Origin of the sequence: Curtobacterium pomorum (assembly GCF_044497295.1) — a bacterium.
Lineage (GTDB): Bacteria > Actinomycetota > Actinomycetes > Actinomycetales > Microbacteriaceae > Curtobacterium.
The window spans coordinates 1,982,780-2,038,569 of record NZ_CP172409.1 but is presented as its reverse complement, the minus strand read 5'-3'; the positions used below and the strand labels follow the sequence as shown (position 1 = coordinate 2,038,569).

Sequence of the window (55,790 nt, the reverse complement as noted above, 5' to 3'; positions counted from 1 at the left end):
GCTGAGGTCCGCGGTGCCGGGCCACCCACCGGCCTCGATGACGAGCACGCGCCGCCCGGACTCGGCGAGCCCGCACGCGGCGACACCCCCGCCGGCGCCCGACCCGACGACGACCGCGTCGTACCGGTCGGCCAGCTGCGACGGGTGCACGACCGAGGGGACGGCGGTCGGTACCGGTACCGCCACGCTCCAGCCGTCCGGCGGACCGGGCTGCCACCCCACCATCTCCCAGGACCGCTCCCCCGCGTTCCCGCCGTTGCCTGCGTCGGCGTAGTAGCCCGCGGCGACGAGCTCGGCGAACCAGGTCCAGTCCGGATCCTGCTCGTCGACGCCGTCGGCGCGGTCGTGGTCGTCCGCGTGCTCGAGGACGACCCGGAGGCGGTCCAGCCAGTCCGGCCGGTCGACCAGGATCCCGGCCAGGAAGTCGAGCGCGCCGGCCTCGGACGCCGACGGGTACTCGTCCGCCGGCACCACCCGGTCGACCAGGGCGCGGAGCCGTTCGTCGTGCGTGCGGAGGAACTCCTGGGCCGCTGTGGCCGCGTGGTCCGTCATCGGTCCTGCCTCCCGGGCGGCGCCGGTGCCGCTCACGAGCACCGTAGCGGACGCGGACTTGCACCGGTCGTGCCGGCGACCTACTCTGGCGGCAGAGGGCAAAATGCCTCGTCGCCCCGGCGGCCTGGCACCCACACGCGGTCTCGGACGAGTCGCCACTTCTTCATCGAAGGAGTGCACGTGTCCACCCGTTCCCCCGCCCGGCTCCGCGACGCCGGGATCGCTCTCACCGGCCTGTCCGCCGTCTTCCTGTTCGAGATGCTCGACAACTCGGTGCTGAACGTCGCCCTCCCCACCATCGGCCGCGAACTCCACGCGTCGACGACCGGCCTGCAGTGGGTCACCGGTGCCTACTCGGTCGTCTTCGGCGCCCTCATGCTCCTGTTCGGCGCGGTCGCCGACCGGTTCGGCCGACGTCGGGTCATGCTCGTCGGTCTGGTGCTGCTCGCGCTCTCCGCCCTGGCGACCACCCTGGTCACCACGACCGGCGAACTCATCGCGGTCCGCGCGCTCATGGGGCTCGCAGCGGCCATGACGACGCCCGGGTCGATGGCCCTGGCCTTCCGGCTCTTCGACACCGAGGCCCTGCGCGTCCGCGCCTTGACGGTCATCTCCACCGCCGGCCTCGTCGGGCTCGCGGTCGGACCGACGGCGGGCGGCTTCGCCCTCGCGGTGGCGCCGTGGCACGCCCTGCTCCTCGTGAACGTCCCGATCGCGGCGCTCGCGTTCATCGGCATCCGGACCGGCGTCCCCGCTGACCGACCGGAGGACCTGCACCCCGACCGGATCGACGTGACCGGCGCGCTGTTCGGCACCACGGCCCTGGTCGGTGCACTCGGGACGCCCACCCTCTTCGCGGAGGCGGGCAGCGCCTCCTGGCCGGGGTGGACCGGGGTCGTCGTGACGGTCGCAGCGGTGGCGGCCTTCGTGCAGCGGGAGCGCACCGCGGCACAGCCGCTGCTCGACCTGCGCCTGCTCGCCCGTCCGCTCGTCGCGAGCGGTCTGGCGTACAAGGCGGCCTCCGGACTCGCGGTCTCCGGGCTGTCGTACCTGGTGACGCTGCAGCTGCAGTTCGCCTGGGGCTGGTCGCCGGCGCTGGCCGCGGCGGCGACGCTGCCGCAGGTTGTGGTGCTCCTGGCCTCCGGACGGTTCGTCGGCCCGTTCGTGCAGCGGGTCGGCCTCGGTCGTGCGGCCTGGCTGAGCGCCGGTGCCGTCGTGGCGGGACTCGCGCTCTTCACCGTCGGCGGGCGTGCCGGGTACGGCTGGGTCGCCGGGTCACTCGTCCTGGTCGCCGCGGGCATGCGGGTCGTCGGGGTCGTCGCCGGCAACAACGTGCTCCAGGGCCTGCCGTCGAACCGGACGTCGGTCGGTGCGGCGCTCGTCGACACCTCGAGCGAGCTCGCGACCGCGGTGGGGATCACGGCGACCGGGATGGTCCTGGCACTGCTCGTGCCCAACAGCATCGCCTCGACGTCGTGGACGGCGAGCCGGCTGGCCGCCTTCGAGGGCGGCATCACCGTCGCGGGCGCCGTCCTGACGGTCGTCGCCGCCCTGCTCGTCGGCTTCGGGATGGCCCGCGCGACGACCCGCGCGGGCACGCCGGTGGCCGAACCGGCTCAGACCGCGCTGTAGCCGCCGTCCGCGACGAGGACCGACCCGGTGATGAACGACGCCGCGTCGCTCGCCAGGAACACGACGCTCGGGGCGATCTCCTCGGGCAGGGCGAACCGTTGCTGCGGCGCGTCCTCGATCCAGTACCGCCGGAACTCCGGGGAGTCCACCGGAGCCATCTCGGTCTTCACGTACCCGGGTGCGACGGCGTTCACGCGGATGCCGTACTTCGCCCACTCGACCGCGAGCGACTTCGTCAGGTGGTGCACGGCGGCCTTCGACGCGTTGTACGCCGGCTGCCAATGCGGCCGGTTCACGATGAGGCCCGACATGCTGCCGATGTTCACGATCGAGCCCGACCCGGCGTCGCGCATGTGCGCGCCGACGGCGGTCGACGTCTTCCAGAGCGCACGGACGTTCAGGTCGAACACGTCGTCCCACTCACTGTCGGGGACGTCGAACGCGTCCCGGTGGTGGCATGTGCCGGCGTTGTTGACGAGCACGTCGATCCGACCGAGGGCCGTCATCGCCTCCTCGGTCATGCGCAGCACCTGCTCGCCGTCGGTGATGTCCGCCGTGATGGTGACGAAGTCGTGGGCGGCGTCCGCGGCTTCGGCGGCGACCCGGGCGTTGCGTTCGGCCGACCGCCCGACGATCGCGACGCGGGCGCCGGCCTCGGCGAGGCCGAACGCGAACGCCCGTCCGAGCCCCTGGTTGCCGCCGGTGACGAGGGCGGTCCTGCCGGTCAGGTCGAAGGGTGAGGTCATGGTGTGGGCGCCTTCCTGAGGGGGTCGACGCCGTGCACCGCGTCGACGAGGTACCGCCCTGCGTACACGCCCCCGGCCGGGAGGCGCGGCGTGCGTCCGCCCCGCACCGCGCCCACGGCTGTGCTCACGACCACCGCCGCCCTGTCTCCCGCGACGCCGACTGCTGTGCACCTCGAGGGCCGGCGCAGGAGCCCGTCACCGTGGGCCCGTGGAGATCGCCGAGGTCCGATGTCCCGGTCACGGCCCGACGCGTTCATCCACCGCCTTCTCGATTCCCTCTGCGAACCACGAACGCTCGGACGGCTCGCCCCGGTGGGGCAACGACCACGACGCTGGTCACGACGAGCACGGCGACGATTCCCACCGCTCCGATCGTCAGCAGGTCCGGGCGGAGGACCGACTGGCCCCGCAGGGCCTGCCACAGCGCGATCGAGGTGGCCGCGGCGTACGCCGCCCCTGCGACGACCACGACGCGCACGCGCGACCGCTCCCGCATCGTCGCCGGCAGGACGAGCGCGAGGAGGGGCAGCACCTGCAGGGCGTGCATCCCGATGAAGTGGGACACGCGGAGGTCACCGTGGAGGCTGTTCCAGCCGAGCAGGGGGATCCCGCCGGAAGGGTCGTCGCCCCCGACGGAGTGCGAGCCGTACGTCCCCGAGCCCGGATCGGCCAGCTGCGCCGCAGTGGGGATGACCATGAGGAACCCCACGGAGAGGCCGGCCAGGGCGACGACGAGCCCGATCCGGAGCGCCCAGGCCGACGCCCGGTCGTCCAGGTTCGAGAAGACCGCGACTGCGGCGCCGACGAGCAGCGTGGCGCAGTACATCAGGGTGACCCCACCGGCCATGAGCTGGTAGAACAACTGGTTCGTCGGGGTCGACACGTTGAAGTGGCTCCCCACGCCTCGCACGACCTGGATCGAGATCACGACGATCTCGAGCAGCGATGCGGCCGCGCCGACGGTCCCGGCCCACCAGCCGATCCGTCGCAGGACGGGCCGCTGCACCAGGGAGAGCATCCACGCCAGCGTCACGGCGTAGAGCGCGAGCGACACGGAGAACTTGAGCGGCTTCGCCCAGATCGGGTCGGCTGCGAGCGTGCGCGGATCGACCAACAACCCGACGACGCACACCACCGCCCAGACGCCCATCAGCGCAGCGAACGCCACGAGCGGCCGGTGCCATCCCCGGGTACTGAGCAGGAGGGCACGGGTCGCGTCGAGGACGACGCTCACGAGCGGGCGTCCACCGCAGTCAGCTCCTCGGAGATCGACCACAGCCGAGCAGCGATCTCCGGGTCCTGTGCCTGCTTCGACCGGCCGATGACTTCGGCTCCACCGCGCATGTGCATCATGCGCCGCGGTCCGACGAAGGTCCCACCGGGCAGGTCGGCGCTCGCGGCCATGAGAGACGGCAGCGCACCGTCCTCTGGCTCCTGCCCGAGGACCGGGACGAGACGGTCCCACAGGTTGGGGCGCTGCCCGGCCGGTCGCTCGTAGATCGCCGTCTTCACCAGGCCCGGGTGGGCTGCCAGCGCGCGCACCCGGGACCCCGACGCCAGCAGGCGCCGGTCGAGTTCGGACGTGAACAGCAGGTTGGCGAGCTTGGAGTCGGCGTACGCACGGCCGGCGTTGTAGGTGCGCCGGTACCAGTCGAGGTCGGTGAGGTCGAGTCGGGCCATACGTTCCGCCTGGGAGGCGACGGTGACGACGCGGTCGGTGACGTGCGGTAGGAGCAGCGTCGCCAGCAGGAAGTGTCCGAGGTGGTTCGTCCCGAACTGGAGTTCGTGCCCCTCCGCCGTCCGCTCCAGGTCCTTCGACTCGACGCCGGCGTTGTTCACCAGGATCGCGATCGGCTCGTTGATGCCGTCGGCGAACGCCTCGACCGTGTCGAGCCGGGCGAGGTCGAGACGGCGCACACGGTGGGTCCCCGGAATGCCGGGGAGGGCGGAGACGACCGCCCGGCCCTTCTCCTCGTTGCGGACCGCGAGGATGATCCGCGCTCCCGATCCCGCCAGTGCGACGGCCGTCGCACGGCCGATGCCGCTCGTGCCGCCGGTGATGATCACGGTCTCGTCGGTCGGAGCTCGACCGGTCCTGATGTCGTCCATGCCGTCAATGTAGACACTGACTACTTTGTTGTCAACGTCTACACTGGCGTCATGAGTGCGCAAGCTCGTCCGTACCACCACGGCTCACTGCGGCAGGAGCTCGTGCGGGAGGGCCGTGCGCTCCTGGTCGAGGAGGGGCAGCAGGCGGTGACCGTGCGGGAGCTCGCGCGCCGCGTCGGCGTCAGTCACGGCGCACCCCTACGACACTTCCGCGACCGGGAGGCCGTCCTCGACGCGATCGCCGCGGACGGCTTCGACGAACTCCGTGGCCACCTGGAGGCCGCGCGCGGCCCCGGGGACCTCGGGCCCCGTCTCACCGAGTACGTCCGAGCGCACGTCCGCTTCGCCCAGGAGAACGGCCCTCTCGTCCAACTGATGTTCACGTCGACCGACGACGGCCCGGAACCCGAGCGCGACCACGGGTCGTGGTCCTCGGCGGAACGGTTCTTCGCCCTGGGTGCGGAACTGCTCGGCGAGCGCGACCCGGCATCGATGGGTCCGGTCCCGTTCCTGCTCGCAGCGACCACCGAGGGCATCAGCGCACTGGCGGCGGCCGGGCGGATCCCGCCGGAGCGTGTGGACGAGGTCGTCGTCGCGGCGGTGCGGATGCTCCTCCCACAGATCGAGCAGCAGCTCGGCCGGCCCTCCGACGTCTCGACGAGCCAGTCCGGCCCCTGATCGACGCGTGGCGGCCGCGGTCAGCGAGTCGCCGGGATTCAGTCCGGACGTCGTGACGAGCGCGGTGTCGGAGTCGTCGTCGCCGAGAAGGCGGCGGGGAACCGTGTTGCCGGCCCCCCGCCGCGCGCGGACGGTCAGACGCGGCCGAGCATCGCTTCGTTGAGGATGGTGCCGCCGAGCATCCAGCCACCGTCGGCGACCTCGTCGAGGATGACGAGCGTCGTGGGTCGGGCTCGCTCGCCGTAGACGTCGACGATGGCATCGGTGACGGCGTCCTGCAGCTTCTTCTTGGACTCGGGGGTCAGGGTGTCAGCAGGGACCTTGATGTTGGCGAAGGGCATGGTGTTCCTCTCAGTGGGGGTCCGGACGTTCCGGGGGTCAGGGTGCGGCGTTCGGGGACAGGAGGTCCTCGATGCCGACGCGGCGGTAGAACTCGGCTCGGATGCGGTCCGCGACGGCCGAGACGACCTCGCTGCCGTCGTGCGAGGGATCGATGTGGACGCGGTACGGACGACCACCGCCGGGCAGGTCCACGACCCGTACGATCTCGTCGGCAACGTCCTGCACGTCGGCGCCCGTCGGCACGGTCTCGGCGAGGCGGCCGGTCAGGTCCCGCCGGAGCGCTCCGTACTCCTCGTCGTGTGCAGCGACGCGGTCGGCGTCCGCCGGCACCGCGGCGTTGGTGAAGTGGTTCGTGCCCGAGGTGAAGGCGCCCGGGACCACGATGGTGGTGTCGATGCCGAAGCGGACGAGTTCTGCGGCATAGCTCTCGGCCAGGGCGTCCAACCCGGCCTTCGCCGCGAAGTACGGCGCCAGGAACGGCGGGTGCCCGCCGCGGGTCGACGAACTGCCCACCCAGACGACCAGTCCGGACCGGCGGTCACGCATGTGGGGCAGGACGGCACGGGCGACGCGCTGGGCGCCGACGACGTTGACGTCGTACAGCGCCGCGAACTGCTCCGGCGTGAACGCCTCGGCCGGGCCGTAGGCCATGTGTCCGGCGTTCTGCACGAGGACGTCGATGCGCCCGTGTGCACGGACGACGGTATCGACCGCGTCCTCGACGGACTGCAGCGACTGGACGTCGAGCTCGACGGCGCCGAGCTGCAGCGCCTCACGGTCAGCGAGGTCCTCGAGCGCCCGGCGAGCGGTCGCGTTCCGACCGTCAACGGCACGCATCCCCGCGACGACGACGTTGCCTGCCCGTGCGAGCGACTCCGCCGTCAGACGACCGAAGCCGCTCGAGGCTCCGGTGACGAGGACGACCCGCGGCGTGGGCATCAGACCATCCCCCCGTTGGCGCGGATGGTCTGCCCGTTGACCCAGTGTCCGTCCGGTCCGACCAGGAACGCCACGACGCCGGCGATGTCCTCCGGGGCGCCGAGGCGCTCGAGGGGCGGTACCTTCGCCAGCGTGTCGATCTGCTCTTCCGTCTTCCCGTCGAGGAACAACTCGGTCGCCGTCGGCCCCGGAGCGACCACGTTCGCCGTGACGTCACGGCCACGGAGCTCCTTCGCCAGGATCAGCGTCATGCCCTCTGCCGCGCTCTTGCTCGCGACGTAGGCGCCGTAGGTGGGGAACTGCGTCCCGACCACCGAGGTCGACATGCCGACGAACGCGCCACCGGAGCGGAGGCGACGAGCCGCCTGCTGCGCGACGACGAAGGTGCCGCGGATGTTCGTCCGGTGCAGCGCGTCGAGGACCTCCAGGTCCTGGTCGGCGATCGTCGACAGTGCGAGGCGCCCGGCGGAGTGCACGACGACGTCGACGCCACCGTGGTCGGCCTCGACCTGGTCGAACATGGCGGCCACGGCGTGCTCGTCGGCGACGTCTGCCTGCACGGCGACCGCGCGTCCGCCGGCTGCTGTGATCTCCTCGACGGTGGCCGCGGCAGCTGCCGTCCCGCTCGCGTGGTTCACGAACACGGTGAAGCCGTCCGCTGCCAGACGGGAAGAGACCGCGCGGCCGATCCCGCGCGAGCCGCCCGTGACGATGGCAACGCGTGCAGAAGTGTGAGCCATGGGGTGTCCTTTCATTGATACGCGCTCGTCGTTTCGGCGCTACGCCAGAACGTAGCATGACTACGATCGGTGCTACAAGCTGCGCTACGATCACGGCATGGCTCGTTCTGACGAAACACTTCGCAACGCGCTGCTCAGCGCGGCGGAGGAGCAGCTGGTCGCGTCGCCGGACGGGGACATCGCCACCCGAGCGGTCTGCGAAGCAGTCGGTGTGACACAGCCCGTCCTCTACCGGATCTTCGGCGACAAGCGTGGTCTCCTGGACGCCCTCGCCGAGACGGGTCTGCAGCGGTACACGCAGCGGAAGGCCGAACTCGAGGCGTCGGATGACCCGTCGGTGGACCTGCGCCGCGGCTGGGACGACCACCTCGCCTTCGCCCGCGAACACGCCGCGCTCTACCGGCTGATGTTCGCTCCGCGACCGTGGGCGAACAGCGCTGCCCGCGACGGACTGACCGTCCTGCTCGAGAGGACACTGACGCGCTGTGCCGCCGCCGGCCTGCTCCGCGTCGACGTACCCGTCGCGGCGACGATGTTGCTCGCTGCCAACGTCGGACTCGCCCTCGACCGGATGAGCACACCCGCGCGGCACGAATCCGGCATCGCTGCCGACGCGCTCCGCGACGCAGTCCTGAGCGCGGTCCTGGTGGTACCGCCCGGCCCGGATCACGACGACCTCGACGCAGCACCCCTCCGGCAGCTCCGCGCGCAGCTCGACGCCGGCGGCTCGAGCGCGCTGCTGCCCGAGGAAGCCGCACTCATGCGAGTGTGGCTTGACCGACTCGATCCGCGGAACGATCGCGGCCACGGAGGATCCCGATGATCTCCACCTTCCTCGTCGAGCACGCGCCCCTGGTCCGCGTCGCCTTCTGGGTCGGCGTCACCGTCGCCGCGGGCCTGGCCTGGGCGCTCCACCGCCTGCGGCTCCGTGGTGTGATGCTCGGCCTGTCCGGGTTGTCGTTCATCGCGGTGCTCGTGCTCACGCTGCTGCCCGACGGCGCTCGGCCTGACGGCGTCGCGTGCACCGTGCAGTTCTCCGTGCCGTTCCAGGGCCTCGACACGCTCGCCAACGTCGCGATGCTGCTACCGCTCGCACTCTTCCTCGGCACGGCGACGAACCGACCGCTCTCCGTCCTCGCCGGCGCGGTCGCCCTCTCCGCTGTCATCGAGGTCGTCCAGGCGCTCGCCCCGGTGCTCGGCCGGCGCTGCGACACGAACGACTGGTTCATGAACAGCGTCGGAGCGGTGCTGGGGGCGGCGATGGCGCTCGCCATCTGCGCGATCGACCGACGGCGACGGGCTGCCTCCGTCTCCGCTTGAGTCGTCGCCGGCGTCGGCCGCCTCGGCGCCGACGCGGGCGTCGGCTTCGACGAGGTACCGCCCGGCGGTCCGCCGCGTCAGGTCGCTCGGTGCGGTTCGGTTGCCTCACGACGGTCGAGTTCGGCGAGCATCGCGGCGGTGTTCCGCAGCACCTGCGGTGTCTGCACGAGGGTGATGACCAGGAACACGAGGAACATCGCCGCCGCGAACCAGAAGACCGGACGCCCGGTGACGGCGAGGGACACCTCGAGCGCCATCAGCACCACGAACACGACGGGCCCGAACCACCGCTGCCGGCGGTACTGCTGCTGGTAGTGCGTGAGCGCCTGACGCCACTGCGCCGTGTCCGCATCAGCGGGCAGTTCGCCGCGCCGCACCGCTCGACCGAGTGCACGATCACGCGCGGCCGGGCCGACACTGCGACGTTGCCGACCGATCCAGAGCCCGAAGAGCACGCCGAACACCGCGCCCGTGACCACACTCGCGGCGACTCGGATCCCGACGGGGACGTCGGCGGGCATGGTGACGAACGTCGACAGGTACCAGAACCCGCCGAACGCGACTGCGAGGACGATCATCACGGCCCACAGCGGCCACCCACGCATCGAATCCACCTCGCCATCGTGCCAGCCGAGCGCCGCGGTCGTCCGGAACGACGAAAGCCCCGGCGGGACCTGATGGTCCTGCCGGGGCTTTCTCGTGGTGGGCGATACTGGGATCGAACCAGTGACCTCTTCCGTGTCAGGGAAGCGCGCTACCGCTGCGCCAATCGCCCAGATTCCCTGTCTGAACCGGGGTTCGTACAGGATCTGGAGGGTGTTGCTGGAGGTGGGGACGGGATTCGAACCCGCGTGGACGGCTTTGCAGGCCGCTGCCTAGCCTCTCGGCCACCCCACCATCGAGGTTCACGTCTCCGTGAGTACCCGAACGGTGGGATACCCTCTGGTGAGTCGCAGGGCTTCGAGAAGCCCCACACTCGAGCGGATGACGAGATTCGAACTCGCGACCCTCACCTTGGCAAGGTGATGCGCTACCACTGCGCCACATCCGCACTTGTCTTTCCGCTGTCGCGGCGACGACGTAAACTCTATACGAACCCGGGCGCTTCCACCAAAATCCTTCCTGTTCACCGGGCGTGTCCCCCGAGTTCATGCGGATCCGGCCGGTTCGAGCCCCCTCGTCAGCAGCGCGCCACACCCGGGGAGCACGTCGTGTTCGGAGCACCGCGAGACATCCGCTACTATCGACTCGCACGAACAGTGCAGGGGGCGATTGGCGCAGTTGGTAGCGCGCTTCGTTCACACCGAAGAGGTCATCAGTTCGAGTCTGGTATCGCCCACCCTTGAGACAGAGCCCGACGCAGCAGCGTCGGGCTCTTGTCATCTCACCGGCCCGCAGCACGCGGGACGCACCATCAGCACGATCGGACGAAGGGGCGCATGACCGACGTCGACCTCGAGTTCGCCCGGGTCCGAGCGGTCCTCGACCGTCCGACCCTGCGGCTCATGTCCCGCCCGACGAGCGCGACGGTCCTCGCCGTGTTCCGCACGGTCTTCGACCGCGACGTCCAGTACGTCCCCGCCGACCGCATGCACCTGCAGGTCGAGGAGCACGTCGCCCGCCTGCAGGCCTCGGGCGCGCGCGTGCCCGCGAGCGACCAACACGAGCAGGCCGAGCAGGACCCCCGACCGAACGGCCGTGCCCTCTGTCGTGAGTGGGTGGCGGCCCAGTGGCTCGTGCGCTCCAACTCCCCGGACGGCGACGAGCAGTACTCCCTGACGAGCCACGCGCTCGAGGCCCTGAGCCTCGTCGACGCCCTGTCCGCCGACCGTGCCCTGATCAGCGAGAGCCGCCTGGCGATGATCGTGGACGCCGTGCACCGCTGGGCCGCACGCGCCGAGCCCGATCCCGACGTGCAGATCCGCCGCATCGACGCCCAGATCGCCGAGCTGCAGGCCGAGCGCGAACGCCTCGAGCACGGCGACGACGTCGTCACCGTCGAGGACGACCGGATGCGTGACGGCTACACGAACATCTCCGACCTCATCCGGCAGCTCCCGAGCGACTTCAAGCGCGTGGAAGAGGCCGTCGCGACCATGCACCGCTCGATCGTCGAGGACTTCCGGCAAGAGGTCCGTCCGATCGGCGAGATCCTCGACGACTACCTCGCACGCACCGACAACCTGATGCAGGCCACACCGGAGGGCCGCGCGTTCGAGGGCGCCTTCGAGCTCCTGCGCGACGACGCGCTGCTGCTCCGCCTGCGGGACGACATCGCGACGATCCTGTCCCATCCCTTCGCCGAGGGCCTCGGCGCCGGTGAGCGTCGCGCGTTCCGCAACACGGTGACGATCCTCCGCCAGGGCATCGAGGACGTCCTCGCCCAGCGCCGCCAGCTCACGGCCACGCTCCGCGACCAGATCGTCGCCCACGACGTGGTCCGCGACCGCGAGCTCGACGCCGTCATCCGTTCGATCAACCGCGGGCTCGCCACCCTGATGGACAAGGGCGGGGCGCGCGACCGCATCCCGCTCCCGCTGCTGCCGGCATCAGCCGAGGTCGGCACCCTGCGCGAACGCTTCTACGACCCGGACGCCGAGTCGGTGCCGCCGCCCATCGAGGAACCCGACGACGACGTCTTCGAGGACCTCGACGTCGAGATGCTCCGCAAGCACGGCGGTCCGCTCCTGACCGAGCTGCGCGCCGCACTCCGGTTCGCCGAGGCCGACTCGAGCGTCGACGCGTTCCACGGGCTGCCGCCCGAGCAGCGTCGACCGGTCGAGTTGTTCGGCCTCGCCCACCTGCTGACGGGGCGCGACGACTTCGAGTCCGCCGCGCACCTCGCCGAACACCGCACGGTGCGCCCGGACGGCAGCCCGGTGACCTTCCACATGCCCACCGCGGCGCTCGCTGCGGAGCGCACGCCGGCCGGCGAACCCCACGACGACACACAGAACGCACAGGAGGCACGGTGAGCGACACGACGCCGACACCGGTCGACGAGACGGTCCCCTACGACGACCCCGCAACGGTCCTGCAGGACGACGAACGCGACGAGTCCAGCTTCGCCCTCTTCGAGGGCGACGAGGGTCGGCTCGACGAGCACCAGCGCCGCGCCCTGGTGGCGCTGCTCCGCCACTCGTACGTCAGCTCCCGCACCCACCCCGACGAGTGGCGCGCGGTGCTCGACGGCGAGTACCAACTGCGGTCGCGCCTGAACGACCTGTTCCTCGAGCTGCACGTCGACCGCGACCGCGAGGTCGCCTGGAAGCGCCAGGCCCGCTCGGAGAGCCAGCGCCGTCCGTTCCCCACGCTGCTGCGCGACCTGCCGTACACCCGCGAGGAGACGATCGTCCTCGTCTACCTGCGGATGCGGCTGCGAGCCGATGCCCGGCCGGGGCCGGACCAAGTCGTCGTCGACCGCTCCGAGATCCTCGGGCACGTCGCCGGGTTCCGACCGGCCACCGCGACCGACCGCACCCGCGACGAGGGCCGTGTGGCGAAGGCCGTCGAGCGTCTCGTCACGGCGCGCATCCTGATCCGCACGTCCGACCCGGACCGCTTCCGGGTGGCGAGCGTCGTCGAGGTGCTGCTCCCCCTGGAGCGCCTGCTGGAACTGGACACCTGGTTGCGGACCACCACCGCGCAGGAAGTGGCGACCACCCCGGGCGGCGAGCCGAACGACGGAGCCGACCCGGGCCTCCCGACTGACGACACCGACACCGACGACGAAGGCGAGACGGAAGCGTGACCGACACGTTCGAGATCCCGGCGCTCTTCGACACGGTCGCGCAGTGGCGCGCCGAGTCGATGCAGGTCGTCAACTGGGGCGGGTTCCACGGTCACCGCCAGGTCGAGCTGTCCGGCACCGCGACGCTCATCTCCGGCGCGTCCGGCACCGGCAAGTCCACGCTCATGGACGCGTACCTGGCCGTGATGATGCCGTCCGACGTGCCGTTCAACGGCGCTTCGAACGACGCCACGACCGGGCGTGCCCGCAGCGCCGACCAGCGGAACCTGCTCACGTACCTGCGCGGCAAGGTCGACACCCGCCGCGACCCCGAGTCCGGCGCCCTGCGCGACGTGAACCTGCGCGGCGACGACCAGACCACCTGGGGTGCGGCCGCGGTCACGTTCCGGAACGACGACGAGCGCCGCTTCACGGTGTTGCGGGCCTACATCGTGCCGAAGCGCGCGCGGGGCGTCGGCGACATCCAGATGACCATGGCCACGGTCGACGACGCCTTCGACCTGCGTCGCCTCGAGGAGTTCGTGCCGACGCGGTTCCACCACCTCGAACTGACCGGTCGTGTTCCCGGCCTCGTCATCCGCGACACCTACCAGGAGCTCGCGTACACGCTGCAGACCCGGCTCGGCATCGGCGACTCCGGTGGCGGCAACCGGGCGATGCGCCTGCTCGCGCGCATCCAGGCCGGGCAGCACCTGCCGACGGTCGACGCGCTGTACAAGTCGCTCGTGCTCGAGACCCCCGGCACCTACGAGGCGGCCGACCGTGCCCTCGCGCACTTCTCCGCGCTCGACGAGGCGTACGAGGCGATGGACACCGAGGAGCGCAAGGTCCGCATCCTCTCCCCCATCACCGACCTGCACGACGAGATCGAACGCTCGAAGGCCGCGGCCGAGGCGCTGGACGGCATCGCCACCGGTGCCGAGGTCTCCCCGTTCGCGCACTGGACGGCCTCGCGGAAGCGCGATCTGCTCGACGCCGAGGTCTCGCGGAACGCACGGGAGCGCACGGCATCGCGCGCCGAGGTCGCCGCTGCCGAGGCCCGGCACGCCGCCGTGGAGATCGAGCTGCGCGACGCCGAGGCGCGGCTGCGCGACCAGGGCGGCAACGCGCTCGCCCAGCTCGAGGACCGCATCGACCGCCGCACGCGGGAACGCGACGCCGTCGTCCGCACTCGGGCGACGTTCGACGAGCGCACAGCGGTGCTCGGCACGTCCGTCGCGACCGAGGCCGACTTCACTGCCGCGCAGCGCAGCTCGCACGAGTTCCTCGGTTCCTACGCTGCTTCGCGCTCGTCGTTGGACGACCGCCGTGACGCCCTGACGCGCGAGGAGTACCCGCTCCTCGACCGGGAGCGCTCGCTGCGCCAGGAGCGGCAGTCGCTCGAACACCGCCAGGGCGCGATGCCGCTGCCGATGCACGAGGCCCGGCTCGCGATGGCCCGGGCGGCCGGCATCGACCCCGCAGACCTGCCCTTCGTCGCGGAACTGCTCGACGTGCAGCCCGGCGAGGAGCGCTGGCGCACGGCGATCGAGTCCGTGCTGGCTCCCGTCGCCCGCACCCTGCTGGTCGACCAGGACCGGCTGGGCGCGTTCAGCGAGGCGATCGACGCACTCCGCCTGCCGGTCCGCGTGCAGTTCGAGGGTGTGCCGACCGGTCCGCACCTGGACCTCGACGGCGACCCCGCGATGGTGTCCGGCAAGCTCGCGATCAAGCACTCGCCGTTCAGCACCTGGGTGCGCGAGCGGATCGAGTCCGAGCGCACCGACGCCCGCTGCGTGATCGACGCCTCCGAGCTCGGCGGCGGTGGCCGGCGCGTCACCGAGTCCGGCCAGCTCCGCGACGGCCGTCGTGGTGCGCACGGCGACCGGCGCCAGGCCAACGTCATCGGCTTCACGAACGAGGCCCGCGTCGCCGCAGTCGAGCAGGAGCTCGCGTCGATCGCGCAGGACCTCGCCACGCTCGAGGCCCGTCGCACCGACGTCGCACAGGACCTCACCGCGCTCGACGTCCTGCGCGCCGCCCACCAGCACGTCGTCGACGTCACATGGGACGCCATCGACGTCGAGGGGGTCGAGACCTCGTTGGCCCGACTCGACGAGGAACGCCAGGCGCTGCTCGCCGCCGACGACGGCCTGCGGACGCTGCGCGCCTCGGTCGCCCGCCTGCGGAAGTCGCTCGACGAGACCGCCGACCGACGCTCCGCCGCACGACTCTCCGTCCAGCGGCTCGAGGAGCGGCACGCCGTGCTCGTCGACGGCCAGGACGCGGCCGCCGAGATCCTGTCGCGCTTCGACGACACCCCCGAGTCGTTGCCCGACGACGAGCAGTCGCGACTGCTCGCCGAGACGTTCGCCGAGGTCGGAGCCCCGGACGGCGTGGACGGCTTCGACGACGCCACCCGACGGCTCCGACGCCGCCTGGAGGAACGGCTGTCGCAGGCGCTCGACGGTGCCGCAGCGGCCTCGACGTCGCTGACGCTCACGTTCCAGCGGTACCAGGACGCCTGGCCGGACCCGAACCTCGGCACCGGCGTCGCGTCCTACCCGGACTACCACGCCATCCTCGACCAGATCGTCGCGACCGGACTGCACGCCCGCCGCACCGAGTGGCGTCGGCGGCTGTCGCAGTGGAGCGGCGAGGACCTCGTCCCGCTCGCGGGCGCCTTCGACCGTGCCGTCGTCGAGATCGAGGAGCGTCTCGAGCCGGTCAACGAGATCCTGCGGGACCTGCCGTTCGGCGCGAACCGCGACCGCCTGAAGATCCAGATCCGCCGGGTGACGCGCGAGGACGTCACCGCGTTCCGCCGCGAGCTCCGCGCCCTGTCCGCCTCGGTCGACTCCGAGCTGACCGACGACGTGCTCGAGACCCGGTTCCGCCGGCTCCGGCGCTTCATGGCCGTCATCCGCCCCGACCCCGACGCCGCCCGTGGACGCACCACGCAGCGCGACGCCGTGCTCGACGTCCGACGGCACATGGAGATCACGGCCGTGCGCTACGACACGTCGGGCGTCGACCTCGGGGTGTACTCGTCGCTCGGCGACAAGTCCGGTGGTGAGACGCAGGAGCTCGTGGCGTTCATCGTCGGTGCGGCGCTCCGGTACCAGCTCGGCGACGAGACCCGTCCCCGTCCCCGGTTCGCCCCGGTGTTCCTCGACGAGGCGTTCATCAAGGCGGACTCGGAGTTCGCCGGCCGAGCGGTCACCGCGTGGCTCCGGCTCGGGTTCCAGCTGGTGGTGAGTGCGCCCCTCGACAAGGTCACGGCGCTCGAACCGTCGATGGAACGGCTGCTCTCGATGCGCAAGCACCCCGAGACCGGCCACTCGTCCATCACCGAGATCGCCCGGGTCCCCGCCGACGCCTGACCCGCGGCGCGGGTGTCGTCCCCGAGGTTCCAAAATCTCGGAACCTCGGGCGCCCCAACGGGCCTCCGTGGAACCCGGACGGAACGCACGCGGCATGTCGTGGAACCTCGGCGATGCCCCGGCGTCCCCGACGTCCCCGACGGGTCCGACTCGTCAGGTTCCGAGATCTCGGAACCTCGGGCGCCCCAACGGGCACCTGTGGAACCCGGACGGAACGCGCGCGGCATGTCGTGGAACCTCGGCGATGCCCCGGCGGCGTGTCGCAGAACCTCCGCGTCCGACTCGTCAGGTTCCGAGATCTCGGAACTTCGGGCGCCCCAACGGGTATCGCCAGCAGCACGGAGCTGGCTGATCGGCGAGCACGCTACGGTGATGGCGTGTTCGGACGACGCTCCCCCAAGCCCCGCCCCGACGACGCCCCCGGCCTCGGCATCGGCGCGCTCGTGCAGGTCATCGACTCCGCGCAGGGCGGCGAGCGGTGGGCCGACGAGCCGATCGGCGTCATCGTGGCTCCCGGCGGCAACCAGATCGTCGGGTACCCCGGTGTCGGCGAACCGTTGTCGTGGACGGTCGCGTTCGAGGAGCCCGTGTACACGAAGGACGGCCGCGGCCCCTTCGAGCGCGCGACCGTCCTGAGTCGTCAGTTGGTGCCGATCACGACCGGCAGCGGCGAGTAGCCCAGCGGGCTCAGTACTCCTCGGAGCCGCTCTTCATCATGGCGGCGACCGCCATGCAGCAGCCCACACCACCGAGGACGCCGATGCCGATGATGATGCCGGCGATGAGTTCGAGCATGGGGTGACTCCTTGGTTGCTTCGGCCGTGTGGCTTCCCTCAGGTTAGCGGATGCGCGACGGATCAGCGGATACCGCGCATGAGCTTCAGGACCGGCTTCGCCAGGACGAGCAGGACCACACCGACCGCCACGGCGACGAGACCGAGGATCGTGAAGTAGGGGGCCTCGTCCGCCGGGTCGTAGTAGCGCGACAGCACCCCGGTGACGGCGGTGCCGAGCGACACCGACAGGAAGAAGAGCGCGACCATCTGCGTCTGGAACTTCGGCGGCGCGAGCTTCGTGGCGACGGACTGCCCGACGGGTGACAACAGCAGCTCGGCCAGCGTGAAGACCAGCAGGATCGCGACCAGGGCGAGCAGGGGTGTGCCGTTCTGGCCCGAGTTCACGAAGGGCAGGAACAGCAGGAACGCGACACCCATGATCCCGGTGCCGAGGGCGAACTTCGTCGGCGTGGACGGCTGGCGGTCGCCGAGCTTGGTCCAGAGCGCCGCGAAGACGCCGGACAACACGATGATGAAGACCGGGTTGATCGACTGCACCCACGACACCGGCATCTCCCACCCGAACAGCGAGCGGTCCAGTCGCTCGTCGGAGTAGACGGTGACGACGGTGAACTGCTGCTGGTAGAGCGACCAGAACACCGCGCTGCCGATGAAGAGCGGGATGAACGCGAACACCCGCGAGCGCTCCTGCGCGGTGATGCCGCTCGTCAGGATGACGACGAAGTAGCCGATCGTGGCGAGGATCACGATCGCGACGACCACGGTGGGAAGGTTGCCGACGTTCAGCAGCCCGGTGAGCACGGCGACCACGACCACACCGAGGGCGACGACGACGCCGACACCGATCAGCGGCAGGCGACGGCGGTCGACCGGGTTCGTGACGCGGCGGACGGTGTCGGGCAGGTTCTTCCGCCGGATCGCGTACTGCACCAGCCCCGCGGCCATGCCGACGGCGGCGAGCCCGAAGCCGTAGTGGAAGCCGAGCGAGCTCTGCAGCAGGCCGGTCAGGAGCGGTCCGAAGAACGCTCCGAGGTTCACGCCCAGGTAGTACAGCGAGAAGCCGGCGTCACGACGGGGGTCGTCGCGGCTGTAGAGCCCACCGACGATCGTCGTGGCGGTCGCCTTGAGCCCGCCGGACCCGAGCGCGATGAGCACGAGGCCGACGCCGACGCCCGCGACCCCGGGGATGAGCGCCAGGGCGATGTGCCCGAGCATGACGACGACCGCGCTGCCGAACAGCGTGCGGTCGGCGCCGAGCAGCCGGTCCGCGATCCACGCGCCGATGATCGTGAACAGGTAGACGGCGCCGCCGTAGGCGCCCATGATCCCGCTCGCGACACCCTTGTCGATCCCGAGGCCGCCCTGCGTGACGGTGTAGTACATGTAGATGAGGACGATGCCCTGCATCCCGTAGAACGAGAACCGCTCCCAGAGCTCCACCGCGAACGGTGTCGACAGCTCGAACGGCTGTCCGAAGAAGGTGCGCTTGGGCTTGGGATCGTGTCCCGTGGTGGAGCCTGACATGTCGGCCAGTCTGCCCCGCGGGCCGGTGGCACGCCCAATCGTCGATGGGTGCTCAACAAATCCGGCGGCCGGGGCGCTTGGAGGGTTCCCACCAACGCGGCCGGTCCGCGTGGACCAGGGTTGTACGCCCCGCACCGCGTTCCGCCGACTGTCGGGCGCGGTGTCTAGCGTGGGGAAGGCAACACCGGACACCGCAGTTCAGGAGGACTCCGACCATGGTCGACACCGCATCCGCGCAGCACACCGGCACCCCGAAGACGAAGCAGGACGCCGGCGCGCGCACGAGCACGAACACCAGCCCGGGCACGAGCACGAGCACGAACACCGACGTCCGCATCGACGTCGACATGGTCGAGACCCTCCTGCTCGGCCGCTGGGCCGAGGACCGCCGCATCTCACGCCGCCTCGTGCTCGACCCCGCACTGCACAAGACCGAGGGCCTCAACACCATCGAACACCGCGCCCGCGCGTTCGAGCAGCTGCAGATCCTGGTGGACGCCGGTGCGATCCAGCGCCCGTACCCGCGCGAGCTCGGCGGTCAGGCCAACCACGGCGGCAACCTGGCGGCGTTCGAAGAGATCACCACCGCCGACCCGTCGCTGCAGATCAAGGCCGGCGTGCAGTGGGGCCTGTTCGGCTCCGCGGTGCACCACCTCGGCACCGCGCGGAACCACGAGGAGTTCCTGCCCGGCATCATCGGGTTCGACGTGCCCGGCTGCTTCGCGATGACCGAGACCGGCCACGGTTCGGACGTGCAGAACATCGCCACGTCGGCCACATACGACCCGGCGACGCAGGAGTTCGTCGTCCACACACCGTTCCGTGGGGCGTGGAAGGACTACATCGGCAACGCAGCCCTGCACGGCAAGGCGGCCGTCGTCTTCGCGAAGCTCGTCACCCAGGGCGTCGACCACGGCGTCCACGCCTTCTACGTGCCGCTCCGCGACGACGACGGCGCGTTCCTGCCCGGCGTCGGCGGCGAGGACGACGGCGTCAAGGGCGGTCTGAACGGCATCGACAACGGCCGGCTGCACTTCAACCACGTCCGGATCCCCCGCACGAACCTGCTGAACCGCTACGGCGACGTCGCCGAGGACGGCACCTACAGCTCGCCGATCGGCTCCCCCGGTCGCCGCTTCTTCACGATGCTCGGCACTCTGGTGCAGGGCCGCGTGTCGCTCGACGGCGCCGCGGTCGTCGCGCAGAAGATCGGGCTGCAGATCGCCCTGACGTACGCGATGCAACGCCGGCAATTCCCGACCGCAGGCGGTGTCGAGGGCGTCCTGCTCGACTACGGGCGGCACCAGCGCCGGCTCATCCCCCGCCTGGCGACGGTGTTCGCGCAGTCCTTCGCGCACGAGCAGCTGCTCCGCACCTTCGACGACGTGTTCAGCGGGCGTGCCGACACCCCGGAGCGCCGCGAGGACCTGGAGACCCAGGCCGCCGCGTTCAAGTCGCTGTCGACGTGGTCCGCCCTCGACACCCTGCAGGAGTGCCGCGAGGCCTGCGGCGGCGCGGGCTTCCTCGCCGAGAACCGCCTGACGAGCCTGCGTGCCGACCTCGACGTCTACGTCACGTTCGAGGGCGACAACACCGTCCTGCTGCAGCTCGTCGGCAAGCGGCTGCTCACCGACTTCCGGAAGCGGGCGCCGCGCGATGCCGCATCGACCGCGAAGTTCGTCGCCGCCCAGGTCGGCGTGAAGCTCGCGGACGCCTCCGGGATCCGCCGCCTCGGGCAGACGGTCGCCGACCGCGGGTCACTCGCGGCGAGCGTCACCGACCTGCACGACCCCGCCACCCAGCGGGCGCTGCTCGCCGGCCGCGTGGACACCATGGTCACCGAGATCGGGCTCCGGCTGAACACCGCCGGCAAGGACCGTGCCCGTCAGGCCGTGCTCCTGAACCGGTCGCAGCACGAGCTCATCGAGGCCGCGCGCGCCCACGCCGAGCTCATGCAGTGGGATGCCTTCACCGAGGCGCTCGCCGCGGTCCCCGAGGGCGACACACGCCGGGTGCTCGTGTGGCTGCGCGACCTGTTCGCGCTCGGACTGCTCGAGCAGCACCTCGACTGGCACCTGGTGCACGGCCGCCTGAGCGCACAGCGCGCCCGTGCGGTCTCGGCGTCGATCGACCGGCTCGTCGCGCGGCTCCGTCCGGTCGTCCCGCAGCTCCTCGAGACCTTCGGCTACGAGCCCGGCCACGTGCGGGCACCGATCGCGCTCGGCGAGGAGCAGGCGCGCCAGGACGAGGCCCGTGCGTGGTTCGCCGCCGAGGCGGCAGCCGGACGGCTCCCCGAACAGGAGAAGAAGCCCCGCGCGTAGCCGCCCGTCGTTCCGTCCGGTCCGCGCCCCGCCAGCGTCGTCGCGCCCCGAAGAGTCGGGGCGCGACGCCCACCACGGGGCGCGACGCCCGCCACGGGGCGCGCGGCCCGCCACGGGGCGCGACGCGCACCACGGCGCGCGACGGCCCGGACTACGCCCGGTCGGCCCCGCCGCGGTCGCCGAGCGCCGCACGCAACCGCGCCTCGGCGTCGTCTCCGGAGGCACCGGACGCCCCGGCAGCCGCGGCGGCCTCGGCGTTCGCCTCGGCGACCGCGCGCACGACCTCTTCGCGCTGGATCTTCACCCCGCGTGGTGCGTCGATGCCGATCCGCACGCCGTCCCCCCGGGCGTCGAGGACCGTGATGACGATGTCGTCACCGACGAGGATCCGCTCGCCGACCTTCCGCGTGAGTACCAGCACCCGCTCAGCCTAGCGACAGGACGGGGACCCCCAGCAGGTCGACGGACTCCGGCGTGGCGGTCTCCCCGGCGCCGATCGCGACGACGCCGGCCACCGGCAACCGTGCGGCCACCGCGGAGACCATTGCCGCCGAGTCCTCCGGCTTCCGGCCGACGTCGACGACGACCCAGACCTGGTCCGCCTCGATCCGGTCGCCCGTGGCGCGGTCGTCCCAGGCCGCCACGGCGAGCACGGCGTGGCCGTCGCGCACGCCGTCGGCACGGGCGAGGATCGCGGACCGCCGGTCGGCGGCGTCGGTCGGGCGCAGTGCGTGCCGGACGGCGAACAGGCCGGCGGCGGCATCGACGTCGTTCGGTCGACCGACCAGCAACACCAGGTCGCCGTCGGCGGACCGCACTGCCGGAACAGCGGACCGCGCTGCCGGAACAGCAGACCGGACTGCCGGAACAGCAGACCGCGCGGCAGGGGCCGTGGGCCGGGCCACGCGCACGGCGGGTGTGGCGTCGGGGACGGTGGCCGGGCCTCCTGGCAGGGTGTCGGCAACGGCCTGGAGGCGCGGGTCGACGTCCGCAGACCCGTCCGGCTCCGGCAGGACGCGCGTCGGGCGCGGGGCGCTCCCCGTGATCCCGTCCGCCACGAAACCGTCGAGCACCGACGCGAACGCGTCGGCGCGCGTGGTCGCGGTGCCGTCACCACCCGCGATGCGGGCCTCGGCCTCCTCGGCGTCGGCGAGCAGCGCCGCGATCCCGATCCGCTGGACGGGCGAGTCGGCGATGACCACGCGTGCGGTCGGGGTCTCCCCTGATTCCGGCACCTCGACGGTGGCCTCGACGTGCGCCTTGCGGAACAGCCCGCCGATGCCCGGCGTGGTGACCCGCTCCGCGGCGACGATCCGTGCGCCCGCGCCGAACTCGGTCCGGACGGCGTCGCGGACCTCGTCGAGCGTGGCGCCGCTACGCTGCAATCGGGTCGGCGGCACGGACCACTCCCACGGTCTCGATGGTGGAACCCGCGGCGGTGGCCTCCTGGTACGACAGCACCGGGAGCCCGTTCGACTGCGCGGCGACCATGCGGTGCACGGCCGGTCGGAGCTGCGGGGCGCAGACCAGGACGGCGGACAGGCCCTGGTCCTCGACGCTGCGCACGGCGTCGCGGACGGACCCGAGGACCTGCTCGATGCGGTGGGCGTCGAGGACGATCTGGCTGCCCTGCTCGGACGGCCGCAGGCCCTCGAGCATCGACTGCTCGAGCAGCGGGTCGATCATGATGACGCGGAGCGTGCCCTGGTCGGTGTAGCGGGCGGCGAGGGCGGGACCGAGCGCGGCGCGTGCGGCCTCGACGAGCCCCTCGGGTTCGGTGGACGCCTTGGCCCGCAGCGTGAGGGCTTCGCAGATCCGGCCGAGGTCGTTGATCGGCACCCGCTCGGCGAGCAGACCCTGCAGCACGCGCTGGAGTTCGGCCATCGAGAGCATGCCCGGCACAAGCTCCTCGACCGCGGCGGGGTTGACCTGCTTGACGCCCTCGGTCAGGACCTTGACGTCCTCGCGGGTGAGCAGGCGGGCGGCGTTGTCGCCGATGACGGCCTGCAGGTGCGTCACGAGGACGGACACGCGGTCGATCACGGTGGCGCCGGTCATCTCGGCGGCGTGCCGGAGTTCGGCGGGCACCCACTTGCCGGTCAGACCGAACACCGGCTCGACCGTCGAGGCGCCCGGCAGTCCGTCCAGGTGGTCGCCGAGCGCGAGCACGCTGCGGGCCGGGGCGGTGCCGCGGCCTGCCTCGACGCCGGCGATCCGGATGGCGTAGGTGGACGGTGGCAGGTCGATGCTGTCGCGGGTGCGGACCGGTGGCACGACGATGCCCATGTCGACGGCGATCTTCCGGCGGAGCGCACGGACGCGGCCGAGCAGGTCGTCGGAGGCGCCGGACACCATGTCGACCAGGTCGGGCGCGAGGAGGATCTCGAGGGCGTGCACGCGCATCTGCTCGATGAGGTCCTCGGGGGTGTCGCCGGTGGGCGCTGCGGCCTCGAGGGCCTGCTGCTCGGCGGCGGCCGACTCTGCGTTCGCGGCGTTCCGGCCGATCCGCCAGGCCGTGAACAGCAGTGTCGCGCCGACGAGCAGGAACGGCAGGATCGGCATGCCGGGGATGAACCCCATCGCGATGGCGGCGACACCGGCGATCATCAGCGCGTTGCGTGACTGCGACAGCTGCGTCGCGGCCGAGGCGCCCATCTCGGACTCCGCGCCGGAGCGGGTGACGATCATGCCGGTGGACACCGCCATCAGCAGCGCCGGGATCTGCGTGACGAGGCCGTCGCCGATGGTCAGGATGCCGTACTTCGACAGGGCGTCGGTGGCGGAGAGCCCGTTCTGCAGCATGCCGATCGCGATGCCGCCGACCAGGTTGATGATGATGATGAGGATGCCGGCGATCGCGTCGCCCTTGACGAACTTCGAGGCGCCGTCCATCGCGCCGTAGAAGTCGGCCTCGGCGGAGACCGCGGCCCGGCGGTCCTTCGCCTGCTGGTCGGTGATGAGCCCGGCGTTCAGGTCGGCGTCGATCGCCATCTGCTTGCCGGGCATGGCGTCGAGGGTGAACCGTGCCCCGACCTCGGCGACGCGCTCGGCGCCCTTCGTGACGACGACGAACTGGATGACGATGAGGATCAGGAAGATCACCGCGCCGATGATGATCGACCCGGACACGGCGACGTGGCCGAACGCCTGGATGACGTCGCCGGCGAAGCCCTCGCCGAGCACGAGGCGGGTGGACGCGACGTTCAGGCCGAGGCGGAACAGCGTCGCGACGAGCAGCAGCGACGGGAACACCGAGAAGTCGAGCGGCTTCTTCACGAACAGCGTCGTGAGCAGGATCACCAGCGCCAGCAGGATGTTGCAGATGATCAGGAAGTCGAGCAGGAACGACGGCACCGGCAGGATCAGCAGCAGGATGATGCCGACGATGAACACCGGGACGACGAGCTTCGGCAGGTCCTTGCGGTTCATGCGGGGAGTCCTTCGGTCTGGTTCGCTGCGGTGCGCGGTGGGCGGAGCCTGCGGGGGCGGAGGTCGCCGGTGAGCGTCGCCGGGTCGATGACGCTCGCGACCTCGTCGGGCGTGGTCGGCCGCGGTGGTGCGTGGGTGCCGGCCGCTGCACCGCGGGCCTTGAGCGCCATCACGAACGACAGCACCCGGGCCACCGGCGTGTACAGGTCGACGGGGATCTCGTGCCCGAGCTCGCACGCGGCGTGCAGCGCACGGGTGAGCGGGACGTCGCGGACGATCGGCACGCGTTCCTCCTCGGCACGGGCGCGGATGACGTCGGCGACCGGGCCGGCGCCCTTCGCGACCACCCGCGGTGCGGCCTTGCCCGGCTCGTACTTGAGCGCGACGGCGTAGTGGGTCGGGTTCGTCATGACGACGTCCGCGGTGCCCACGGACGCGATCATCCGGTTGCGGCTCATCGCGAGCTGACGGGAGCGGCGCTGGCCCTTGACGAGCGGGTCACCGTCGCTCTTCTTGTGCTCGTCCTTGACCTCGCGCTTGGTCATCATGGTGCGCTTGCGGTTGCGGCGGATGACGACGAGCACGTCGATCGCCGCGAGGACGAGCCCGGCGGCGATCGCGGCGCGGAGCAGGGTGCCGGCGCCGTCCGCTGCCGCCTCGAGCACGGCGGACAACGGCAGCGAGCCGCTCGTCATGAGCACGGGCATCAGGCCCTGCACGGCGAACCAGAGCACGAGCCCGACGACGGCGGTCTTCAGCAGGGCCTTCGCCCCGTTCCAGAGCGCCTGGACGCCGAACACGCGCTTCAGGCCCGCGATGGGGTCGAAGTGCGACGCCTCCGGTGCGAGCTTCCGGATGTGCACCCCGCCCTGCGCGACGGCGGCCGCGGTGACCGCGACGAGGACCACCGCGAGCATCGGTCCGAGGGTCGCGCCGACGCTCGCCATCGCCTCGCCGAACACGTGGTTCATGGTGCCGATGGTCGGGTTCGCGATGACGGACTGCACGGCGACGAGCTGCGCGGTGCCTGCGGCTGCCGCGTTGCCGATCATCGACGGCACCATGAGCGCGACGACGGCGATGCCGATCCACGCACCGAGGTCCTGGGACCGGCCGAGCTGACCCTTCCGGTGGACCTCCTGCATGCGCTTCTGGGTGGCCTTCTCGGACTTCTCACCACTGTCGGACACGGCGCCTCACCCCCGTCCCGTGATCGCCTGCACGGCGTCGCCGGTCAACGACGACACCACCGAGGGCAGCGCCATGAAGAGCGCACCGGCGAACAGGACGGTCAGCCCGATCTTGATCGGGAACCCCATCTGGAACGCGTTGAGGGCCGGCGCGACGCGGGTGAGCAGACCGAGGCCGACGTCCGCCAGGAACAGCACGACCACCAGGGGCCCGGCGATCTGCAACGTCGCGAGGAACATCTGCGACATCGCCGCCACGAGGGCGTGCGCCAGACCGTCGACGGCGAACGCCCCGGTCAGCGGCACGGCGTCGAAGGACCGCACGAGCCCACCGACGATGAGCTGGTACCCGCCCGAGGTGAACAGGAGCGCGAGCGCCGCCATCTGGAACAGCCGGGTGAACTGGGCGCCGTTGACCTGCGACTGCGGGTCGAACGCCTGTGCCAGCGTGAACCCGCCGAACAGGTCGATGAGCGCACCGGCGGACTGCACCGCGGCGAACACCAGGAACACGAGGAAGCCGAGCGACAACCCGACGACGAGCTGGGTGAGCAGTGCGAGCAGGAACGGCCCGGTGGCGAGCGACTCGTACCCGACGGCGACGCGCGGGGCGACGCCGATCGCCAGGCCGAGCCCGAGGATCACCTTCACGGTGCCGGGGAACGCCCGGTACGAGAACGGCGGCGCGATGACGAAGAACGCGACGAGCCGGACACCGGCGAGCATGGTCGCCTCCAGACGGTCGGCGTCGACGCTGAGCTCCATCAACCGCTCCCGAGCAGCTTCGGGATCATGTCGAAGGCGACGTGGGTGAACGCCACCATCTCCGAGATCATCCAGTTGCCGCAGATCACCAGGGCGATCGCGACCGCGACGGCCTTCGGCACGAACGAGAGCGTGACCTCCTGGATCTGGGTCACGGACTGGAACAGCGAGATCGCGAAGCCGACGACGAGCGACGTGATGAGCACCGGCGCCGCGAGCTTCGCCGACACGAGGAGTGCCTGGAGGACCAGGTCGATGACGGCCTGCTGGTTCATGCGCGCCCCCTAGACAACGTGGTAGCTCTCGATGAGCGACGTGATGATGAGGCCCCAGCCGTCGACCAGGACGAAGAGCAGGATCTTGAAGGGCAGCGAGATCATGACCGGCGGGAGCATCATCATGCCCATCGACATGAGCGCCGCCGAGACGACGAGGTCGATCACCAGGAACGGGATGAAGATGACGAACCCGATGATGAAGGCGCTGCGGAGCTCCGAGATGATGAACGCCGGGATGACCGTCGTCATCGGCACGTCCGCCATCGACTTCGGGTTGTCGAGGCCGGCGGCGCGGGCGATCAGGGCGACGTCCTCGTCGCGGGTCTGGTGCAGCATGAACGTCCGCAGGGGCCTCGTGCCGATCTCGACGGCCTGGTCGAAGTCCAGGTGGCCGGCGAGGTAGGGCTGCAGCGCGTCGTCGTTGATGTGCCCGAGCACCGGCGCCATCACGAACAGCGACAGGAACAGCGCCAGGCCCGCGATCACCTGGTTCGGCGGGATCGACTGCAGTCCGAGCGCGTTCCGGGTCATCGCCAGGACGACGAAGATCTTCGTGAACGACGTCATCATCAGCATGAGCGCCGGGGCGACGCTGAGCAGCGTGATGCCGATGAGCGTCACGACCGCCGACGACGGGGTGCCGTCCGGACCGTTCACGCTGACGCTGAAGTCGCCGTTCGCGGGAGCGGTCGGGGTGGCGGGAGCGGTCGGCTCCACGACCCCGGCGGCGTGGGCACCGGTCGCGGTGAGCATGAGGAAGCCGGCGACGACGGCCAGCCCGAGCAGGACGAGGGCGACGACGCGTCCGGACAGCGCCAGCCGGTGCGACCCTGCGGCGGTCACCCGACCCGCCGGTTCCGGAGCGCCGCGGCCGCCTGCCGCCACGTGTCGACCGACAGGATCGACCCCTGCAGCTGCTGCGCCGTCGGCAGCGTGGTGCGCTGCGGACGACGGTTGCGCGGGCGCATCGGCAGGGCCTCCGGGAGGCCCGTGGGGGCGTCCGCCTGCAGCGCCAGTTCCTGACCGAACGCGTCGGCCGACGGGGCGGGACGCACGGGCAGCTGCACGGGTCCGGTCACGATGGTGAGTTCGGGAGCGGGCGCCTGCCCGCTCGTCAACAGGCTGACGCCCTGCTCGGAGACCCCGAGCACGAGGCGCTCCCCCTCGACGTCGACCACGACGACGCTCGCCTTGCCGCCCAGGCCCTGGCGGCCGACGACCTCGACGGTCGCCGCCCGGCGCCCGGAGGTCCTGCCCACGAAGCGCTTCTTGCTGGCGCGGTGCAGCACCCACATGAGGGCGAGCACGACGCCGAGCGACAGCGCGACGCGGAGGGTGACGAGGAGGGTGTCCACGGGCAGGCTCAGAGGGATTCGGCGACGTCGAGGATGCGGGTGATCCGGACGGCGTAGTCCTGGTCGACCACGACGACCTCGCCGTGCGCGATCAGGCGCCCGTTCAGCAGGACGTCGGCGGGGGCACCGGCGCTGCGGTCGAGTTCCACGACCGCTCCGGGTTCCATGCCGAGGACGTCGCGGACCGACATGCGGGTGCGCCCGATCTCGACGGTCAGGGTCATCTCGACGTTGTTGATGCGGCCGAGGTTGCCGGCGGGCACACCGACCGGCGCGGCGGCCGAGACCGTGCCGTGCTCGCGCACGCGGATGCCGAACCAGCCGCTCGGCACACCACCGGCGGCCAGCTCGAACACCACCGTGTCGGGGTCGGCCAGCAGCGCGGCGGCCGACTCGCGCCTCGCCTCGCCGAGGACCCCGACGCCGAGCACGGAAGCCGCGGCCTCGAGCGACGGGCGCAGCACGTCGGTGACGGCGACGATTCCGTGGTCGGTGCCGCCGGCCGCGATCACGGCCTCGAGGTCGGTGAGCACGAGGGCCAGATCGGCCGACAGGCCGCCGACGAACGAGGCGACCACGGCGTCGGTCGCCGCTTCGAGCGCGACGGGGGTCGCGCCTCCCGGCAGCAGCTGTGCACCCAGCGGGACGGCCGTCGGGAGCTGCGCCGCGAGCGACTCGGCCGCGGTGGTCTGGAGGGTGGTCGTGGCGTTCATGCGAGCTCCGTGCTGGTTGCGGACGACGTGCCGGCGGCGGCCGAGGTGGTGGTGACGACGATGCCGGCGAGGCGCGAGCCGTTCGCGCCGACCGCGGCGGTGCCGACGGGTTCCCCGTCGACCGCGATGGTGAGGGGACGGTGCTGCGGGTGCGGCAACGGCAGGACGTCGCCGACGGCGAGCCGGAGCACCTGCGTCGGCAGGACCGTCGCCGGGGCGAAGCGCAGGCTGACCCCGACGGGCACGCCCGCGAGCTGCGCGTCGAGCAGGGCCTGGGCGTCGGCGGGCGACACGTTGGCGGCGGCCTCACCGAGCTGCGGCAGCACGGCCTCGGCCGGCAGGGCGAGGGTGCCGGGGGCGACGCGGTCGCCGACGCGGATCGAGAACGCCGCGACGATCATCAGGTCGCCCTTCTGGGCGGCCTGGGCGAACTGCGAGTTGAACTGGAAGCCGCCGGCCGTGACGTCGTGCGCGAGCAGCCCGCCGAACGAGTACCGGAGGTCGTCGAGGGCGTCCTCGACGATCTTGCGCACGAGGGCCTGCTCGATGGGCGTGAAGGTGCGCTCCGGGGTCGGCAGGGGCTTCGAGGCGCCGAGGGCGTGCGAGACCCAGGTCAGGGCGGCGTCGAGCGGGACCTGCAGGACGCCCTTCGGGACGACGTCGGCGATCGGCAGCAGCACCATGCCGGTGAGCGCGGGCAGCGAGGCGGCGTACTCGTCGTACGTCACCATCTGCACCTGCTCGCAGGTGACCTGGCTGACGGCGCGGACCTTCGCGGTGAGCTGCGTGCCCCACTGGCGCGCGAACGTCTCGAACGCGAGCTCGAGGACCCTGGCGTGCTCACGGGCGAGCGTCGACGGGCGCGCGAAGTCGTACACCTCGGGCGCGGGCAGGGTCTCGGTCACGGGTGCGTCTATCGGTCGCCTGTGTGGCACCCGTCAGTGCTGTACCCCGTACTGGGGAGGCGGGGTCCGGTCGGGCCGCCGATCGCGTGTCAGCCCTGGCGTGCTCCGTCCTGCGCCTTCGCGAGCGCCGGCATCAGCGCGCTGACGTCCTGGTCGGCGTTCGACAGCACCACGATGTCGACCCGTCGGTTCAGCGCGAGGTCCTGGTCCGTGCCGCCCTTCGCGAGCGGCCGGCTCGACCCGAAGCCGACGCTCTGCACGTGGTCGCCCGGCATCCCGCCGCGCTCGACCAGGTCGCGGAGGACCCCCGTCGCCCGGGCCGCACTGAGTTCCCAGTTCGTGGCGTACGGCGCCGTCGAGTTCCGCTGGTCGGCGTGCCCCTCGACGCTGACGTCGTGGTGGCTGCCCTTCAGCACCGGGGCGATCGCGTCCATGATCGACTTCGCCTGGTCGGACAGGTCCGCGCTGTTCGTGCCGAAGTACGTCTCGCTGCCGATGAGCCGGACGATCAGGCCACGGGCATCGACGGTGAACTGCACGTTGGCGGTCTGCCCGGCCTTCGCGAGGTTCCGCTTGATCGCCGTCTCGATCGCGGTGAGGTCGTCCAGCTCCTGCTTCGCGGCGGCGACGTCCTGCTTCGTCGCGGTCACCGGCACGACGGTCGACGCGGGGTCGACGTTGGTGTCCTCCGCGCCGGACGACGCCGTCGAGTGGTCGGCCTGCGACTTGTCGCTGGAGTACCCGGATCCGTCCTCGACCTGGTCCTTCGTCACCACCGTGCCGCTGGCGGTGTCGACCTTCTGCGACTTCACCTCGCCGAAGCCGGTCGCCAGGGAGTTCTTCAGGGCGATGTACTTCTCCTGGTCGACCGTCGACATCGCGAAGAGCACCAGGAACATGCACATCAGCACCGTGATCATGTCCATGTAGGACGCCATCCAGCGCTCGTCGGGGTGCTCGGCCTCGTCGTGGCCCTTCTTCGCGCGGCCGCGGCCGCGGCCCCGGGGGTTGGCGCTCATCGTCAGGCCGCCAGCTGCTGGTCGTCGACGTCCTGGTCGTTCTTGCCGGCCTTGCGCTTCGTGGTGTCGGCGCGTGCGGCCGGCGGCACCATCGCCTTCAGGCGTTCACCGAGCAACCGGGGCTGGCTGCCGGCCTGGACCGCGAGCAGGCCTTCCATCAGGAGCGTCTGCCGGTCCGACTCGAGCTGCGCGAGCTTCCGGAGCTTGCCGCCGATCGGCAGCCACATGAAGTTCGCCGTCAGCAGGCCCCAGAGGGTCGCGACGAACGCACTCGCGATGAGCGGGCCGAGCTCGTCGGGCTTGCCGAGGTTCGCGAGGACGTGGGTCAGGGACACGACGGTGCCGATGATGCCGACCGTCGGGGCGAACCCGCCGAGGCCCATGAAGAACGCACTCGCGCTCCGGGTCGGCGCCGCGTTCGACTCGATCTCGTCCTCGAGCAGGATCCGCAGCTCGTCGCCGTCGGTGCCGTCCGCGATGTTCTGCAGCGCCTTCTTCAGGAACGGGTCGTCGTGCTTGTCGGCCTCCTGCTCGAGCGCGAGCAGACCGTTCGACCGCGCCGTCTCGGCCAGGCCCACCACGTCGTCGATGACCGACTGCGGCGGGGTGACCTTGCCCGTGAACGCCTTCGGCACGGCCTTGAAGCTCGCGATGGCGTCCTTCAGCGTCGTGCTCGCGATGCCGCACCCGATGGTCGCACCGAACACGAGCAGCATCGGCGCGGGCAGGAACAGTCCGGCGAGCTCGACGTGCTCCATCTCGACCATGCCGAACAGGGCGCCGAAGGCGAGCAGGATCCCGATGATCGTCGCGATGTCCACGTCAGCGACCCCCGTCCTGCGTGCGGAGGGGTGCGACCGCGGTGAGCGTCGGCTGCGGGCCGGTGGCGTTCCTGGTCGGCAGGTCGGTGCCGTACGCCATCCCGACGATGCGGGCGCGGTACGCGGCGATCAGGTCGATGACGTCGGCCATGGACTCGCGGACGATGTACTTCGCCCCGTCGACCATGATGAGCGTCGTGTCCGGCGTCTCGTGGATGCGCTCCACGAGGTCGGGGTTGACAGCGAATGCGCTGCCGTTGAGTCGTGTGACGACGATCATGGCCCGTCCTGGTTCTCGATCGTCCCGCCGCCGTCCGTGGGGCGGGATGCTGCCCGTCCGTGGGCCTGCACGGAGGTCTATCGGCGGGTGGGGCCGGGGCGTTAGCAGGGGTCTGGCGGCGTCTCGGCTGATCCGCAGGGAACCGGTGCATCCGATCGGGGCCCACGGCAGGTAGTGGGGGTACGACGTCGACGACGACGTCGTCCGCTCCGGCCCGGACCGGCCCGAAGGAGAACGCCATGCGCAAGACACTCGTCACCGGCCTGAGCGCCGGTGTGCTGTTCGCCGCCGCCGCCGTCGTACTACCGGCGACCGCCGCCACCGCCGCCACCGGTGAGGCGACGCTCTCGGTCCTGCACGCCGTCCCGGACGTCACCGTGGACGTCTACCTCGACGGGGAGCGCGCCATCGACGACTTCACCCCCGGGACACTCGCCGGCCCGATGATGGTGCCCGCCGGTGCCCACCAGCTCGCGATCACCGCATCGGACGCCACCGACGCGTCGAAGCCGATCATCGGCCCGGCCGACGTGTCGTTCGACGCGGGCGGTGACTACACCGCCGTCGCACACGACGCGGCGGACGGTTCGCCGACCGCCACGGTGTTCACCAACGACACCTCCGCCGTCCCCGCCGGCCAGGGGCGTCTCGTCGTCCGGCACGTCGCGGCCGCACCCGCGGTCGACGTCCTCGCCGGCGGGGAGGCCGTCGTCACGAACCTGTCGAACCCGGACGAACAGGCGCTCGAACTCCCGGCCGGCACCGTCTCGGCCAGCGTCGCCGCGACCGGCACGACCGATCCGGTGATCGGCCCGGCGGACGTCGAGGTCACGGCCGGCGCCGACACCATCGTGTACGCCTGGGGCAGCCTGGACGACTCGAACCTCGCCCTCGCCACGCAGACGATCTCGGACCTCGGTGGGACGCCGAACGGTGTCCCCGCCGGCAACGCCGGTCTGGTGGCCACGAACGGTCAGGACTCCCTGCCGCTCGTCGGTGGTGCGGCAGCAGCCCTGGCCGCCGCTGCCGTGGTCGGAGCGGTCGTGCTCCGTCGCCGTCACGCAGCGGTCCGCCGCTGAACGTGCGGTTCCCCGTGCGGTCCGCCGCGGTGACGGCCATCGCCGTCGCCGTGGCGATCGCATCCCTGACCGGGTGCTCGTCGGCCGGATCCGCCCCCGACGGGCAGCCGCCCGCCCTGCCGACGAGCACCCCCACCCCGGTCCCGACGGCGTTCTCGACCGAGGTGCCGCAGCAGGCAGCCACCATCCCCCCGGTCCGGCGTGCACCGGCTCCGACGCGCATCGTCGTCGACCACGACGGCATCAGCGCCCCCGTCCGGCCCGAGGGCGTCGACCGCACCGGGGCCATGGGGCTGCCGCCCGATCCCGCGACGGCCGGCTGGTACCGGTTCGGCGCAGCTCCCTCGTCGTCGGAGGGCAGCGTGGTGCTCGCCGCCCACGTCGACGCCGTCGGGTACGGCATCGGACCCTTCGCCCGGCTCCGGGACGTCCCCCGCGGGACGACGGTCACCCTCACCGACGCTGCCGGTACCGACACCCGGTGGCGGATCGACTCCGTCAGCATGCTCGAGAAGCAGGGACTCCCCTGGGGCGACGTGTTCCGCGGCGACGGACCGCGCCGACTGGTCCTGGTCACGTGCGGCGGCCGGTTCGACACGGGCACCGGACACTACGAGAGCAACCTCGTCGTCACCGCGGCACCGATCTGACCGTGGCGACCGACGGCCGCTTACGATCAGGTCGTGGTCGACGACGACCGCACCAGCGACAGGAAGACGTGACGACCATCCTCCCGGACGACGGCGAACTCTCGGACGCGTTCCGCGCCGGGGGCGAGCACGCCCTGCGCGCCGTCTACGAACGCTGGTCGTCGCTGGTGTACTCGTTGGCCCTGCGCGCCCTGGCGGACCCGGCCGCCGCGGAGGACGTCACGCAGCAGGTCTTCGTGAAGGCCTGGCAGCGGAGCACGAGCTACGACCCCACCAGGGGCCCGCTCGGCGCCTGGCTGGTCGGCATCACCCGCAACTGCATCGCCGACGCCCTGAACGATCGCCGGCGGCACGCCAGCGCCGCCGACCCGGACGTGGTCGAGGAGACCACCCCGGCTCCGGAGCCGGCGTTCGACCTGGCCGAGCGCGCACTGGTCGCGGGTGAGCTCGACCGACTCGACGAGACACCGAGACGGGTGATGCGGCTGGCGTTCTACGACGACCTCAGCCATCGTGAGATCGCCGAACGGCTCGACCTGCCGCTGGGCACCGTGAAGAGCCACATCCACCGAAGTCTGGCTCGGCTCCGAACACGTCTGGAGGTGGTCGAATGAAGCACGTCGACGACGAGACGCTGGCGATGCTCGCGGTCTCCGACCAGGTGGCTGCGGACGACGTCGCCGAACACCTGGCGTCCTGCGCCCGGTGCCGCGACGAGGTCGCCGTGCTGCAGCGGGTCGCCGCCGTCACGCGGGCGTCCGACGACCTCGAGCTGATCGCGCCCCCGGACCACGTCTGGGACCGGATCGCGGCCGAGATCGCGCAGACGCCGCAGCAGGTGACCGCGCCCGTCGACCCGCAGCCCCACGTCGTGTCCCGTCGCCCCCGGTCGGGCGCGCGTCGTCGTCGCCTCGTGACGGTCGTCGTCGCGGGTGCCGGCGTCCTCGCGGTCGTCCTGGGCATCGGTGTGGCGACCGGCGTCGTCCCCGGGCTGCCCCGCGGCAGCACCGAGACCGTGCTCGCGGACACCGAGCTCGCGCCCCTGCCCGGGTGGTCCGGCACGTCCGGCACCGCTGAACTCGAACGCGACCGGGACGGCCGGGTGACGCTCGTGGTCGACCTACACGGTGAACGCGGTCGCTCCGGCACCGGACCGCTCCGCGAGGTCTGGATGATGCGATCGGACCTGGCCGGCCTGGTGAGCGTCGGGTACCTGGACGGCGACCGCGGCACCTTCACCGTGCCCGCCGACCTGGACACCGCGCGGTTCCCGGTGGTGGACGTCTCGGCCGAAGCGGACGACGGCGACCCGGCACACTCCGGCGACTCGATCGTGCGGGGAACGCTGACCGATCCCTGAGCGTGTTCGTCCCCCGAATTCTCAGCTGTGACGTATTCGAGACCACCAGGTGCGCGACAGGTGTCGATGTGCACCCGTTTTATCTCATGAGCGTGTTAGCGTGGCGCGCATGACCGACACCACCACCGTCGTCTCGCCGGCATCTCCGGCGACCGCAGCACCACTCCGCGAGGTCGGCGCCCTCATCCGGGGCGCCCGCAAGGGCCGCAGCATGACCCAGGCGCAGCTCGCCGAACGCGTCGGCACCAGCCAGAGCGCGATCAACCGCATCGAACAGGGTGGGCAGAACCTGTCCCTCGAGATGCTCACGCGCATCAGCGACGCCCTCGACCAGCAGATCGTCTCGATCGGCGGCGCCCCGCAGCGTGCCCACCTGCGCGTGCAGGGCGGCCGGAAGCTCAGCGGCTCCATCGCCGTGAACTCGAGCAAGAACGCGGCCGTCGCACTGCTCTGCGCGTCGCTGCTCAACCGCGGCGTGACCCGGCTGCACAAGGTCGCCCGGATCGTCGAGGTCGACCGCATCATCGACGTGCTCCGCAGCCTCGGCGCGAGCGTCACCTGGTCGGAAGACGGCGAGACCCTCGAGATCGTCGCCCCGTCCGACCTGCGCCTCGACGCGATCGACGCCGACGCCGCCCGCCGCACCCGCAGCGTGCTGATGTTCCTCGGCCCGCTCAGTGGCCGGTACGAGTCCTTCCGGCTGCCGTACGCCGGCGGCTGTGACCTCGGCACCCGCACGGTCGAGCCGCACCTCATCGCCCTGCGTCCGTTCGGCGTCGACGTCGAGGCGACCTCCGGCTGGTACGAGGTCGGCGTCGCGAACCAGGACGTCCCCACCAAGTCGGTCGTCCTCACCGAGCGCGGCGACACGGTGACCGAGAACGCGATCCTCGCCGCGGCAGCCCGCGACGGCGAGACCGTCATCCGCAACGCCAGCCCCAACTACATGGTGCAGGACCTCTGCTTCTTCCTCGAGCTGCTCGGGGTGCAGATCGAGGGCATCGGCACGACGACGCTCCGCATCACCGGCAAGAGCCGCATCGACGAGGTCGTGGACTACTGGCCGAGCGAGGACCCGGTCGAGGCGATGAGCCTGCTGACCGCGGGCATCGTCACCGACTCGACGCTGACCGTCACGCGTGCGCCGATCGAGTTCCTCGAGATCGAACTCGCGACCCTGGCCGAGATGGGGCTGCGCTTCGACGTTACCGACGAGTACCCGGCCGCGAACGGCCGCACCCGACTGGTCGACATCACCGTGCACCCGTCTGAGCTGCACGCACCGATCGACAAGATCCACGCGATGCCGTTCCCCGGGCTGAACATCGACAACCTGCCGTTCTTCGTGGTCATCGCCGCGTGCGCCTCGGGCACCACGCTCGTGCACGACTGGGTGTACGAGGGCCGGGCGATCCACCTGCTCGACCTGACCCGCCTCGGCGCGAGCGTCACCCTCCGCGACCCGCACCGCCTCGACGTCACCGGTCCGACGCACTTCTCCGGCGCCGAGATCAGCTGCCCGCCGGCACTCCGCCCCGCGGTGGTCATCCTGCTGGCGATGCTCGCGGCGAAGGGCGAGAGCGTCCTGCGCAACGTGGGCATCATCGCCCGCGGCTACGAGCAGCTGCAGGAGCGCCTGAACTCGCTCGGCGCGTCCATCGAGACGTTCCACGACTGAGGCGACCGCCCACCCGCGTGACCTGACGGCCCGTCCCCGCAAGTGGGGACGGGCCGTCACCCGTTCTGCGCGGATCGACCCGTGCCTCCAGGCTGATGCGCAGGAGCGCTCCACCACCCACCCAGGCGACCGGTGCTGGATGGGGTGATGGCCACGAGATCGCTCCTGACCGTCCCCCTGCTCACCACGGTCGCGGCCGCCGCCACGGCCTGGTTCGTCCTCGGCCCCGCCGCCGCCCTCGCGTTCGTCGCGCTCGCGCTCCTCGAGATCGCGATGGCCGCCGACTCGTCGGTGCCGATGGCCGGCATCGCCGGACGACTGCACTCCCCCGCCCGCCGACTCTTCTTGTCGCTCGGCATCGTCGCGGGCGTCCTCGCGATGCGCCTGCTCCTGCCGCCGGCGGCGGTCGCCGTCGGCGATGCGACCGACCCGGCGAGCTCCGTGCAGGAGGCCGTGTTCGCCCCCGGGTCGTTCTCGGCACACCTCGCCGAGGTGCGCCCGGCCCTCGCCGCCTTCGGCGCCGCCTTCATCTGGCTCGTGTTCGCCGAGTACCTGTTCAACACGGACCGTGCGTCGCGCAGGTCCTGGCTCGGCCGCCTGGAGGCCCGGCTCGCCGCCGTCGCGCGGCCTCGCGTCTGGTCGCTGGTCACCGCTGCGACGGGGGTCGCCGTGACGGCCGTCCTCGTCGGCGTCGACCGCGCGTGGTCGCCGGGAGCCCTGCTGCCGGTCGTGCTCGGCGGCGCGGCGGGCATCGCCGCGTACCTCGGGTCGAAGCGCGTCGCCGCCTGGGCGCTCGACGGGGTCGGGTCGGACACCGCGTCGATCGGGGTCGGGCGGGGCGCCTGGCGGATCCACGCCTACGCGTCGACGGTCGTGTTCGAGCGGGGGCTCGTCGTGTTCATGCTGTTCGAGATCCTGGACGGGGTGTACAGCCTGTCGGGCTCGGGCACGCTCGGCGCCGACGGGCTCGGAGCGCTCGAACAGGCCGCGGTCGCGGTGGCGGCGATCGGCGTCGGCGCGGTGTTCCTGGCGCGCCTGACCTCACGGTTGGACGAAGCCTCCGGGCTGAAGCGGTTGCGCTACCTGAAGGCCGGGGCGGCGTACGTGCTCGGCGTGCTCGCGGTGCTGCTCTGGGCGAGCCTGCTCGTGCCGATCCCGGGTGTCGTCGTCGGGTGGTTCGGCAGCGTGGTGATCGGCTCGGCGCTCGCGAGCTCCCTGCCGTGGCGAGCCTGGTGGCGTCGGCTGTCGCGGCGCCCGCACCCCGCCTGATCGCGCGCCTGGAAGGATCCACCGGCGATCGGCGTTGACTTGCGGGTCGGACGACGATCGGAGTGCACGTGCTGGGTCCTGAACTGGTGGTCGTCCTCGGCCTGGCCATCGCGCTGACGGCGGGGATCGCGGACCGGATCCGGGTGGCCCCGCCGGTGCTGCTGCTCGTGTTCGGCGCCGCGTTGGCGTTCGTGCCGCAGTTCGCCGACGTCGAGCTGCCCGCCGACGCCGTCCTGCTGCTGTTCCTGCCGGCACTCCTGTACTGGGAGAGCCTGACCACGTCGCTGCGCGAGATCCGGAAGAACCTGCGCGGCATCGTCCTGATGGGCACGCTGCTCGTGGTGGTCACCGCCGGAGCGGTCGCGGTGCTCCTCCACCTGCTCGGCCTGCCCTGGGGACCAGCATGGGTGCTCGGCGCGGCGGTCGCCCCGACCGACGCGACCGCGGTCGGCGTGCTCACGAAGATGCTGCCCCGCCGCAACGTCACCGTCCTGCGGGCCGAGAGCCTGGTGAACGACGGTACGACCCTCGTCGTCTACGGCATCGCGGTCGCCGTCACGGTGGGGACGCAGGAGCTCACCTTCTGGGGCGTGTCGGGGATGCTCGTCCTGTCCTACGTGGGCGGGGTCGCCGCTGGCCTCGCCGCCGCGTGGGTCGGGACGCTCGTGCTGCGCCGGGTCGACACCGTGGTGCTCGAGAACCTCGTCACGTTGCTCGTGCCCTTCGGCGCGTTCCTCGCGGCCGAGGCCATCGGCGCGTCCGGCGTGCTCGCCGTCGTGGCGGCCGGCATCGTCGTCAGCCAGGTCGGCCCGAAACTCGACCGGGCCGAGACCCGGCAGCAGGTCCGGGCGTTCTGGTCGTTCCTGACGTTCCTGCTCAACGGCGCGTTGTTCGTCCTGGTCGGCATCGAGGCGATGGTCGCGGCCCGGGCCCTCACCCCACCCGAGCTGCTCCGCGCAGCCGGGATCGTGCTCGCCGTCGCGGTGGTGCTCGTCGTCGTGCGGTTCGCCTTCCTCAACGCCGCAGGCGGCACCGTCTGGCTCGTCACGCGGCGCACCGGCGGCGCTCCGCGCGAAGGGCACCGCGACCGGCTCGTCAGCGGCTTCGCGGGCTTCCGCGGAGCGGTGTCGCTCGCGATGGCCGTCGCCGTGCCGCGCATGCTCGAGTCCGGAGCGGACTTCCCGGACCGCGACCTCATCGTCTTCGTGACGGCGGGCGTCGTCGTCGTCACGATCGTCGGGCAGGCGCTCGTGCTGCCGGCGGTCCTGCGGCGGGCAGCGCTGCCCGAGGACGAGTCGGTCGGCGAGGAGCGCCGCTTCGCGGAGCGGACGGCGATCGAGGAGGCGCTCGACGCACTCCCCCGGCTCGCACGGTCCACGGGCGCCGACCGGGCGACCGTCGAACGCGTCCGCAAGGACTACGAGGCGCACCTCGACGTCATCCGGGCACGCGAAGAGGACGACGACGAGCACCCGGCACTGCAGCGGCACGACTCCGCCGTCGCGCTCGAACTCGCCCTGGTGCAGCACAAGGCCGCGACCCTGCTGCGGCTCCGCGACTCGGACGAGATCGACGACCTGGTGCTCCGGCAGGTCCGCGCCGGCTACGACGCGGAAGAGGCACGGTTGGGCGGCATCACGCCGGCGTGACGCCACCGTCCGCGTCGTCGGAGGCCGCAGCGTCGGACGCGAGCGCCTTCCGACGCTGCGCGACCTGGACCGCGATCGCGACCGGGATCGCGGCGAGGGCGACCGCCCGCAACCACGGGCGGTCGAACACGTGCCGCGTGGCGTGGTCCAGCGACACCGGACCGGGGCCGCCGAGCGCGAACATCGCCGCCGAGAAGCCGAGGAACGCCGGGAACTCGAACCCGCCGTCGGCGTTGAAGAAGCCGTTCGGGGTGTGCACGCTCGACGCGACGCCCATTGTCGTCGCGGCACCCGCACCGGCGATCGGGGTGGCGAGTCCGAGTGCCAGGGCGGCGCCGGAGCCGGCCTCCCCGATCCCTGCCAGGACGGCGTTCCGCTTGGCGGGGCGGAACCCCATCGCGTGCATGCCCTGCGCGGTGCCTCGTACGCCGGGTGGATCAGCCGGGAGCCGGGAGCCGGAGCGACGTGGAGCAGGGGTGCCGTCCTGGCGAGAACAGCGCACCATGGTCGGAAGCCGCCCACGGGCGGACACACACGGACGGAAGCGAGCGCGACCATGGACACGGACGATCCCCTGGAGACGGACCCTCAGCACTACCGGCTGCTGTGGGAGAACCAGCACGTGCGTGTGCTCGACTACACCGACGCGCCGGGCGACGAGACGCAGGTGCACCACCACCCGGACAGCGTGATGGTGACGTTGACGGCCTTCGAACGCCGTCTCACCATCGACGACCGCAGTCGTGACGTGACGCTGCCCGCCGGCACGGCCGTGTGGCTCGGAGCCCAACGCCACTCCGGGCGGAACAGCGGGACGACACCGACGCACACGATCCTGGTCGAACTCAAGGACCTGCCCGAGAGCGGCTCGGGATCCGACACGCTCGGTCCCGCGGCCCAGACCGTCTGACGCAGCGGCGGAAGCGGACCTCGACCCTGCCGCCATCGGGGCCCGTACCGCCGCCGGGTTCACGCTCGCGGCGTGTCACCGTCCGGCGGTACCACGCAGACCGGGACCGACGCCCGGTGCAGCAGTGCCTCGCCGACGGACCCGGCGAGGAAGGCTCCCAGTGCTGAACGGTGCCGTCGACCGACCACGACGAGCGAGGCCGTGGTGGCAGCGCGCAGCAGCACGTCGGATGCCGTGCCCTGCCGCAGTTCGCCACGCATCCGCAGATCCGGGCGCGAACGGCTCACCGCACGGATCGCGGCATCGAGCTCGAGCTGTCCCTCGTGCTCCCACAGCGGCCGGTCACGCGCGAGGTAGACGCGACCGAACGGCGAGACACTCGTCGGCGGCTCCCACGCGCGGACGAGGACGAGTCCGTCTCGACGCCCCTCGGCCCTGCCGGCGGCGAACGCCAGCGCGCCCGCGGCGGTCCGGCTGTCGACGCCCACGACGACGGCGTCACGGTCCGCCGAGGACGACGGCCGTTCCGGGACGACCACGACGGGTGTGGTCGCGTGCGCGACCACACGTTCCGCCATCCGACCCGTGATCGCCGCCCACAGCCGGTCGGTCCGTCGCCCGCCGAGCACCAGGACGTCGGACACCGTCGCGTCGACCAGCAGCCGGGCGAGGGTCGGCCCGCTCACGACGTGGCGCTCGACGCGCAGGCCCGGGTGCCGGCTCCGGAGGCGGCGCTCGGCGATCGCCAGCCGGCCGGTCGATCGCTCCGGTGACTCGCCGAACAGTTCGTGCACCGTGAGGAGCCGGACGGCATCGCCGTCGCCGACGTTCCCGTCGACCCAGTCGAGCAGTTCCACGCGGCCTCGGACTCATCGACGGCAACGGTCCAGCGAATCGGGTCGGGCACGGTCGGTCCTCTCGTCGCACGATGTAACGACCGTGCGCGCGATCGCACTCGGGACCGCAGGGCTTTGGTCCCCCGGTGACCAGCAGGACAGAAGGCCCTGTCCGGTCGGCGCTCGCCGTGCCACGGTCGCGTCGACCGGTGCGGGCACGCCGCCCGGCGAGGACGAGGAGCGCCTGCATGGACGACACGACGATCGAACAGGTCCACCGGTGGTGGCGTGCCGCGAACTACCTCGCCGTCGGGCAGATCTACCTGCTCGACGACCCGCTGCTCCGGCGCCCGCTGACCCCCGACGACGTGAAGCCGCGGCTGCTCGGGCACTGGGGCACGACACCTGGCCTGAACTTCGTCCACGCACACCTGAACCGGGTCATCCGGGAACGCGCGATCCGGACGCTCTTCGTCTGCGGGCCCGGGCACGGCGGACCGGCGGTGGTCGCGAACGCCTGGCTCGACGGCACGTACAGCGAGGTCTACCCGGCGGTGTCCGCCGACGAGGACGGCATGCGGCGGCTCTTCCGGCAGTTCTCGTTCCCCGGCGGCATCCCGAGCCACGCGGCACCACAGACCCCGGGATCGATGCACGAGGGCGGCGAACTCGGGTACTCCCTGTCGCACGCCTACGGCGCGGCGTTCGACGACCCGACCCTCCTGGTGGCGGCGGTCGTCGGTGACGGCGAGGCCGAGACCGGCCCGCTCGCGACGAGCTGGCACTCGAACAAGTTCGTCGACCCGCTGCGCGACGGGGTGGTGCTGCCGATCCTCCACCTGAACGGCTACAAGATCGCGAACCCGACGGTCCTCGCCCGGATCCCCGAGGACGAACTCGTCTCCCTGATGCGCGGGTACGGACACCAGCCGTTCACCGTCTCCGGCGGGTTCGACGGGGAGGACCCGCACGCGGTGCACCGCCGGATGGCCGAGACCCTGGACGTCGTGCTCGACGAGATCGCGCGGATCCGTGAGGCCGCGCGAACCGGGACCCTGCAGGGGCGCCCGCGCTGGCCGATGATCATCCTGCGCACACCGAAGGGCTGGACCTGTCCCCCGGTCATCGACGGCGAGCCGGCCGAGGACAGTTGGCGGTCGCACCAGGTCCCGCTGTCGGATCCCCGGCACTCGCCCGAGCACCTCGCCGTCCTCGAGGAGTGGATGCGCTCGTACCGTCCCGAGGAGCTGTTCGAGGCCGACGGCTCCCCCGCGCGTGACATCCGGGCGCTCGCACCCGACGGCGATCTCCGGATGAGCGCGAACCCCGTCGCGAACGGTGGTCTCGTCCGCACGGACCTGCGGATGCCGGACTTCCGTGACCATGCGATCCCGGTGGAGACCCCCGGTGCCACCTCGACCCAGCCCACCCGCGTGCTCGGGCGCTGGTTCGCCGACGTCGTCCGCACGAACCCGTCGACCTTCCGGGTGTTCGGGCCCGACGAGACCGCGTCGAACCGGCTGGACGCCCTGTACGACGTGACCGACAAGCAGTGGGACGCCGAGGTGCGTCCGACGGACGAGCACCTCGCCCCGCACGGCCGGGTCATGGAGATGCTCAGCGAGCACCAGTGCCAGGGCTGGCTGGAGGGCTACCTGCTGACCGGGCGCCACGGGGTGTTCGCCACGTACGAGGCGTTCGCGCACGTCGTCGACTCCATGCTCAACCAGCACGCGAAGTGGCTCGCCGAGAGCCGACGGATCCCGTGGCGACGCCCCGTCGCGTCGCTCAACTACCTGCTGTCGTCGCACGTCTGGAGCCAGGACCACAACGGGCTCTCGCACCAGGACCCGGGGTTCATCGACCACGTCATGAACAAGCGTCCGGAGGTCGTCCGGGTCTACCTGCCGTTCGACACCAACACGCTGCTCTCGACGTTCGACCACTGCCTGCGATCCGTCGACCAGGTCAACGTCGTCGTGGCGGGGAAGCAACCGACACCCGACCTGCTGACTCCGGACGAAGCGCTCGCGCACTGCACCCGGGGCCTGGGGATCCTGCCGTGGGCCGGCACCGAGGTCGCGGGCGAGGAGCCGGACGTGGTCCTGGCGTGTGCCGGCGACGTCCCCACGCTCGAGGTCCTCGCCGCGGCGTCCATCCTGCGGCGCGAGGTGCCGGCGCTGCGGGTACGGGTGGTGAACGTCGTCGACCTCATGCGACTCACCTCGCCCGAGCAGCACCCGCACGGCATGCCGGACCAAGCGTTCGACACCCTGTTCACCCGGGACCGTCCGGTCGTGTTCGCGTTCCACGGCTACCCGTGGCTCATCCACCGGCTCACCTACCGCCGCGCGGCGAACGCCGACATGCACGTCCGCGGCTACACCGAGCAGGGCACGACGACGACCCCCTTCGACATGCTCATGCTCAACGACCTGGACCGCTTCCACCTCGTCCTCGACGTCCTGGACCGCGTCCCGGGGCTCGCGGTCCGCCACGCCGGACTCCGCCAGCGGATGCAGGACGCCCGGCTCGAGGCGCGCGCCTGGACGAGGAGCCACGGTGAGGACCTCCCCGCCGTCGCCGGGTGGCGCTGGGACGGGTGACGTGCGCCGGCCCGGTCAGCGGACGACCGCGACGGCGGTCCGGGAGGCGCGGATCACCTGGTCGACGACGGTCCCGGTCCGCCCGCGGTGCGCGCCGGCCCCCAGGACCAGCAGGCCGGCACCGTCCGCCGCCTCGACGAGTCGACGGGCCACCGGCCCCTCGACGAGCTCGCGGTGCACGTCGAGGTCCACCAGGCCGAGCAGCGCGTCCTCGACGTGCTCCTCGAGTTCCTGGAGTCGGCGGTGGCGTGCTCGATCGACGTCGGCCGGATGCCCTGGAGGTGACCACACGGTGACCGTGCGCAGGGTCGACCCGGTGCGTCGTGCCTCCTGGCCGGCGAAGCGCAGTGCCGCCTGTGCGTCGGACCCGGGTGCCACGCCGACGACGACCCCGTGTCCGGCCGGGGCGTCCGCCGGGACGGCGACGACGGTGCAGGGCGCGGCATCCACTAGCTGCGCGGCGACGGACGGACGCGCGCCGGCGGCAGCCGGGACCACGTCGTGCCCGACGACCAGGAGACAGCCCGCGTCGACGGCACCGAGCAGCACGGCGACCGGACCTCCGCGGTGCACCTCGACGGCGACGTCGACGCCGGGAGCGTGTGCGCTGTTCGTGACACCGGTACGGACGCTGCCGTCGGCATCGCTGAGTGCCGGCGCTGAGCGGTCGTCCGGGACCGCGTGCACGACGACGAGCCGCTCGACGGTTCCGCCCACCCGGGTCGCCGCCCAACGCAACGCGGCGCGCGAGCCAGCCGAGCCGTCCCAACCCAGCACGATCCTCGTGGTCATGGTCGACCGCCTCTCCGGAAGCCGCAGTGTGCCGCCGCAGGCACCTTGCGACGAAGCGCACGACCGGCACAGTGGCCTTGGTCCTGCGTGCGTCGGCGCTCTCCGGATCCGGCCGGGTGCGGGACCTAGGGCCCTGCCGGCGAGGCGGCGGCGCGCCGTAGCGTCCGGTCATCCGATGCGGCGCGAGCCGCAGGCGACGCACGGTGCGCCGCCGCGAGAGGGAGCGATCATGACCGCCTACACCGTCGCCATCGACAACACGGTCGCCGGTTGGAAGACCATCGACTGGACCGGGGACACCGTCGACCCGGCGACCGACAGCGTGCGACTGCTCACCGTCAGCGAGTTCTACGGCGAGGCCCTGACGCGGTCGGAGAACCGTCTGGCGGCAGCCGCAGAGCGACTGCGCACCACGCATCCCGGACTGGCGGTCACCCACGACGTCACCGGCGGCCCGACGGCCGATCGCCTGGTCGCGGACGCGGTCCTCGGGGACGTGCTGGTGATCGGCGCACGACAGGCGCACACGATCGCGGCCGCGATCACTGGTCGTGTCGCGGAGCGGGTGGTCGCGCACGCAACGACCCCCGTGATCGTGGTCCCCGAGCAGTGGGAGCGTGCCGACGGCCCCGTCGTCGTCGGTGTGGACGGGCGATCGGCGGCATCGGCGCTCGCCTGGGCCGCGGACGCCGCGCAGCGTCGCGGGCGGGAACTCGACCTCGTCCGGGCCTGGGCGGTGCCGATCGCGATGGCCCCCTACGCGAACATCTACCTCGAAGAGGACCGTGCGCTCTGGTCGAACGAGGCCGACATCGAACTCCGCGCTGCGATCCGAGCCGTCGGGAACGCCCATCCCGGCTTGCGGGTGGACGGGTCCTCGGTCGAGGGGCAGCCGCGCGAGGTCATGCTGCAATCGTCGCGGGGAGCGTCCCTGGTCGTCGTCGGCCGTCGGCACCGGACCGCCATCGGTGGATTCCTGGCCGGCTCCGTCGGCGAGCACCTCATGCACCACGGGCACGCCCCGGTGTGCGTCGTCCCGCAACCGCGGCGCCGCGCAGAGGACTCGGACCGGGTGGCTGAACCCGCACACGCCGAGGTCGGCTGATGCACGACGGGAACGTGGTCATGACCGAGCGCATCGTCGTCGGCGTCGACGACCACGACGCCAGCGACCGCGCGGTCGACTGGGTCGCGGTGCGCCGGGTGGTCCCGGGCAGCACCGTCGAGATCGTCACGGTCTCGAACGGGTACGGCGGCGACGTGACGGGGCTCGACGACCGGCTCCGCCGAGCCGCGGATCGGGTCACCGCGGCGCACCCCCGGATCGACGTCACGACGGCGACGCTGTTCGGTGCACCCGACCGCATGCTCGTCGAGACCGCTGCGACAGCCGACCTGCTCGTCGTCGGCTCCCGGCGCCAGCACCGTGTGCGCACCGCGCTCGACGGCTGGATGCCGGAACGGGTGCCCACCATCGCCACCGGACCGACCGTGGTCGTGCCCGAGGACTGGCGGCCGACGAACGGCGACGTCCTCCTCGGGGTCGATGACGAGAACGGCGACAGCGCGCTCCGGTTCGCCGGGGCCCAAGCGGTCCGCGACCATCGTCGGATCAGCCTGGTCCGGGCGTGGAAGGCCCCGGTTCCGGCCCGGGTCGGTGGCCTGAGCGTCCTCGAGGACCCGAGACTGCTCGAGGAACACGCACGGTCCGTCCTCGTCGACGCGGAGCGCCTGCTCCACATCCGGTTCCCGGGCCTGCAGCACCGCCCGGTGCTCGAGGAAGGCGACCCCGCCGAGGTGCTCGAACGCCACGCCGCCGACGCGTCCCTCATCGTCCTCGGCCGGCACCACCGCTCCACGCTCGGCGGACTGTTCTTCGGTTCCACCGCGCACGACCTCATCACCCGGTCGCGCACCCCGGTGTGCGTCGCGCCGCTGCGGACGCCCACACTCGACGGTCGATGACAGCGCCCACGCGACCGGGACCGATGGGACCTTGGTCCCTACGTGCCCGCACACGGCGCCCGCTACCGTCGGTGCCGTTCGGAGCGGAGCCGCTCCCGCCCAGGACCCGAACCGGTCGGGAGCGGCACGTCACGAACAGAGTAGGTTCGGCAGCGACTCCGCAGGGAAGGGGTGCACGCCGATGGCCGATGACCTCGTCTTTCCCGACGGCCCCCGATCCGCCCTCGAGAGCACGATCGAGGAACTCGTCGACCGCGCGCAGGCGGTGCTCCGGACCCAGGGCCGCCTGCGCGACCTGCTCGCCGCGAACCGGCGCATCGTCGAGCACCTCGACCTCGAGGACACCCTGCGCGCCGTCGTCCGAGCCGGAGTCGAACTCGTCGGCGCACAGTACGGTGCACTCGGGGTGATCGCCCCCGACGGCACCGCACTCGAACGGTTCATCCACGTCGGCATGGACGCCGAGCACGTCGCCCGCATCGGCCACCCACCGCACGGCGACGGACTCCTCGGGGCGGTCGTCCGCGAGCACACGGCGATCCGGATCGACTCGATCGCGGCGGACCCCCGGTCCACCGGCTTCCCGCACGGGCACCCGCCGATGCGGGGCTTCCTCGGGGTGCCGGTCCGTGTCCGCGACACCGTCTACGGCAACCTCTACCTCGCGAACCCCGCCCGCGGTCGGTTCACCGCCGAGGACGAAGAACTCGTCGAGGCGCTGGCGGCCACGGCCGGGGTGGCGATCGACAACGCTCGGTTGTTCGACGAGGCGCGGCAACGCGAGCGATGGACCACCGCCGCGGCCGAGGTCTCGGCAGCCCTCGTGGGTGACGAGACGCTCGAGGACGTCCTGACCCTGATCGCCGACCGGGTCATCGCCTTCGTCGACGCGGTCCTCGTCAGCGTCGTCGAACCCCGCAGCGACCCGACCACGATCCACGTCGCGGTCGCCGTCGGCGCCGGGGCGGCCGGCGTGCAGGGGCGCGACTACGCCGCGGCCGGCTCGTTGGGCGGCCGTGCCATGGCCTCCGGGACCGTCATCGCGGACCCGACCGGCGCCGAACTGCCCCGGTACGACTGGGCACCGCCGCTCGGCCCCACGCTCGCCGTGCCCCTGCGCGACGGGAGCGCCGCCCTCGGAGCGCTCATCATCTCCCGCGGCCCGGGAGCGCGGCCGTTCTCGGTGAACGAGGTCGCGATGGCGGACGAGTTCGGGCGGCAGACGAGCGTCGCCCTCGCCGTGGCACGCGGCCGGAAGGTCCGCCGCCTCCTCGAACGCGCCGAGGACCGCGGCCGCATCGCGCGTGACCTGCACGACCACGTCATCCAACGGCTCTTCGCCGCGGGGCTCTCGCTGCAGGCGACCGCCCAGCGCGCCCCGGACCAGCTGCGTGAGCACATCGACGACCAGATCACGATCATCGACGAGGCGATCGGCGAGATCCGCACCGCGGTGTTCGCCCTCGAGACGCCTGAGCGCCACCAGCCGCGCTCGACGCGCGACCGCTTGCTCGACGTCGTCGCGGAACTCGGTCCCGCACTGACGACCGCACCGCGGATCAGCTTCTCCGGCCCCGTCGACACCGTCCTCGTCGGCGATCTGGCGCACGACGTGGTCGCGGTCGTCCGCGAGTCGCTCGCAAACGTCGCACGCCACGCCGCGGAGGCGAGTTGTCGCATCAGCGTCGGAGTCTCGGACGGTACGGTCCGGGTCGAGGTCGACGACGACGGTCTCGGGCCGGGCACCCGCGAACGGCGCAGCGGGACGGCCAACCTGGCCGCCCGAGCACGCCTCCGCGGCGGTGCGTACGACCTGGAAGGGCCCCCTTCCGGCGGCACACACGTCGCATGGACGGTGCCGATCGATCCCCAGGGAACGGACCGACCATGACGACACGCGTGTTCCTCGTCGACGACCACGAGATCGTGCGTCGTGGCGTCGCGGACCTCATCGACGCTGAACCGGACCTCGAGGTCGTGGGCGAGGCCGGCACCGTCCGCGACACCGTCGGTCGGGTCGCCGCGACGCTACCCGACGTGGTCGTGCTCGACGTCCGCCTCCCGGACGGCAGCGGCATCGACGCCTGCCGGTCGGTCCGCTCGGCGTTCCCCGACATCGCCTGTCTGATGCTGACGGCGTACGACGACGACCGCGCGATGCAGGCCGCGATCCTCGCGGGTGCGGCGGGGTACGTCGTGAAGGACATCCGCGGACAGACGTTGCTCGAGGACATCCGACGGGTCGCGGCAGGACGGCGGCTGCTGCCGGCCGCGAGCGTGCCGGCGACGGTCGAGCGACTGACGAAGGACGTCCGCGACGACGTGCCCGACCTCACCCTGCGCGAACGGCAGGTCCTCGAACTCATCGCCGGTGGCCTGACGAACCGCCAGATCGGCGACCGCCTCGGACTCGCCGAGAAGACCGTCAAGAACTACGTGTCCGGACTGCTGGCGAAGCTCGGACTCGAACGACGGACGCAGGCCGCCGTCTACGGCGCCGACCACGGCGTCCGGGATCACCGGCGCCCCTGAGGGTGGGCCGCGCGCCCGTCTCGCGCGGTTCCTGCGCGGCCGGCCCTACGGGCCCGGTCGCAGGACCATCGGCCCTGACGGAGCACCTTCGCATCGGTCATCGTTGCCCTTCCGCTGATCGTCCGAGGCGACCCGACCCATGACCACGACGCTCCAAGCGACCGTTCCGGGCGCGCACCCGGCTCGGTCCCGACGGCAACGCACCGCAGCGCGCGCAGCCTGGGCGTCGTGCACCGACCACGAGCGGGCTGACCTCCTCGCCCGGTGCAGCGGCATCGCGGTCGCCAGGACGATCACCCCGATGCGTGACGGGTTCGTTCCGCCTGGCGACGCGAACGACACGGCGGACGTCCCAGGACGGTGCGACCAGATGCTGCAGGACATCGCCGTCCACCTCGGGCGGCGTGCCGAGGAGCACACGCACGTCGGTGGGCTCCGGACCGAGCTGGTCGTCGACGACGGCTTCCCGCTCGACCTGGCCACCGTGCACCTCGGCGCGGCCCTCATCGGCGGCGAGGCCGTCGTCCTGGGACTCACCCAACACGTCGACGTCGGCGCGCTCCGGTACTTCCGTGGCCTCGCGACGCTGCTGCCCGGTGGGATGCTCCACGTCACCCTCGGGGAGCGCTTGGTCCAGGGCAGGACCGACCGCAGCGTGTGGCTCTCACCGACCTGCATCACGGACCGCTCGCCCGTTGCCCTGGGACTCGCGAGCGCGATCGTGTCCATGGCGGTGTCCCGCGGAGCCGACGACGGGACCTCCGACCCTGCGCTGCCGGCGGTGTCTCGGTCATCGTGACCGTGCGAGCGCCGACACGGCGAGGGGCACGGCGTCCCGTCCCGCGTCCACCGGAAAGGCCGACCATGCAGGCAGCAGTCGTCCACGCTCTCGGGCAGCCACTCGTCGTCGAGGAACGCCCGATCCCCGATCCAGGACCCGGGCAGGTACTCGTCCGCATCGAGGCATCGGGACTGTGCCACACCGACATCCACGCGGCGCGCGGCGACTGGCCGGTCCGTCCGACGCCGCCCTTCGTCCCGGGACACGAGGGGGTCGGTGTCGTCGAGGAGCTGGGCGCAGGCGTCACCGAGCTGCGGATCGGCGACCGCGTGGCGCTCCCCTGGCTCGGACACGCATGTGGCGCCTGTCGGTACTGCATCGACGGCCGCGAGACCCTCTGCGAGCACCAGCAGAACACCGGCTACTCGGTCGACGGAGCCTTCGCCCAGTTCGCGGTCGCAGACGCCCGCTACGCCGTCCCCGTGCCCGCCGGCGTCGACCCCTGGGACGCCGCGCCACTCACCTGCGCGGGCGTCACCACCTACAAGGCCCTCAAGGTCGCGCACGTCGTGCCGGCCGAGACCGTCGCCGTGTTCGGTGTCGGTGGTCTGGGACACCTGGCCGTGCAGTACGCACGGGTGTTCGGTGGCCAGGTGATCGGCGTCGACGTCGAGCCGGAGAAACTGCAGCTCGCTCGCGACCTCGGCGCCGACCACACCGTCGACGCGTCGTCCGGTGACGCCGCGGCACAGGTCCAGGAGCTCGGCGGTGCCGACGTCGCGGTCGTGCTCGCCGCGTCCGCGTCGGTGTTCGAGCAGGCCTTCGCATCCCTGAAGCGCGGGGGGCGGCTGGTGTGCGTCGCACTGCCGGCGGACGGCACGATGTCGATCCCGATCTTCGACACGGTGCTCAAGGGCATCTCGATCATCGGGTCCATCGTCGGCACGCGGCAGGACCTCGCCGAGGTGTTCGCCCTGCACGCTGCCGGGCGGACCCGTGTCGTGTCGGTCCGCCGTCCGTTGGGCGACGTGAACGAGTCGATGGCGGACGTCCTCGCCGGGCGGGTTCCCGCACGGATCGTCTTCGAGCTGCCGACGATCGACCGGGAACCGCTCGTCGCCGGGCCGGCGGAACAGGCCCGACCATGACGGCGCAGCCGGTCGGCACGGCGGATCGTTCGCTCGATCCGGCCGAATGCTGGGCGCTCCTGGCGAGGACGTCGTCCGCTCGTCTGGTGCACGACACCCCGTCGACCGTGTCGGTGATCGCCGTGGACCGGCGGGGCAAGCGGATCACGGTCGAACTCGGCACCACCGTGTGCCGACGCACGGACACGCTCCTCGAGATCGGTGGCCTCGTCTTCACGTCGGACGCGCGACGCAGCACCGAGCGAGGGGTGGTGGCGGCATGACCCCCTCGGACGCGGCGGGTACGCCGGACGGGGTACCGACCCGTGACGAACTGCCCCTGCCCGCGATGGCGACGCCGGACGTCCCCACGGTCGACGAGCTCGTCGTCGCCCTCGATCCCGACCAGTGCTGGGAACGGCTGCACCGGTCGCGCACCGCGCGCGTGGCGTTCCGGACCGAGGACTCGCTCGAGGTCATCCCGGTGAACTACGTCGCCGAGGTACGCCGACTGGTGTTCGCCACGTCCAGCGCGAGCATCCTCGGAGCGGTGCAGGACGGTCGCGAGCTGGTGATGGAGGTCGACGAACACGACGGCTGGACTGCCTGGAGCGTCGTCGCGAAGGGGACGGGACACCAGCCGGACACCCGTCACGTCACCGCGCAGCGCCTCCGGTCCATGCTCCCGACCCCGAAGCGGGCCACGGTCGTCCTCGAACCCACGTCGATCACCGGACGGCTGTTCGACCAGGCGGCGCCGTGAGTCGCGTCGTGGACGTGACCAGCGTGACGGACGGGAGGCGCGGTGCGGGCCCGCACCGCGCCTCCCGTCCGTCACGACCGAGTCGGGCGCTCGTGGTGGCGGGACCTTGGACACTCGGCGCCGGCACCGGCGCCCCCGACGATGGCTGCATGGACACCCGGGCTCCCCACCACGAAGCACCGTCGACCGTCCGAGGTCGGCTCCTGCAGGCCTGGTCCGCGGAGCGTTCCCTCGACGCGAGCACCCTCGACGCCACGGTCCGCGACGGTCGCGTCGTGCTGACCGGTGACGTCGGCTGCCACAGCGACCGGGTCACCGCGGTCGGGCTGGCCGAGCAGGCCGCGCCCGGACTCGCGGTGGAGAACCGGATCGTCGTGCGCGGGTACGACTGCGACCCGGACGAGACGGACGCAGCCGTCACCGCACGGGTGACGAACGCGATCACCCTCGCTGTGCCGACGGCCGCCGTCGCACCGCGGGTGCTCGACCACGTCGTCACACTCTCCGGTGCGGTCGGGTCGGACGCGGATCGCCGCTCGTTGCACGCCGCCGCCGCGAGGTGTCCCGGCGTGCACTTCGTCGTGGACCTGCTCGTCGTCACCTGACGGTGCCAGCGGGTGCTGCCCGGTCAGACGGGCGGGACCGGGACGACGCACAGCGCGGTGCTCGACTCGGCCATCAGGTCCTGCGCCACGGAGCCGAGCACCGCACCGCCGAAGACGGAGCGGTGCCGACGCCCGACGACGACCAGCCCGTGGTGCTCCGCGGCGGACGCGACGGTGGACCCGGCGGTGCCGTGGAGGACCTCCGAGCGGACGGCCAGCTCCGGTGCGACCGCGGTGATGCGCCTGACCACGTCGTCCAGGACGTGTTCGGCGCTCGTGCGTTCGGCGATCGGGGACTCCGAGGCCGAGGCGAGCACCGGTTGCCCGACCGGAGCAGGCTCCAGCCACGTGTGCACCACTCGCAGGACCGCGCCGTGGCGCCAGGCCTCGCCGATCGCGAAGTCGACGACCTGCGGAGCGGTGTCGGCGTCCACCGCGAGCACGACGTCAGCGTCGAGCAGTCCGGCCGGCCAGTCGTCCGGGACGATGACGGTCGGCACGGGCGACGCGCCGGCGATCCGGTCGGGCAGGAGCCCGGTCAGCGCTGACTGCAGCCGCCGACGTCGATGGCTGCCGACCACGAGCAGGTCCTCCGCGCGGGCGTGGGCGACGAGTGCGTCCAGGATCGGTTCCGGTGGTGCCGCGAGCTCCACCTCGGTGCCCGGCGCGGACACCACGATCAGGGACCGCCCGGCGACGAGACGGTGGTGGGTCCAGGTCTCCTCGGGCTCGAGCGGGTCGACGGCACGCACGATCCGGACCCGACACGGGTGCCGCGCCGCACGTTCTGCCACCCAGCGGAGAGCGGACCAGCTGGCCTCCGTGTCGTCGATGCCGATCGTGATCCGTTCGACCTGCTCGTGCATCGCCCACTCCGTCCGGTTGCTCGGGCGCTGGCCCGTGCCGGTGACCGTACGACGCCTGCCACCGGATCGCCGAGAGACGAAGGTCCCACCGTGAGCGATCCCCGACTGCGGGACGTTGGACCGTGGTGGTCACGTGTCGTTCTCGCGAACCTGGGGCCATGACTGACGACACCGTGCACCACCGTCCGGACGCCGACGTGAAGAGCGACGTGGAAGAAGAGCTCGACTGGACACCGGGACTCGAGGCAGCAGGGATCGGCGTCGCTGTCGAGCACGGCGTGGTGACCCTCACCGGCCAGGTCGGGAGCCACGCCGAGCGCGTGCAGGCCGGCAAGGCCGCGCTCCGTGTGACCGGAGTGCGCGGCCTCGCGGAGGAGCTCGGCGTCCGGGGACCGAACGTCCGCACCGACGCCGACATCGCCTCCGCCGTCCGTGCCGCGCTCGACGCCGACGCCGACGCCACGGTGCCGTCGGAGACCGTCGACGTGCAGGCCCGTGACCAGATCGTCACGCTCACCGGTTCGACCCACTGGTACTTCCAGCGACTCGCGGCCGTCCGCGACGCGGAGCGCGTCGATGGAGTGCAGTTCGTCCTCGACCGGCTGGAGCTCACGCCGCGCCCGAGCGCTCCGGACACCGCGAAGCGGATCCGGCAGGCGCTCGTCCGGAACGCTGAGCTGGACGCGGACCGGATCCAGGTCGGCGTGGTCGGCACGACAGTGACCCTCTCCGGGTCGGCACGGACCTGGGCCGAACGTCGTCAAGCGGAGATCGCAGCCTGGCGTTCACCGCACGTGACCGAGGTCGAGGACCGCGTCGTGGTGGAGAACACCTGATCGACCGGTCGACGCCGGATCAGCTCGCCGGGGGCGCACCCATGGGCCGGATCCAGGCCGACGCTTCGGGGGTCGCCCACACCGTGCCGTCCGCCGCGAACGCGAGCACGTCGACGCCGGCGTCGCTCGTGAGCCTGCGGAGATCGTCGGCATCGCCCGCGACGACCGCCGTCGCGAGGACGTCCGCGGTGACGATGTCGTCAGCGACGACGGTCGCCTGCACGAAGGTCGGGGCCGCTCGCCGCCAGATGTGTTCGCCGCGTTCGGTGGTCCCCGAGGTCGCGACGGCACGGCCCGGCGCATCAAGGTGGACGACACCGACGACCGTGTCCCGACGGGTCGGGTTCACCACGCCGACGCTCCACGGCTCGTCGCCGCCGTGGTGTCCCCGGATGAGCACGTCTCCTCCGGCGCTGATCATCCAGTCGTCGGCGACACCGTCGAGGACCGTTCCGGCGTCACGGATGGCCAGGGCCTTCACGACACCGGACAGGTCGACGACGCCGTCCGGGCGGTGCGGAGTGAACGCACCGCCGGTCCGTTCCCGCCAGTGGAGCGCGAGCGCGTACACGTCGCGGACCGATGCCGGGGTGTCGGACAGCCGGAGCGATCCCTCGGCGACGCGGCTCAGCACCGACGCCGGGTCGTACAGGCTGTACCGGTGGTCGTAGCCGGCGAAGACGGCACGGACCTCGGCAGCAGCCTCCGGGGTCGCTCCCCGGAGGCTGACGACGGTTCCCATCGTGTCGAAGGTCTGGACGCTCACAGCCCGGCCGCGTCGATCGCGGACTGGAGCGACGTCGTGTAGCCCTGACTCGTGAAGGTCGCACCACTCACCGACTGGATCTGCGCGGACTGCGCCTGCAGGGCCTCCTGGCGCAGGATCGGTGCCGCCTGCTGACTGATCTGCACCGACCGGCCGTCGCTGTCCGTGAGCTGGAGGGCGGTGACGTCGGTGAGCTTCCCGCTCGCCACGGTGATCTGCACCCGGACCGGTCCGTAGCGGGTCTGCACGGCTTCGCCGGCGAAGGTGCCGGAGGCAGCCGACCCGGTCGGTCCACTGCTCGCGCCCGTGCTCCCGCTGCTGCTCGTACCGCCGGAGTCGGTGCCACTGCCCGAGGTCGTGGCGTGCTCTGCCGGAGCCGTGACTGCGGGCTGGCCCCCGAGCTGCCACCCGATCACGAGTACTGCGAGCGACGACACGACGCCGCCGGTGATCACGCGTGTCCTCATGACTCGAACCGTTCCTGGTGGATCCGGTGTTCCGGTACTCCTGCCAGCCGTGCTTCGCTGACGACGAGGTCGGACCACGCACGGGGGCCGCAGACGTACAGGTCCGATTCGAGCAACCGTGGGAACACGGAGCGGAGGGTGACACCGCGCCGGACGTCCTCCTCGGTCATCCAGCTCTCGCGGGACCGCGCTCGGTGGCCGACCATCGTGTACAGCCGGCTGCCGGTCGCCTCGGCGAGCTCGGCCGTCTCGTGCCACAGGTACTGCTGGTCGACGCCGGTTCCGCGCAGGAGCACGGTCGCCTCGCCCGGCCGCAGGTCGGTGTCCTCGAGCAGCGCACGAACGGGAGTGATCCCGACCCCGGAGGCGACGAGTGAGAGGTACGGGGCTGTCCGGGCCCGGCTGGTGAACAGGCCGTACGGGCCCTCGAGGGACACGAGCGCTCCGGGCGTGATGCGTCCGAGTCGAGCGGACCCTGCACCGAGGTCACGGACGGTGATCCGTGCACGACCGCGACCGGGTACCGCGGAGAACGACACCGGGTGGGCGTGCCACCAGGTCTTCGCGGTCCAGAACCGCCAGACACCGTACTGCCCGCCGCGAGCACCGAGGCCGTCGAGGTCCCGTCCGGCGAGGTGGATCGACACGACCCCCGGGGCGATGGTCTCGACGCCGACCACACGGA

General features: G+C 71.9%; 57 protein-coding genes and 4 tRNA genes (2 of these 61 running past the window's edge). 29 read left to right on the top strand and 32 right to left on the bottom strand.

Annotation, left to right across the window (positions count from 1 at the left end):
• Positions 1-552, bottom strand: the start of a protein-coding gene (locus ACGH48_RS09805) for a GMC oxidoreductase (RefSeq protein WP_396288340.1). It extends 1,518 nt beyond the left edge of the window; the window shows 552 of its 2,070 coding nt (coding positions 1-552); it begins with the start codon at positions 550-552; its stop codon lies off the left edge, out of view.
• Positions 553-732: 180 nt separating this feature from the next.
• On the opposite strand from ACGH48_RS09805, the gene ACGH48_RS09800 reads away from it, so the two are divergent.
• Positions 733-2,184, top strand: coding sequence for an MFS transporter (locus tag ACGH48_RS09800; RefSeq protein WP_396288338.1), 1,452 nt, complete (start codon positions 733-735; stop codon positions 2,182-2,184).
• On the opposite strand, the gene ACGH48_RS09795 is transcribed toward ACGH48_RS09800, so the two are convergent.
• The 3 genes from ACGH48_RS09795 to ACGH48_RS09785 form a co-directional block, all read right to left on the bottom strand.
• A complete protein-coding gene (locus ACGH48_RS09795; protein WP_396288336.1) occupies positions 2,169-2,930 on the bottom strand; it encodes an SDR family NAD(P)-dependent oxidoreductase in 762 nt (253 codons plus the stop codon). The two genes, ACGH48_RS09800 and ACGH48_RS09795, sit on opposite strands and share 16 nt — an antisense overlap.
• Positions 2,931-3,183: 253 nt before the next feature.
• Positions 3,184-4,164, bottom strand: coding sequence for a hypothetical protein (locus tag ACGH48_RS09790; RefSeq protein ID WP_340196119.1), 981 nt, complete (start codon positions 4,162-4,164; stop codon positions 3,184-3,186).
• Positions 4,161-5,039 (bottom strand): SDR family NAD(P)-dependent oxidoreductase, encoded by an 879-nt coding sequence (locus tag ACGH48_RS09785; protein WP_396288334.1) that lies wholly within the window; start codon positions 5,037-5,039, stop codon positions 4,161-4,163. Before ACGH48_RS09785 ends, ACGH48_RS09790 begins: the two co-directional genes overlap by 4 nt.
• A gap of 51 nt (positions 5,040-5,090) precedes the next feature.
• Here ACGH48_RS09785 and ACGH48_RS09780 point away from each other — a divergent pair, with 51 nt between their 5' ends.
• Positions 5,091-5,717, top strand: a complete 627-nt coding sequence (locus tag ACGH48_RS09780) for a TetR/AcrR family transcriptional regulator (RefSeq protein ID WP_396288332.1) — start codon at positions 5,091-5,093, stop codon at positions 5,715-5,717.
• A 134-nt stretch (positions 5,718-5,851) separates the two neighbouring features.
• Here the strand turns inward: ACGH48_RS09780 and ACGH48_RS09775 are convergent, their stop codons facing one another.
• Genes ACGH48_RS09775 through ACGH48_RS09765 form a run of 3 tightly spaced genes read right to left on the bottom strand, consistent with a single transcriptional unit; the run spans position 5,852 to position 7,738 of the window.
• Positions 5,852-6,058, bottom strand: a complete 207-nt coding sequence (locus tag ACGH48_RS09775; protein WP_066656327.1) for a tautomerase family protein — start codon at positions 6,056-6,058, stop codon at positions 5,852-5,854.
• A 37-nt stretch (positions 6,059-6,095) separates the two neighbouring features.
• Positions 6,096-6,998 (bottom strand): SDR family oxidoreductase, encoded by a 903-nt coding sequence (locus ACGH48_RS09770; protein WP_340196122.1) that lies wholly within the window; start codon positions 6,996-6,998, stop codon positions 6,096-6,098.
• A complete protein-coding gene (locus tag ACGH48_RS09765; protein WP_340196123.1) occupies positions 6,998-7,738 on the bottom strand; it encodes an SDR family oxidoreductase in 741 nt (246 codons plus the stop codon). The genes ACGH48_RS09770 and ACGH48_RS09765 overlap by 1 nt, the downstream gene beginning before the upstream one ends.
• Positions 7,739-7,835: 97 nt before the next feature.
• Between ACGH48_RS09765 and ACGH48_RS09760 the strand changes: the two genes are divergently transcribed.
• Positions 7,836-8,561: a TetR/AcrR family transcriptional regulator gene (locus ACGH48_RS09760; RefSeq protein WP_396288329.1), complete on the top strand. Its 726-nt coding sequence runs from the start codon at positions 7,836-7,838 to the stop codon at positions 8,559-8,561.
• A complete protein-coding gene (locus ACGH48_RS09755; RefSeq protein ID WP_396288327.1) occupies positions 8,558-9,058 on the top strand; it encodes a VanZ family protein in 501 nt (166 codons plus the stop codon). The genes ACGH48_RS09760 and ACGH48_RS09755 overlap by 4 nt, the downstream gene beginning before the upstream one ends.
• A 77-nt stretch (positions 9,059-9,135) precedes the next feature.
• Here ACGH48_RS09755 and ACGH48_RS09750 read toward each other — a convergent pair whose 3' ends face one another.
• From ACGH48_RS09750 to ACGH48_RS09735, 4 genes are all read right to left on the bottom strand, one after another.
• Positions 9,136-9,672: a hypothetical protein gene (locus tag ACGH48_RS09750; RefSeq protein WP_396288325.1), complete on the bottom strand. Its 537-nt coding sequence runs from the start codon at positions 9,670-9,672 to the stop codon at positions 9,136-9,138.
• A gap of 86 nt (positions 9,673-9,758) precedes the next feature.
• A tRNA-Val gene (locus ACGH48_RS09745) sits at positions 9,759-9,833 on the bottom strand.
• 48 nt (positions 9,834-9,881) lie between these two features.
• Positions 9,882-9,955: transfer RNA gene (locus tag ACGH48_RS09740), tRNA-Cys, on the bottom strand.
• Between the two features lie 82 nt (positions 9,956-10,037).
• A tRNA-Gly gene (locus tag ACGH48_RS09735) sits at positions 10,038-10,109 on the bottom strand.
• 215 nt (positions 10,110-10,324) lie between these two features.
• On the opposite strand from ACGH48_RS09735, the gene ACGH48_RS09730 reads away from it, so the two are divergent.
• The 5 genes from ACGH48_RS09730 to ACGH48_RS09710 all read left to right on the top strand — a co-directional run bounded on the left by ACGH48_RS09730 (position 10,325) and on the right by ACGH48_RS09710 (position 16,848).
• Positions 10,325-10,397, top strand: a tRNA-Val gene (locus tag ACGH48_RS09730).
• Between the two features lie 100 nt (positions 10,398-10,497).
• Complete coding sequence (locus ACGH48_RS09725; protein ID WP_396288323.1) at positions 10,498-12,033, top strand: DUF3375 family protein; 1,536 nt, start codon at positions 10,498-10,500, stop codon at positions 12,031-12,033.
• Positions 12,030-12,809 carry a DUF4194 domain-containing protein gene (locus tag ACGH48_RS09720; protein WP_396288321.1) on the top strand — a complete coding sequence of 260 codons (780 nt, stop codon included), beginning with the start codon at positions 12,030-12,032 and terminating at the stop codon, positions 12,807-12,809. Before ACGH48_RS09725 ends, ACGH48_RS09720 begins: the two co-directional genes overlap by 4 nt.
• A complete protein-coding gene (locus tag ACGH48_RS09715) occupies positions 12,806-16,171 on the top strand; it encodes an ATP-binding protein (RefSeq protein ID WP_396288319.1) in 3,366 nt (1,121 codons plus the stop codon). The genes ACGH48_RS09720 and ACGH48_RS09715 overlap by 4 nt, the downstream gene beginning before the upstream one ends.
• A 377-nt stretch (positions 16,172-16,548) precedes the next feature.
• The gene (locus ACGH48_RS09710; protein ID WP_123312681.1) at positions 16,549-16,848 is read left to right on the top strand and encodes a hypothetical protein; all 300 of its coding nucleotides are present in this window, start codon (positions 16,549-16,551) and stop codon (positions 16,846-16,848) included.
• Between the two features lie 180 nt (positions 16,849-17,028).
• On the opposite strand, the gene ACGH48_RS09705 is transcribed toward ACGH48_RS09710, so the two are convergent.
• Positions 17,029-18,492, bottom strand: a complete 1,464-nt coding sequence (locus ACGH48_RS09705) for a peptide MFS transporter (protein WP_396288317.1) — start codon at positions 18,490-18,492, stop codon at positions 17,029-17,031.
• A 215-nt stretch (positions 18,493-18,707) separates the two neighbouring features.
• On the opposite strand from ACGH48_RS09705, the gene ACGH48_RS09700 reads away from it, so the two are divergent.
• On the top strand, positions 18,708-20,813 hold the full coding sequence (locus ACGH48_RS09700) for an acyl-CoA dehydrogenase (RefSeq protein ID WP_396288315.1): 2,106 nt from the start codon (positions 18,708-18,710) through the stop codon (positions 20,811-20,813).
• A 151-nt stretch (positions 20,814-20,964) separates the two neighbouring features.
• On the opposite strand, the gene csrA is transcribed toward ACGH48_RS09700, so the two are convergent.
• The 13 genes from csrA to ACGH48_RS09635 all read right to left on the bottom strand — a co-directional run bounded on the left by csrA (position 20,965) and on the right by ACGH48_RS09635 (position 31,568).
• Complete coding sequence (gene csrA / locus ACGH48_RS09695; protein ID WP_222661101.1) at positions 20,965-21,234, bottom strand: carbon storage regulator CsrA; 270 nt, start codon at positions 21,232-21,234, stop codon at positions 20,965-20,967.
• A gap of 4 nt (positions 21,235-21,238) precedes the next feature.
• A complete protein-coding gene (locus ACGH48_RS09690) occupies positions 21,239-22,213 on the bottom strand; it encodes a hypothetical protein (protein WP_396288313.1) in 975 nt (324 codons plus the stop codon).
• The gene (locus ACGH48_RS09685; protein ID WP_396288311.1) at positions 22,188-24,242 is read right to left on the bottom strand and encodes a flagellar biosynthesis protein FlhA; all 2,055 of its coding nucleotides are present in this window, start codon (positions 24,240-24,242) and stop codon (positions 22,188-22,190) included. The genes ACGH48_RS09690 and ACGH48_RS09685 overlap by 26 nt, the downstream gene beginning before the upstream one ends.
• The gene (locus ACGH48_RS09680) at positions 24,239-25,432 is read right to left on the bottom strand and encodes a flagellar biosynthesis protein FlhB (protein ID WP_396288309.1); all 1,194 of its coding nucleotides are present in this window, start codon (positions 25,430-25,432) and stop codon (positions 24,239-24,241) included. Before ACGH48_RS09680 ends, ACGH48_RS09685 begins: the two co-directional genes overlap by 4 nt.
• Before the next feature lie 6 nt (positions 25,433-25,438).
• Positions 25,439-26,197: a flagellar biosynthetic protein FliR gene (locus ACGH48_RS09675; RefSeq protein ID WP_123312688.1), complete on the bottom strand. Its 759-nt coding sequence runs from the start codon at positions 26,195-26,197 to the stop codon at positions 25,439-25,441.
• Positions 26,197-26,472 carry a flagellar biosynthesis protein FliQ gene (fliQ, locus tag ACGH48_RS09670; RefSeq protein ID WP_123312689.1) on the bottom strand — a complete coding sequence of 92 codons (276 nt, stop codon included), beginning with the start codon at positions 26,470-26,472 and terminating at the stop codon, positions 26,197-26,199. The genes ACGH48_RS09675 and fliQ overlap by 1 nt, the downstream gene beginning before the upstream one ends.
• Before the next feature lie 9 nt (positions 26,473-26,481).
• A complete protein-coding gene (fliP, locus tag ACGH48_RS09665; RefSeq protein WP_396288306.1) occupies positions 26,482-27,318 on the bottom strand; it encodes a flagellar type III secretion system pore protein FliP in 837 nt (278 codons plus the stop codon).
• On the bottom strand, positions 27,315-27,830 hold the full coding sequence (locus ACGH48_RS09660) for a FliO/MopB family protein (protein WP_396288304.1): 516 nt from the start codon (positions 27,828-27,830) through the stop codon (positions 27,315-27,317). Before ACGH48_RS09660 ends, fliP begins: the two co-directional genes overlap by 4 nt.
• Positions 27,831-27,838: 8 nt before the next feature.
• Complete coding sequence (gene fliN / locus ACGH48_RS09655; RefSeq protein ID WP_396288303.1) at positions 27,839-28,543, bottom strand: flagellar motor switch protein FliN; 705 nt, start codon at positions 28,541-28,543, stop codon at positions 27,839-27,841.
• Positions 28,540-29,448 (bottom strand): flagellar motor switch protein FliM, encoded by a 909-nt coding sequence (locus ACGH48_RS09650; protein ID WP_340196139.1) that lies wholly within the window; start codon positions 29,446-29,448, stop codon positions 28,540-28,542. The genes fliN and ACGH48_RS09650 overlap by 4 nt, the downstream gene beginning before the upstream one ends.
• 89 nt (positions 29,449-29,537) lie before the next feature.
• The gene (locus tag ACGH48_RS09645) at positions 29,538-30,467 is read right to left on the bottom strand and encodes a flagellar motor protein MotB (RefSeq protein WP_396288302.1); all 930 of its coding nucleotides are present in this window, start codon (positions 30,465-30,467) and stop codon (positions 29,538-29,540) included.
• Positions 30,468-30,469: 2 nt separating this feature from the next.
• Positions 30,470-31,288, bottom strand: a complete 819-nt coding sequence (locus ACGH48_RS09640; protein WP_396288301.1) for a motility protein A — start codon at positions 31,286-31,288, stop codon at positions 30,470-30,472.
• Between the two features lies 1 nt (position 31,289).
• Positions 31,290-31,568 (bottom strand): flagellar FlbD family protein, encoded by a 279-nt coding sequence (locus ACGH48_RS09635; RefSeq protein WP_222661086.1) that lies wholly within the window; start codon positions 31,566-31,568, stop codon positions 31,290-31,292.
• 239 nt (positions 31,569-31,807) lie between these two features.
• Here ACGH48_RS09635 and ACGH48_RS09630 point away from each other — a divergent pair, with 239 nt between their 5' ends.
• The 7 genes from ACGH48_RS09630 to ACGH48_RS09600 all read left to right on the top strand — a co-directional run bounded on the left by ACGH48_RS09630 (position 31,808) and on the right by ACGH48_RS09600 (position 39,253).
• Positions 31,808-32,647: a DUF4397 domain-containing protein gene (locus ACGH48_RS09630; protein WP_396288300.1), complete on the top strand. Its 840-nt coding sequence runs from the start codon at positions 31,808-31,810 to the stop codon at positions 32,645-32,647.
• Between the two features lie 29 nt (positions 32,648-32,676).
• The gene (locus ACGH48_RS09625) at positions 32,677-33,297 is read left to right on the top strand and encodes a class F sortase (protein ID WP_396288298.1); all 621 of its coding nucleotides are present in this window, start codon (positions 32,677-32,679) and stop codon (positions 33,295-33,297) included.
• Positions 33,298-33,365: 68 nt separating this feature from the next.
• Entirely contained in the window at positions 33,366-33,911 is a 546-nt protein-coding gene (locus tag ACGH48_RS09620; RefSeq protein WP_396288296.1) for an RNA polymerase sigma factor, read from the top strand.
• A complete protein-coding gene (locus tag ACGH48_RS09615; protein WP_396288294.1) occupies positions 33,908-34,657 on the top strand; it encodes an anti-sigma factor in 750 nt (249 codons plus the stop codon). Before ACGH48_RS09620 ends, ACGH48_RS09615 begins: the two co-directional genes overlap by 4 nt.
• A 109-nt stretch (positions 34,658-34,766) precedes the next feature.
• Positions 34,767-36,335 carry a helix-turn-helix domain-containing protein gene (locus tag ACGH48_RS09610; protein ID WP_396288293.1) on the top strand — a complete coding sequence of 523 codons (1,569 nt, stop codon included), beginning with the start codon at positions 34,767-34,769 and terminating at the stop codon, positions 36,333-36,335.
• Between the two features lie 147 nt (positions 36,336-36,482).
• Entirely contained in the window at positions 36,483-37,604 is a 1,122-nt protein-coding gene (locus ACGH48_RS09605) for a DUF475 domain-containing protein (protein WP_396288292.1), read from the top strand.
• A 68-nt stretch (positions 37,605-37,672) separates the two neighbouring features.
• The gene (locus ACGH48_RS09600; RefSeq protein WP_396288291.1) at positions 37,673-39,253 is read left to right on the top strand and encodes a Na+/H+ antiporter; all 1,581 of its coding nucleotides are present in this window, start codon (positions 37,673-37,675) and stop codon (positions 39,251-39,253) included.
• Here the strand turns inward: ACGH48_RS09600 and ACGH48_RS09595 are convergent.
• Positions 39,240-39,758, bottom strand: a complete 519-nt coding sequence (locus tag ACGH48_RS09595) for a DoxX family protein (protein WP_396288290.1) — start codon at positions 39,756-39,758, stop codon at positions 39,240-39,242. The two genes, ACGH48_RS09600 and ACGH48_RS09595, sit on opposite strands and share 14 nt — an antisense overlap.
• A 51-nt stretch (positions 39,759-39,809) precedes the next feature.
• Here ACGH48_RS09595 and ACGH48_RS09590 point away from each other — a divergent pair, with 51 nt between their 5' ends.
• Positions 39,810-40,163, top strand: a complete 354-nt coding sequence (locus ACGH48_RS09590; RefSeq protein WP_396288289.1) for a cupin domain-containing protein — start codon at positions 39,810-39,812, stop codon at positions 40,161-40,163.
• A gap of 59 nt (positions 40,164-40,222) precedes the next feature.
• Here the strand turns inward: ACGH48_RS09590 and ACGH48_RS09585 are convergent, their stop codons facing one another.
• On the bottom strand, positions 40,223-41,020 hold the full coding sequence (locus ACGH48_RS09585) for a universal stress protein (protein WP_396288288.1): 798 nt from the start codon (positions 41,018-41,020) through the stop codon (positions 40,223-40,225).
• A 188-nt stretch (positions 41,021-41,208) separates the two neighbouring features.
• Here ACGH48_RS09585 and ACGH48_RS09580 point away from each other — a divergent pair, with 188 nt between their 5' ends.
• The gene (locus ACGH48_RS09580) at positions 41,209-43,605 is read left to right on the top strand and encodes a phosphoketolase (RefSeq protein ID WP_396291116.1); all 2,397 of its coding nucleotides are present in this window, start codon (positions 41,209-41,211) and stop codon (positions 43,603-43,605) included.
• 15 nt (positions 43,606-43,620) lie between these two features.
• Here the strand turns inward: ACGH48_RS09580 and ACGH48_RS09575 are convergent, their stop codons facing one another.
• The gene (locus ACGH48_RS09575; RefSeq protein ID WP_396288287.1) at positions 43,621-44,397 is read right to left on the bottom strand and encodes a universal stress protein; all 777 of its coding nucleotides are present in this window, start codon (positions 44,395-44,397) and stop codon (positions 43,621-43,623) included.
• A 229-nt stretch (positions 44,398-44,626) separates the two neighbouring features.
• Between ACGH48_RS09575 and ACGH48_RS09570 the strand changes: the two genes are divergently transcribed.
• From ACGH48_RS09570 to ACGH48_RS09530, 9 genes are all read left to right on the top strand, one after another.
• Positions 44,627-45,502, top strand: coding sequence for a universal stress protein (locus ACGH48_RS09570; RefSeq protein ID WP_396288286.1), 876 nt, complete (start codon positions 44,627-44,629; stop codon positions 45,500-45,502).
• Between the two features lie 20 nt (positions 45,503-45,522).
• A complete protein-coding gene (locus ACGH48_RS09565) occupies positions 45,523-46,362 on the top strand; it encodes a universal stress protein (RefSeq protein ID WP_396288284.1) in 840 nt (279 codons plus the stop codon).
• 181 nt (positions 46,363-46,543) lie between these two features.
• Positions 46,544-48,253 (top strand): GAF domain-containing protein, encoded by a 1,710-nt coding sequence (locus tag ACGH48_RS09560; RefSeq protein WP_396288283.1) that lies wholly within the window; start codon positions 46,544-46,546, stop codon positions 48,251-48,253.
• Positions 48,250-48,894, top strand: a complete 645-nt coding sequence (locus tag ACGH48_RS09555; protein ID WP_396288282.1) for a response regulator — start codon at positions 48,250-48,252, stop codon at positions 48,892-48,894. Before ACGH48_RS09560 ends, ACGH48_RS09555 begins: the two co-directional genes overlap by 4 nt.
• 139 nt (positions 48,895-49,033) lie before the next feature.
• Complete coding sequence (locus ACGH48_RS09550; protein WP_396288281.1) at positions 49,034-49,693, top strand: hypothetical protein; 660 nt, start codon at positions 49,034-49,036, stop codon at positions 49,691-49,693.
• A 65-nt stretch (positions 49,694-49,758) separates the two neighbouring features.
• Positions 49,759-50,823, top strand: coding sequence for an alcohol dehydrogenase AdhP (adhP, locus tag ACGH48_RS09545; RefSeq protein WP_396288280.1), 1,065 nt, complete (start codon positions 49,759-49,761; stop codon positions 50,821-50,823).
• Positions 50,820-51,086 carry a hypothetical protein gene (locus ACGH48_RS09540; RefSeq protein WP_396288279.1) on the top strand — a complete coding sequence of 89 codons (267 nt, stop codon included), beginning with the start codon at positions 50,820-50,822 and terminating at the stop codon, positions 51,084-51,086. Before adhP ends, ACGH48_RS09540 begins: the two co-directional genes overlap by 4 nt.
• Positions 51,083-51,565, top strand: coding sequence for a pyridoxamine 5'-phosphate oxidase family protein (locus tag ACGH48_RS09535; protein ID WP_396288278.1), 483 nt, complete (start codon positions 51,083-51,085; stop codon positions 51,563-51,565). The genes ACGH48_RS09540 and ACGH48_RS09535 overlap by 4 nt, the downstream gene beginning before the upstream one ends.
• Before the next feature lie 149 nt (positions 51,566-51,714).
• Positions 51,715-52,170: a BON domain-containing protein gene (locus ACGH48_RS09530; protein WP_396288277.1), complete on the top strand. Its 456-nt coding sequence runs from the start codon at positions 51,715-51,717 to the stop codon at positions 52,168-52,170.
• A gap of 23 nt (positions 52,171-52,193) precedes the next feature.
• Here ACGH48_RS09530 and ACGH48_RS09525 read toward each other — a convergent pair whose 3' ends face one another.
• Positions 52,194-53,036, bottom strand: a complete 843-nt coding sequence (locus ACGH48_RS09525; protein ID WP_396288276.1) for a universal stress protein — start codon at positions 53,034-53,036, stop codon at positions 52,194-52,196.
• Between the two features lie 158 nt (positions 53,037-53,194).
• Between ACGH48_RS09525 and ACGH48_RS09520 the strand changes: the two genes are divergently transcribed.
• Positions 53,195-53,872 carry a BON domain-containing protein gene (locus ACGH48_RS09520; protein WP_396288275.1) on the top strand — a complete coding sequence of 226 codons (678 nt, stop codon included), beginning with the start codon at positions 53,195-53,197 and terminating at the stop codon, positions 53,870-53,872.
• A 19-nt stretch (positions 53,873-53,891) separates the two neighbouring features.
• Here the strand turns inward: ACGH48_RS09520 and ACGH48_RS09515 are convergent, their stop codons facing one another.
• The 3 genes in view from ACGH48_RS09515 to ACGH48_RS09505 are tightly spaced (each overlapping or abutting the next) and all read right to left on the bottom strand, a layout consistent with a single transcriptional unit that may run on beyond the window.
• Positions 53,892-54,638 carry an FAD:protein FMN transferase gene (locus ACGH48_RS09515; RefSeq protein WP_396288274.1) on the bottom strand — a complete coding sequence of 249 codons (747 nt, stop codon included), beginning with the start codon at positions 54,636-54,638 and terminating at the stop codon, positions 53,892-53,894.
• Positions 54,635-55,105: an FMN-binding protein gene (locus tag ACGH48_RS09510; RefSeq protein ID WP_396288273.1), complete on the bottom strand. Its 471-nt coding sequence runs from the start codon at positions 55,103-55,105 to the stop codon at positions 54,635-54,637. Before ACGH48_RS09510 ends, ACGH48_RS09515 begins: the two co-directional genes overlap by 4 nt.
• Positions 55,102-55,790 carry the 3' portion of a ferric reductase-like transmembrane domain-containing protein gene (locus tag ACGH48_RS09505; protein ID WP_396288271.1) on the bottom strand. The gene runs 778 nt beyond the window's last position, so the window shows 689 of its 1,467 coding nt (coding positions 779-1,467); its start codon lies beyond the right edge, outside the window — the gene reads right to left on this strand; its stop codon occupies positions 55,102-55,104. The genes ACGH48_RS09510 and ACGH48_RS09505 overlap by 4 nt, the downstream gene beginning before the upstream one ends.

Excerpts from the sequence above, each read along its gene's own strand:
- ACGH48_RS09795 (WP_396288336.1), bottom strand. The coding sequence starts at position 2,930 with ATGACCTCACCCTTCGACCTGACCGGCAGGACCGCCCTCGTCACCGGC.
- ACGH48_RS09785 (WP_396288334.1), bottom strand. The coding sequence starts at position 5,039 with ATGGACGACATCAGGACCGGTCGAGCTCCGACCGACGAGACCGTGATC.
- ACGH48_RS09780 (WP_396288332.1), top strand. The coding sequence starts at position 5,091 with ATGAGTGCGCAAGCTCGTCCGTACCACCACGGCTCACTGCGGCAGGAG.
- ACGH48_RS09775 (WP_066656327.1), bottom strand. The coding sequence starts at position 6,058 with ATGCCCTTCGCCAACATCAAGGTCCCTGCTGACACCCTGACCCCCGAG.
- ACGH48_RS09770 (WP_340196122.1), bottom strand. The coding sequence starts at position 6,998 with ATGCCCACGCCGCGGGTCGTCCTCGTCACCGGAGCCTCGAGCGGCTTC.
- ACGH48_RS09765 (WP_340196123.1), bottom strand. The coding sequence starts at position 7,738 with ATGGCTCACACTTCTGCACGCGTTGCCATCGTCACGGGCGGCTCGCGC.
- ACGH48_RS09760 (WP_396288329.1), top strand. The coding sequence starts at position 7,836 with ATGGCTCGTTCTGACGAAACACTTCGCAACGCGCTGCTCAGCGCGGCG.
- ACGH48_RS09755 (WP_396288327.1), top strand. The coding sequence starts at position 8,558 with ATGATCTCCACCTTCCTCGTCGAGCACGCGCCCCTGGTCCGCGTCGCC.
- ACGH48_RS09725 (WP_396288323.1), top strand. The coding sequence starts at position 10,498 with ATGACCGACGTCGACCTCGAGTTCGCCCGGGTCCGAGCGGTCCTCGAC.
- ACGH48_RS09705 (WP_396288317.1), bottom strand. The coding sequence starts at position 18,492 with ATGTCAGGCTCCACCACGGGACACGATCCCAAGCCCAAGCGCACCTTC.
- ACGH48_RS09700 (WP_396288315.1), top strand. The coding sequence starts at position 18,708 with ATGGTCGACACCGCATCCGCGCAGCACACCGGCACCCCGAAGACGAAG.
- ACGH48_RS09685 (WP_396288311.1), bottom strand. The coding sequence starts at position 24,242 with ATGAACCGCAAGGACCTGCCGAAGCTCGTCGTCCCGGTGTTCATCGTC.
- ACGH48_RS09675 (WP_123312688.1), bottom strand. The coding sequence starts at position 26,197 with ATGGAGCTCAGCGTCGACGCCGACCGTCTGGAGGCGACCATGCTCGCC.
- fliQ (WP_123312689.1), bottom strand. The coding sequence starts at position 26,472 with ATGAACCAGCAGGCCGTCATCGACCTGGTCCTCCAGGCACTCCTCGTG.
- fliN (WP_396288303.1), bottom strand. The coding sequence starts at position 28,543 with ATGAACGCCACGACCACCCTCCAGACCACCGCGGCCGAGTCGCTCGCG.
- ACGH48_RS09645 (WP_396288302.1), bottom strand. The coding sequence starts at position 30,467 with ATGAGCGCCAACCCCCGGGGCCGCGGCCGCGGCCGCGCGAAGAAGGGC.
- ACGH48_RS09635 (WP_222661086.1), bottom strand. The coding sequence starts at position 31,568 with ATGATCGTCGTCACACGACTCAACGGCAGCGCATTCGCTGTCAACCCC.
- ACGH48_RS09630 (WP_396288300.1), top strand. The coding sequence starts at position 31,808 with ATGCGCAAGACACTCGTCACCGGCCTGAGCGCCGGTGTGCTGTTCGCC.
- ACGH48_RS09615 (WP_396288294.1), top strand. The coding sequence starts at position 33,908 with ATGAAGCACGTCGACGACGAGACGCTGGCGATGCTCGCGGTCTCCGAC.
- ACGH48_RS09610 (WP_396288293.1), top strand. The coding sequence starts at position 34,767 with ATGACCGACACCACCACCGTCGTCTCGCCGGCATCTCCGGCGACCGCA.
- ACGH48_RS09605 (WP_396288292.1), top strand. The coding sequence starts at position 36,483 with ATGGCCACGAGATCGCTCCTGACCGTCCCCCTGCTCACCACGGTCGCG.
- ACGH48_RS09595 (WP_396288290.1), bottom strand. The coding sequence starts at position 39,758 with ATGGTGCGCTGTTCTCGCCAGGACGGCACCCCTGCTCCACGTCGCTCC.
- ACGH48_RS09590 (WP_396288289.1), top strand. The coding sequence starts at position 39,810 with ATGGACACGGACGATCCCCTGGAGACGGACCCTCAGCACTACCGGCTG.
- ACGH48_RS09575 (WP_396288287.1), bottom strand. The coding sequence starts at position 44,397 with ATGACCACGAGGATCGTGCTGGGTTGGGACGGCTCGGCTGGCTCGCGC.
- ACGH48_RS09570 (WP_396288286.1), top strand. The coding sequence starts at position 44,627 with ATGACCGCCTACACCGTCGCCATCGACAACACGGTCGCCGGTTGGAAG.
- ACGH48_RS09565 (WP_396288284.1), top strand. The coding sequence starts at position 45,523 with ATGACCGAGCGCATCGTCGTCGGCGTCGACGACCACGACGCCAGCGAC.
- ACGH48_RS09560 (WP_396288283.1), top strand. The coding sequence starts at position 46,544 with ATGGCCGATGACCTCGTCTTTCCCGACGGCCCCCGATCCGCCCTCGAG.
- ACGH48_RS09555 (WP_396288282.1), top strand. The coding sequence starts at position 48,250 with ATGACGACACGCGTGTTCCTCGTCGACGACCACGAGATCGTGCGTCGT.
- ACGH48_RS09550 (WP_396288281.1), top strand. The coding sequence starts at position 49,034 with ATGACCACGACGCTCCAAGCGACCGTTCCGGGCGCGCACCCGGCTCGG.
- adhP (WP_396288280.1), top strand. The coding sequence starts at position 49,759 with ATGCAGGCAGCAGTCGTCCACGCTCTCGGGCAGCCACTCGTCGTCGAG.
- ACGH48_RS09540 (WP_396288279.1), top strand. The coding sequence starts at position 50,820 with ATGACGGCGCAGCCGGTCGGCACGGCGGATCGTTCGCTCGATCCGGCC.
- ACGH48_RS09535 (WP_396288278.1), top strand. The coding sequence starts at position 51,083 with ATGACCCCCTCGGACGCGGCGGGTACGCCGGACGGGGTACCGACCCGT.
- ACGH48_RS09530 (WP_396288277.1), top strand. The coding sequence starts at position 51,715 with ATGGACACCCGGGCTCCCCACCACGAAGCACCGTCGACCGTCCGAGGT.
- ACGH48_RS09525 (WP_396288276.1), bottom strand. The coding sequence starts at position 53,036 with ATGCACGAGCAGGTCGAACGGATCACGATCGGCATCGACGACACGGAG.
- ACGH48_RS09520 (WP_396288275.1), top strand. The coding sequence starts at position 53,195 with ATGACTGACGACACCGTGCACCACCGTCCGGACGCCGACGTGAAGAGC.
- ACGH48_RS09510 (WP_396288273.1), bottom strand. The coding sequence starts at position 55,105 with ATGAGGACACGCGTGATCACCGGCGGCGTCGTGTCGTCGCTCGCAGTA.